General features: G+C 57.9%; 54 protein-coding genes (2 of these 54 only partly in view). 24 read left to right on the top strand and 30 right to left on the bottom strand.

All coding sequences use genetic code 11. From position 1 onward, the window contains the following. Nucleotides 1-3119 carry the 5' portion of an indolepyruvate ferredoxin oxidoreductase family protein gene (locus tag KZZ06_RS01250; RefSeq protein ID WP_219578209.1) on the bottom strand. It extends 298 nt beyond the left edge of the window, so the window shows 3119 of its 3417 coding nt (coding positions 1-3119); the start codon lies at nt 3117-3119; the stop codon falls past the left edge of the window. Between the two features lie 247 nt (nt 3120-3366). On the opposite strand from KZZ06_RS01250, the gene KZZ06_RS01245 reads away from it, so the two are divergent. Continuing rightward, complete coding sequence (locus KZZ06_RS01245) at nt 3367-4272, top strand: LysR family transcriptional regulator (RefSeq protein ID WP_219578208.1); 906 nt, start codon at nt 3367-3369, stop codon at nt 4270-4272. A gap of 251 nt (nt 4273-4523) precedes the next feature. Further along, nucleotides 4524-6683 carry a phosphoribosylformylglycinamidine synthase subunit PurL gene (purL, locus tag KZZ06_RS01240; protein ID WP_219578207.1) on the top strand — a complete coding sequence of 720 codons (2160 nt, stop codon included), beginning with the start codon at nt 4524-4526 and terminating at the stop codon, nt 6681-6683. A gap of 78 nt (nt 6684-6761) precedes the next feature. Here purL and KZZ06_RS01235 read toward each other — a convergent pair whose 3' ends face one another. After that, nucleotides 6762-8027 (bottom strand): VWA domain-containing protein, encoded by a 1266-nt coding sequence (locus KZZ06_RS01235; protein WP_219578206.1) that lies wholly within the window; start codon nt 8025-8027, stop codon nt 6762-6764. Nucleotides 8028-8100: 73 nt separating this feature from the next. Beyond that, on the bottom strand, nt 8101-9012 hold the full coding sequence (locus KZZ06_RS01230; RefSeq protein ID WP_219578205.1) for a MoxR family ATPase: 912 nt from the start codon (nt 9010-9012) through the stop codon (nt 8101-8103). 235 nt (nt 9013-9247) lie between these two features. Here KZZ06_RS01230 and KZZ06_RS01225 point away from each other — a divergent pair, with 235 nt between their 5' ends. The 4 genes from KZZ06_RS01225 to KZZ06_RS01210 all read left to right on the top strand — a co-directional run bounded on the left by KZZ06_RS01225 (nt 9248) and on the right by KZZ06_RS01210 (nt 13891). Beyond that, entirely contained in the window at nt 9248-10336 is a 1089-nt protein-coding gene (locus tag KZZ06_RS01225) for a phosphoadenosine phosphosulfate reductase (protein ID WP_257884143.1), read from the top strand. A gap of 90 nt (nt 10337-10426) precedes the next feature. Then, entirely contained in the window at nt 10427-11467 is a 1041-nt protein-coding gene (gene pyrC, locus KZZ06_RS01220) for a dihydroorotase (RefSeq protein WP_219578204.1), read from the top strand. A gap of 87 nt (nt 11468-11554) precedes the next feature. Then, nucleotides 11555-12235, top strand: coding sequence for an orotate phosphoribosyltransferase (locus KZZ06_RS01215; protein WP_219578203.1), 681 nt, complete (start codon nt 11555-11557; stop codon nt 12233-12235). Nucleotides 12236-12391: 156 nt separating this feature from the next. Beyond that, nucleotides 12392-13891, top strand: coding sequence for a replicative DNA helicase (locus KZZ06_RS01210; RefSeq protein WP_219578202.1), 1500 nt, complete (start codon nt 12392-12394; stop codon nt 13889-13891). Nucleotides 13892-13920: 29 nt separating this feature from the next. Here the strand turns inward: KZZ06_RS01210 and KZZ06_RS01205 are convergent, their stop codons facing one another. Both KZZ06_RS01205 and KZZ06_RS01200 read right to left on the bottom strand, forming a co-directional pair. Then, complete coding sequence (locus KZZ06_RS01205; protein WP_219578201.1) at nt 13921-14646, bottom strand: sterol desaturase family protein; 726 nt, start codon at nt 14644-14646, stop codon at nt 13921-13923. Between the two features lie 22 nt (nt 14647-14668). Beyond that, complete coding sequence (locus tag KZZ06_RS01200; RefSeq protein WP_219578200.1) at nt 14669-15997, bottom strand: dienelactone hydrolase; 1329 nt, start codon at nt 15995-15997, stop codon at nt 14669-14671. Between the two features lie 342 nt (nt 15998-16339). On the opposite strand from KZZ06_RS01200, the gene alr reads away from it, so the two are divergent. The 6 genes from alr (at nt 16340) to KZZ06_RS01170 (ending at nt 21380) form a co-directional block, all read left to right on the top strand. After that, entirely contained in the window at nt 16340-17374 is a 1035-nt protein-coding gene (gene alr / locus KZZ06_RS01195; RefSeq protein WP_219578199.1) for an alanine racemase, read from the top strand. Next, a complete protein-coding gene (locus KZZ06_RS01190) occupies nt 17371-18144 on the top strand; it encodes an ABC transporter permease (RefSeq protein WP_219578198.1) in 774 nt (257 codons plus the stop codon). Before alr ends, KZZ06_RS01190 begins: the two co-directional genes overlap by 4 nt. Beyond that, on the top strand, nt 18141-18845 hold the full coding sequence (locus KZZ06_RS01185) for an ABC transporter ATP-binding protein (protein WP_219578197.1): 705 nt from the start codon (nt 18141-18143) through the stop codon (nt 18843-18845). Before KZZ06_RS01190 ends, KZZ06_RS01185 begins: the two co-directional genes overlap by 4 nt. 86 nt (nt 18846-18931) lie before the next feature. Further along, nucleotides 18932-19381, top strand: coding sequence for a paraquat-inducible protein A (locus KZZ06_RS01180; RefSeq protein WP_219578196.1), 450 nt, complete (start codon nt 18932-18934; stop codon nt 19379-19381). Nucleotides 19382-19429: 48 nt separating this feature from the next. Next, a complete protein-coding gene (radA, locus tag KZZ06_RS01175; RefSeq protein ID WP_219578195.1) occupies nt 19430-20797 on the top strand; it encodes a DNA repair protein RadA in 1368 nt (455 codons plus the stop codon). 28 nt (nt 20798-20825) lie between these two features. Next, nucleotides 20826-21380, top strand: coding sequence for a CvpA family protein (locus tag KZZ06_RS01170; RefSeq protein ID WP_219578194.1), 555 nt, complete (start codon nt 20826-20828; stop codon nt 21378-21380). 241 nt (nt 21381-21621) lie between these two features. Here the strand turns inward: KZZ06_RS01170 and KZZ06_RS01165 are convergent, their stop codons facing one another. Then, complete coding sequence (locus tag KZZ06_RS01165) at nt 21622-22926, bottom strand: ferric reductase-like transmembrane domain-containing protein (protein ID WP_219578193.1); 1305 nt, start codon at nt 22924-22926, stop codon at nt 21622-21624. A gap of 337 nt (nt 22927-23263) precedes the next feature. Between KZZ06_RS01165 and purF the strand changes: the two genes are divergently transcribed. From purF to KZZ06_RS01130, 7 genes are all read left to right on the top strand, one after another. Next, nucleotides 23264-24748: an amidophosphoribosyltransferase gene (gene purF / locus KZZ06_RS01160; protein ID WP_219578628.1), complete on the top strand. Its 1485-nt coding sequence runs from the start codon at nt 23264-23266 to the stop codon at nt 24746-24748. A 203-nt stretch (nt 24749-24951) separates the two neighbouring features. Next, nucleotides 24952-25218: a pilus assembly protein PilZ gene (locus tag KZZ06_RS01155; protein ID WP_219578192.1), complete on the top strand. Its 267-nt coding sequence runs from the start codon at nt 24952-24954 to the stop codon at nt 25216-25218. A 77-nt stretch (nt 25219-25295) separates the two neighbouring features. Beyond that, nucleotides 25296-25688, top strand: a complete 393-nt coding sequence (locus KZZ06_RS01150) for a DUF1801 domain-containing protein (protein WP_219578191.1) — start codon at nt 25296-25298, stop codon at nt 25686-25688. A 74-nt stretch (nt 25689-25762) separates the two neighbouring features. Continuing rightward, nucleotides 25763-26416 carry an SDR family oxidoreductase gene (locus KZZ06_RS01145; RefSeq protein WP_219578190.1) on the top strand — a complete coding sequence of 218 codons (654 nt, stop codon included), beginning with the start codon at nt 25763-25765 and terminating at the stop codon, nt 26414-26416. Nucleotides 26417-26489: 73 nt separating this feature from the next. Continuing rightward, complete coding sequence (gene surE / locus KZZ06_RS01140; RefSeq protein WP_219578189.1) at nt 26490-27275, top strand: 5'/3'-nucleotidase SurE; 786 nt, start codon at nt 26490-26492, stop codon at nt 27273-27275. Continuing rightward, nucleotides 27272-27931 (top strand): protein-L-isoaspartate(D-aspartate) O-methyltransferase, encoded by a 660-nt coding sequence (locus tag KZZ06_RS01135; RefSeq protein ID WP_219578188.1) that lies wholly within the window; start codon nt 27272-27274, stop codon nt 27929-27931. The genes surE and KZZ06_RS01135 overlap by 4 nt, the downstream gene beginning before the upstream one ends. A 77-nt stretch (nt 27932-28008) precedes the next feature. Continuing rightward, complete coding sequence (locus tag KZZ06_RS01130; protein ID WP_219578187.1) at nt 28009-29256, top strand: LysM peptidoglycan-binding domain-containing M23 family metallopeptidase; 1248 nt, start codon at nt 28009-28011, stop codon at nt 29254-29256. 59 nt (nt 29257-29315) lie between these two features. Here KZZ06_RS01130 and KZZ06_RS01125 read toward each other — a convergent pair whose 3' ends face one another. From KZZ06_RS01125 to tatA, 4 genes are read right to left on the bottom strand one after another with little or no spacing between them, the layout of a single operon-like run. Further along, on the bottom strand, nt 29316-30155 hold the full coding sequence (locus KZZ06_RS01125; RefSeq protein ID WP_219578186.1) for an ATP-binding protein: 840 nt from the start codon (nt 30153-30155) through the stop codon (nt 29316-29318). Next, nucleotides 30152-31030, bottom strand: coding sequence for a twin-arginine translocase subunit TatC (tatC, locus tag KZZ06_RS01120; RefSeq protein WP_219578185.1), 879 nt, complete (start codon nt 31028-31030; stop codon nt 30152-30154). The genes KZZ06_RS01125 and tatC overlap by 4 nt, the downstream gene beginning before the upstream one ends. Further along, a complete protein-coding gene (gene tatB, locus KZZ06_RS01115) occupies nt 31027-31578 on the bottom strand; it encodes a Sec-independent protein translocase protein TatB (protein ID WP_219578184.1) in 552 nt (183 codons plus the stop codon). Before tatB ends, tatC begins: the two co-directional genes overlap by 4 nt. A 6-nt stretch (nt 31579-31584) precedes the next feature. Next, nucleotides 31585-31821, bottom strand: coding sequence for a twin-arginine translocase TatA/TatE family subunit (tatA, locus tag KZZ06_RS01110; RefSeq protein WP_219578183.1), 237 nt, complete (start codon nt 31819-31821; stop codon nt 31585-31587). 195 nt (nt 31822-32016) lie between these two features. On the opposite strand from tatA, the gene KZZ06_RS01105 reads away from it, so the two are divergent. Continuing rightward, entirely contained in the window at nt 32017-32670 is a 654-nt protein-coding gene (locus KZZ06_RS01105) for a YafY family protein (protein ID WP_257884142.1), read from the top strand. A 43-nt stretch (nt 32671-32713) separates the two neighbouring features. On the opposite strand, the gene KZZ06_RS01100 is transcribed toward KZZ06_RS01105, so the two are convergent. The 5 genes from KZZ06_RS01100 to KZZ06_RS01080 form a co-directional block, all read right to left on the bottom strand. Beyond that, on the bottom strand, nt 32714-33076 hold the full coding sequence (locus KZZ06_RS01100) for a Lin0512 family protein (protein ID WP_219578182.1): 363 nt from the start codon (nt 33074-33076) through the stop codon (nt 32714-32716). Further along, nucleotides 33069-33419: a Lin0512 family protein gene (locus KZZ06_RS01095; RefSeq protein ID WP_219578181.1), complete on the bottom strand. Its 351-nt coding sequence runs from the start codon at nt 33417-33419 to the stop codon at nt 33069-33071. Before KZZ06_RS01095 ends, KZZ06_RS01100 begins: the two co-directional genes overlap by 8 nt. A gap of 11 nt (nt 33420-33430) precedes the next feature. Then, nucleotides 33431-34516 (bottom strand): ABC transporter ATP-binding protein, encoded by a 1086-nt coding sequence (locus KZZ06_RS01090; RefSeq protein WP_219578180.1) that lies wholly within the window; start codon nt 34514-34516, stop codon nt 33431-33433. A 44-nt stretch (nt 34517-34560) separates the two neighbouring features. Continuing rightward, nucleotides 34561-35919 (bottom strand): sodium:proline symporter, encoded by a 1359-nt coding sequence (locus KZZ06_RS01085; protein WP_219578179.1) that lies wholly within the window; start codon nt 35917-35919, stop codon nt 34561-34563. A 156-nt stretch (nt 35920-36075) separates the two neighbouring features. Then, nucleotides 36076-36855: an SDR family oxidoreductase gene (locus KZZ06_RS01080; RefSeq protein ID WP_219578178.1), complete on the bottom strand. Its 780-nt coding sequence runs from the start codon at nt 36853-36855 to the stop codon at nt 36076-36078. Between the two features lie 150 nt (nt 36856-37005). On the opposite strand from KZZ06_RS01080, the gene KZZ06_RS01075 reads away from it, so the two are divergent. Next, nucleotides 37006-38019 (top strand): Hint domain-containing protein, encoded by a 1014-nt coding sequence (locus KZZ06_RS01075; RefSeq protein WP_219578177.1) that lies wholly within the window; start codon nt 37006-37008, stop codon nt 38017-38019. A 10-nt stretch (nt 38020-38029) separates the two neighbouring features. Here the strand turns inward: KZZ06_RS01075 and KZZ06_RS01070 are convergent, their stop codons facing one another. Continuing rightward, nucleotides 38030-38389 (bottom strand): nuclear transport factor 2 family protein, encoded by a 360-nt coding sequence (locus KZZ06_RS01070; RefSeq protein WP_219578176.1) that lies wholly within the window; start codon nt 38387-38389, stop codon nt 38030-38032. A 129-nt stretch (nt 38390-38518) separates the two neighbouring features. Here KZZ06_RS01070 and KZZ06_RS01065 point away from each other — a divergent pair, with 129 nt between their 5' ends. The 3 genes from KZZ06_RS01065 to KZZ06_RS01055 all read left to right on the top strand — a co-directional run bounded on the left by KZZ06_RS01065 (nt 38519) and on the right by KZZ06_RS01055 (nt 42820). Beyond that, complete coding sequence (locus tag KZZ06_RS01065) at nt 38519-40138, top strand: peptide chain release factor 3 (protein ID WP_219578175.1); 1620 nt, start codon at nt 38519-38521, stop codon at nt 40136-40138. 42 nt (nt 40139-40180) lie between these two features. Beyond that, the gene (locus KZZ06_RS01060) at nt 40181-41125 is read left to right on the top strand and encodes a glycosyltransferase family 2 protein (RefSeq protein WP_219578174.1); all 945 of its coding nucleotides are present in this window, start codon (nt 40181-40183) and stop codon (nt 41123-41125) included. Nucleotides 41126-41263: 138 nt separating this feature from the next. Next, entirely contained in the window at nt 41264-42820 is a 1557-nt protein-coding gene (locus KZZ06_RS01055) for a DEAD/DEAH box helicase (RefSeq protein ID WP_219578173.1), read from the top strand. 148 nt (nt 42821-42968) lie between these two features. On the opposite strand, the gene KZZ06_RS01050 is transcribed toward KZZ06_RS01055, so the two are convergent. From KZZ06_RS01050 to KZZ06_RS00985, 14 genes are all read right to left on the bottom strand, one after another. Continuing rightward, nucleotides 42969-44636, bottom strand: a complete 1668-nt coding sequence (locus KZZ06_RS01050) for a ribonuclease J (protein ID WP_219578172.1) — start codon at nt 44634-44636, stop codon at nt 42969-42971. Nucleotides 44637-44640: 4 nt separating this feature from the next. Beyond that, nucleotides 44641-45414: a type III pantothenate kinase gene (locus tag KZZ06_RS01045; RefSeq protein ID WP_219578171.1), complete on the bottom strand. Its 774-nt coding sequence runs from the start codon at nt 45412-45414 to the stop codon at nt 44641-44643. Nucleotides 45415-45435: 21 nt separating this feature from the next. Next, the gene (locus KZZ06_RS01040; protein ID WP_308339988.1) at nt 45436-46218 is read right to left on the bottom strand and encodes a biotin--[acetyl-CoA-carboxylase] ligase; all 783 of its coding nucleotides are present in this window, start codon (nt 46216-46218) and stop codon (nt 45436-45438) included. Nucleotides 46219-46234: 16 nt separating this feature from the next. Then, complete coding sequence (gene nuoN / locus KZZ06_RS01035) at nt 46235-47680, bottom strand: NADH-quinone oxidoreductase subunit NuoN (RefSeq protein ID WP_219578169.1); 1446 nt, start codon at nt 47678-47680, stop codon at nt 46235-46237. Nucleotides 47681-47691: 11 nt separating this feature from the next. Further along, nucleotides 47692-49248 (bottom strand): NADH-quinone oxidoreductase subunit M, encoded by a 1557-nt coding sequence (locus KZZ06_RS01030; protein ID WP_219578168.1) that lies wholly within the window; start codon nt 49246-49248, stop codon nt 47692-47694. Beyond that, a complete protein-coding gene (gene nuoL / locus KZZ06_RS01025; protein ID WP_219578167.1) occupies nt 49248-51380 on the bottom strand; it encodes an NADH-quinone oxidoreductase subunit L in 2133 nt (710 codons plus the stop codon). Before nuoL ends, KZZ06_RS01030 begins: the two co-directional genes overlap by 1 nt. Nucleotides 51381-51384: 4 nt before the next feature. After that, nucleotides 51385-51690, bottom strand: coding sequence for an NADH-quinone oxidoreductase subunit NuoK (gene nuoK / locus KZZ06_RS01020; protein ID WP_093916121.1), 306 nt, complete (start codon nt 51688-51690; stop codon nt 51385-51387). Nucleotides 51691-51868: 178 nt separating this feature from the next. Beyond that, a complete protein-coding gene (locus KZZ06_RS01015; RefSeq protein WP_219578166.1) occupies nt 51869-52471 on the bottom strand; it encodes an NADH-quinone oxidoreductase subunit J in 603 nt (200 codons plus the stop codon). Continuing rightward, entirely contained in the window at nt 52468-52869 is a 402-nt protein-coding gene (locus tag KZZ06_RS01010; protein WP_219578165.1) for a carboxymuconolactone decarboxylase family protein, read from the bottom strand. Before KZZ06_RS01010 ends, KZZ06_RS01015 begins: the two co-directional genes overlap by 4 nt. Next, nucleotides 52866-53354 carry an NADH-quinone oxidoreductase subunit NuoI gene (nuoI, locus tag KZZ06_RS01005; protein WP_093915968.1) on the bottom strand — a complete coding sequence of 163 codons (489 nt, stop codon included), beginning with the start codon at nt 53352-53354 and terminating at the stop codon, nt 52866-52868. The genes KZZ06_RS01010 and nuoI overlap by 4 nt, the downstream gene beginning before the upstream one ends. Nucleotides 53355-53358: 4 nt before the next feature. Beyond that, nucleotides 53359-54399, bottom strand: a complete 1041-nt coding sequence (nuoH, locus tag KZZ06_RS01000) for an NADH-quinone oxidoreductase subunit NuoH (protein ID WP_219578164.1) — start codon at nt 54397-54399, stop codon at nt 53359-53361. 6 nt (nt 54400-54405) lie between these two features. Then, nucleotides 54406-54774 (bottom strand): hypothetical protein, encoded by a 369-nt coding sequence (locus tag KZZ06_RS00995; RefSeq protein WP_219578163.1) that lies wholly within the window; start codon nt 54772-54774, stop codon nt 54406-54408. 14 nt (nt 54775-54788) lie between these two features. Further along, nucleotides 54789-56804 carry an NADH-quinone oxidoreductase subunit NuoG gene (nuoG, locus tag KZZ06_RS00990; RefSeq protein ID WP_219578162.1) on the bottom strand — a complete coding sequence of 672 codons (2016 nt, stop codon included), beginning with the start codon at nt 56802-56804 and terminating at the stop codon, nt 54789-54791. 4 nt (nt 56805-56808) lie between these two features. Next, nucleotides 56809-57177: the 3' portion of a DUF5333 domain-containing protein gene (locus KZZ06_RS00985; RefSeq protein ID WP_219578161.1), read on the bottom strand. 33 nt of this gene lie beyond the right edge of the window; 369 of the gene's 402 nt are visible here — the last part of the coding sequence; the start codon falls outside the window, past its right edge; its stop codon occupies nt 56809-56811.

Raw genomic sequence — 57177 nt, 5'->3', positions numbered from 1 at the left:
GCAAAAGGCGTTTCCAGCCATTCGCCAAATGCGCGTTTCAGCGGACGCCCATCCGCGCCGGTTTTCGACAACATCGGCGGCGCAAGGTTAAAGGTGATTTTCGGGGCACCGTCGAATTCGGCATCCACCTTGGCACGCGTCATTTTCAGCAAACGGGCAACCTCGTATTCATCCTTATACGACAGCAGCTTGTGATACCCCAAGGCCATGGCTTCCTTAAGCCCCTTGTCGGTGATTGGTTCCAGCATCCGGCCATAGCGTTTTGCCAGCCCCTTGCCCTGATAGGCCGTCAGATGGTCCATGCGGAACGTGATCTTTTCGTCCAGCGACTTGGGAAGCTGCACCACATTGGGCGTGGTAACCTGTGCCGCCTCTGCCGGATACAAGACTGCCCAACGGCCCAGATCGAACGCTTTGAGGTTGCGTTCAACGGCAGCGCCATTCAGGCGGATCGCTTCTTGCAGCGCGTCCAAAGACAAGGGCACCAGCCCCTTTTGCCACGCCGCGCCAAAAATCATCATGTTGGAATAGATCGAATCCCCCAGCGTTGCCTTGGCCAGATCGGACGCATCAAACAGGGCCACGTCATCCTTTAGCCGCGCCTCAAGCGCGAGGGTCAGGCGGTCGTAAGGCATCTGGAATTCGGTATCGCGGGTAAAGTCGCCCGTGATGATCTGATGCGAATTCACCACTGCACCTGTGCGCCCAGCGCGGGTCAGACCCAGCGTTTTAGTGCCTGCAGACACCACCAGATCGCCACCAATCAGCGCGTCAGCCTCGCCCGTCGCCACACGAATGGCGCTGATGTCTTCGGGGCGGTTGGCCAATCGGCAGTGAATATGCACGGCACCACCCTTTTGGGCCAGCCCCGCCATTTCCATCATCCCAGCGCCTTTGCCGTCGATCTGGGCGGCCTGCGCCAACACGGCACCGATGGTCACGACGCCGGTGCCGCCGACACCGGTAATCACCACGTTGAACGTGCCATCAATGGCGGGCAACGCAGGCAACGGCAGATCAGGTATCTTGACCTCAGTCGTGGGGTCCTTGCGGATTTTTGCGCCCTCAAGCGTCACGAAAGACGGACAGAACCCTTTGACGCAGGAAAAATCCTTGTTGCAGGACGATTGATCAATCGCCCGTTTGCGCCCCAGCTCCGTCTCGGCCGGAACGATAGACACACAGTTGGATTGCACGCCGCAATCGCCACAGCCCTCGCAGACATCCGTGTTGATAAACACGCGCTTGTCGGGGTCGGGAAACAGCCCGCGCTTGCGACGACGGCGTTTTTCAGCAGCACATGTCTGGATATAGACAATGGCGCTGACGCCTTTGTGCTTGGTGAAATTCTCTTGGACCGTTTGCAGATCGGCGCGCTCGTGCATTGGAACGCCCTTAAAGGCTGCCGGGTCCACGCCTTCTTTCTCGTCATACACGACGGCAATGTTCTGCACGCCCATTGCTTGCAATTCGGCGACAATGCGCGGCGCGTCCAGATCGCCTTCGTTGTGCTGGCCGCCGGTCATGGCAACCGCATCATTATACAGGATTTTATAGGTAATGTTGGTTTTCGCGGCGACAGCGGCGCGGATCGCCTGAATGCCCGAGTGGTTATAGGTCCCGTCGCCCAGGTTCTGGAACACATGTTCGCGGGTCGAGAAACGCGATTCACCGATCCAGTTCGCGCCTTCGCCCCCCATATGGGTGAAACCTGTGGTTTCGCGATCCATCCACTGCACCATATAATGACAGCCGATCCCCGCGTAGGCGCGGCTGCCATCCGGCACTTTGGTGGACGAGTTATGCGGACAGCCCGAACAGAAATACGGCACACGTGCGGCAATATCTTCGGCGTTATCAGCACGGCGCGCTGTGTCCAGCGCCTCCATCCCGGCTTTGATGCCATCGGTGTTGCGGCCTTCTTCGATAAAGATACCGCCCAGCTTTTCCGCGATCCAGATCGGGTCAAGCGCGCCGCGGGTCGGGAACAGCTCTTCGCCATGCTCCATCCCGGCACCGCCCCCCTTGTGCCACCCATAGACACGCCGATGGGTGTCGGAAAACAAAGCCTCTTTGATCTGTACCTCGATCAGCTTGCGCTTTTCCTCGACCACGATCACCAGATCAAGGCCCTCGGCCCAAGCGTGGAAACCCTTCATGTCCAACGGGAAAGTCTGGCCGATCTTGTAAAGGGTGATTCCCAGACGTTCGGCTTCGTTCTCGTCGATGTTAAGCAAGCTCATGGCGTGGATTACGTCCAGCCAGTTCTTACCCGCCGCCGCGATGCCGATCTTGGCACCCGCCTTGCCCCACATGCGTTTGTCCATTTTGTTGGCATGGCTGAACGCCTCGGCAGCATAGCGTTTGTGGTCGATCATCCGCGCTTCTTGCAGATGGGGCGTGTCAACCAAACGGATGTTCAGCCCGCCTTCTGGCATGTCGAACTGCGGCGTGACCAATTTCATCCGGTTCGGATCACCATTCACGACGGACGTCGCCTCGACCGTGTCTTTCATCGTCTTAAGACCGACCCAAAGGCCGCTGAAACGGCTTAGCGCCCAACCATAGATGCCGTAATCCAGTATCTCTTGCACGCCTGCCGGGCTGACCACGGGCATATAGGCATCGACCATCGCCCATTCGGACTGGTGCAGCACGGTCGAGGATTCACCGGTGTGATCATCCCCCATCGCCATCAACACACCACCGTGCTTGGACGATCCCGCCATATTGGCGTGGCGCATCACATCGCCCGAACGATCAACCCCCGGCCCCTTGCCGTACCACAGGCCAAAGACACCGTCGTATTTACCTTCGCCGCGCAATTCGGCCTGTTGGGATCCCCAAAGGGCGGTCGCGGCCAAGTCTTCGTTTAATCCGGCCTCGAACAATACGTCATATTCAGCCAAAGGCTTGGCCGCGCGTTCCATTTGCAAATCAACGGCACCCAGTGGCGATCCACGATAGCCGGTGACATAGCCAGCGGTGTTCAGCCCTGCGGCCCGGTCGCGCGCTTTTTGCATCATCATCATACGCACCAAAGCCTGCGTACCGTTCAGCAAAACGGGGGACTTTTCCAAGTCGAACCGATCATTCAAAGAAATCTTTTGCGTACCCATAGCGCGTCCTCCCGTACGAGCGATTGATCCATACGCATCAATCTAGGTCATAAAAGCTGACCTGTCTAGCGTTGTGTTTCCGAGACGCGATTAGACAAAACGATTAAATAATCGACATAAACAATGGGATATTTATCTTTACTGGGCTACTGTGCCTTGCAGCACTGGTAAGGGTTGTTTTCAACACCCAGTTGGCGCAAAGACGGTAGTCTTTAACTAAAGATTATCCTTAACAAAGGAAGTCCTCATGGATTGGGACAAGCTCAGGATTTTTCACGCTGTCGCAGACGCCGGCAGCCTGACCCACGCGGGTGACAAACTGAACCTGTCGCAATCGGCTGTCAGTCGGCAGATCCGCGGGCTTGAGGAACAGCTAAACACCAATCTTTTCCACCGCCATGCCCGCGGCCTGATACTGACCGAACAGGGCGAGCTGTTGTTCGATGCCACCGTCGCAATGAGCAAACGGCTCGATACCGCCGCTGCCCGCATTCGCGATAGCGAAGAAGAAGTATTTGGCGAATTGCGTGTGACCACCACCACCGGCTTTGGTACTTTGTGGCTCGCCCCGCGCCTGCCCAAGCTCTACGAGAAATACCCCGACCTTAAAGTGGACCTGATGTTGGAAGAGCGCGTGCTGGATTTGCCCATGCGCGAAGCTGATGTTGCGATCCGTATGAAAGAGCCGTCGCAGGCCGATCTGGTCCGCAAAAAGCTGATGATGATCAAGATGTGCCTATACGCATCCCCCACCTATTTGGCCGAACACGGCACGCCACAACGGCTCGAGGATATGTCAGAGCACCGGTTGATCTGCCAGAACACCGAAAGCGATCAGGTGAACGCCGGTTTGACCCTCGTTCAACAGCTTATGATGCATGACGTGCGGTCCATGTTGACCGTGAATAACTATTTCGGCGTTCTTCAGGGGGTCATCCACCATCTGGGCATCGGGGTCCTACCCGACTACCTGACCGAAGACTTCCCAGACCTTGTGCAGGTTCTTCCCGATACCGAGTCGGCGGATGTGCCCGTGTTTCTGGCCTACCCCGAAGAATTGCGCGCCTCGAAACGAGTTGCCGCATTCAAGGACTTTGTCCAAGACGAGATCATCACCCACCGCAAACACCTGCGGGACCGCCGCAGCGAATAGCTATGCATTTTTCGCATAGCGGGCATGCCGCGTTTTTTAAAGTTCAGCCTTGATCCATGCAAACGTGCCACCTAATTGGGCAGTATGAAGACCGACGCCTTTGGGCTGTCACTTCATACCTCCCTGTTGGACTTGGCCGAGCTTTATGCTCGGCCTTTTTTTTGGCAATCGCTCACCGGTCCTTTGGCCTTTTCCCCGCGGCAGGCTTACTCTAAGAGTACCGCCATATCTGCTAGGGGGATATCCGCACCATGACCGAACCAGCCATCACGCCAGAACTTATCGCAAGCCACGGCATCAACGACGACGAATACAAGCGCCTGCTTGATATCATCGGCCGCGAACCGACTTTTACAGAGCTTGGGATTTTCTCGGCCATGTGGAACGAACATTGTTCCTATAAGTCATCCAAGAAATGGCTGCGTACCCTGCCCACCGAAGGACCACAGGTCATTTGCGGCCCCGGCGAAAACGCGGGCATCGTAGACATTGGTGACGGTCAGGCGCTGGTTTTCAAGATGGAAAGCCACAACCACCCCTCCTACATCGAACCTTATCAGGGTGCGGCGACGGGCGTTGGCGGCATTCTGCGCGACGTCTTTACCATGGGCGCGCGCCCCATTGCGGCGATGAACTCGCTCAGCTTCGGCTCTCCTGAACACCACAAGACACGTCAACTGGTGCATGGTGTGGTCGCAGGCGTTGGTGGCTACGGCAACTGCTTTGGCGTGCCGACCGTTGGCGGCGAAGTCCGCTTTGACACAGCCTATGACGGCAACTGCCTTGTGAATGCTTTCGCTGCCGGTCTCGCCGATACAGACAAGATTTTCTATTCCGCAGCTTCCGGCGTCGGCATGCCTGTTGTGTACCTTGGTGCGAAAACCGGCCGCGACGGTGTTGGCGGTGCCACAATGGCATCGGCCGAATTTGACGACACGATCGAAGACAAACGCCCCACAGTTCAGGTCGGTGACCCCTTCACCGAAAAGCGCCTGATGGAAGCCACGCTCGAACTGATGGCGACCGGTGCTGTTATTTCCATTCAGGACATGGGCGCGGCTGGTCTGACCTGTTCCGCCGTGGAAATGGGCGACAAGGGCAACCTTGGTGTCCGTCTGGACCTTGAAAAGGTGCCGACCCGCGAACTCAACATGACCGCCTACGAAATGATGCTGTCGGAATCCCAAGAACGCATGCTGATGGTTCTGCGCCCCGAGCTCGAGGCAGAAGCCAAAGCCGTGTTCGACAAATGGGACCTTGATTTCGCCATCGTCGGTGAAACAATCGCCGAGGACCGCTTCCTGATCGTGCTCAACGGCGAAGTCAAAGCCGACCTGCCGCTGAAAGCACTGTCTGGCAACGCCCCTGAATATGACCGCCCATGGGTCGAAACACCCGCCGCCCAACCGCTGTCGGATGTGCCGGGCATTGATCCCATCGACGGATTGCGCGCGCTGGTGGCCAGCCCGAACTATGCCTCAAAAGCGTGGGTTTACGAACAATACGACACCATGGTCATGGGCGACAGCGCCCGCACCCCCGGTCTGGGATCGGGCATTGTGCGCGTACATGGCACCGACAAAGCCATCGCTTTCACCTCGGATGTCACGCCGCGCTATGTCAAAGCCAACCCGTTCGAGGGTGGCAAACAAGCCGTCGCCGAAGCCTACCGTAACCTGTGCGCTGTTGGGGCCCTGCCCTTGGCAACCACCGACAACATGAACTTTGGCAATCCCGAAAAGCCCGAAATCATGGGCCAGTTCGTTTGCGCGATCAAAGGCATCAGCGAAGCCGTATCGGCGCTGGACATGCCCATCGTGTCGGGCAACGTGTCGCTGTACAATGAAACCGACGGCAAAGGCATCCTGCCCACGCCCACAATCGGTGCTGTAGGCCTGTTGAACCATATCGATGACATCATCGGCAAAGACGTGCGCGACGGCCATGTGGCGCTGGTTCTGGGCGCGACAGAGGGTCACTTGGGCCAATCTGCATTGCTGCTCGAAGTGTTTAACCGCCGTGATGGCGACGCACCAAGCGTCGATCTAGCCGCAGAAAAGGCCCATGGCGAATTTATCCGCAACAACCGCGAGATGATCAAAGCCTGTACCGATCTCTCCGACGGGGGCCTTGCCTTGGCCGCGTTTGAGATGGCGGATGCAGCAGGTGTTGGCGTTTCGCTTGATTCAGCGGACACTCAGACGTTGTTTGGCGAAGATCAGGCGCGCTATCTGATCGCCTGCAACTTTGATCAGGCCGAGGCGCTGATGATTGCAGCGTCAGAGGCCGGTTTGCATCTGGAAAGCGTCGGTAAATTCGGCGGCGATCAGGTGAGCCTTGGTGGCGTCACTGCCCCGCTGGCAGACCTAAGCGCCACATACCGCGGCACCTTCGCCGAGACCTTTGCCTAAAGCTGATACTGACGTATCATAAAATGCCAAAGCCCCGCTAAACATCTGTTTGGCGGGGCTTTTTTCATGTTGATCACCTCAGGGCTTCGGGGGCTCAAGCATCCCCATAAGCCGTGCTTTCTCGCCCATGTCATCGGGGCGGGAAATCACGGCGGCCAGTTCCTCGAGCGACGCAATGGAATGGCCCGCGCGAAAACTGTCCACATGCGGCAACATCGCGCGGATGCCGGCGGCCTTGGGCGCGAAACCGTCCCACCGCAACAAGGGGTTAAGCCAGATCAGCCGCCGCGCTGTCAGGTGCAGACGTTGCATGTGCCGGGCCAGATCATCAGGGTTATCGCGGTCCAACCCGTCGGTGATCAACAATACCACAGCGCCCTGCCCCATGACCCGCCGCGACCAATCGCGGTTGAACGCCTCGATACAGGATCCGATGCGCGTGCCGCCTTCCCAATCCTGCGCCTGCGCGCCGGCGGCCTTGAGGGCCGCATCAACGTCGCGGGTGGCCAGATGGCGGGTGATATTCGTCAGCTGCGTGCCAAAGGTAAAGGCATGCACCTTGGCCCAGCCCGCCCCCTTGGCATTGCTGACCGCATGCAGGAAATGCAGCACCACGCGGGAATATTGGCTCATCGAGCCTGAGATGTCGCAAAGCACAACCAGATTGGGGTAACGCGGACGCGGTTTTTTAAACGCCAGCTTGTCCATCTCTCCCCCGCGCCGCAGGGCTGCGCGCATGGTTTTCTGTACATCAATACGCCCATTCGGCGATGTCATGCTGCGCCGCGATGGCATCGGTTTCACCGGCAAGGTCAACTGCGCCAGCATCCGCTTGGCTTCGGCCATTTCGGCAAGGCTCATCTGTTCGAAATCCAGCGTACGCAGGCGTTCTTGGGTGGACATGGTAAGGCTGGCGTCAACCTCGACCAACGTTTCCTCGGGTTCTTTTACCTCGCCCTCGTTCTGGGGGGCTTGCGCGCCGTCCAGCAATGCCTCGGCCGCGCGTTTTTCGGCGGCTTGGGCGGGGCGGTCTTCCTGCACGCCACGAATGGCTGGCAGCATCGCGGCCATCATATGTTCAAGGTATCGCGGGTCGCGCCAGTACAGCCGGAACAATTGCGCAAATACCCGGCGGTGTTCGGGGCGGTTCACAAAACACGCATGCAGCGCCCAGTAGAAATCCACCTTGTCGGTAAAGCCTGCCGCCTCGACCGCGCGAATGGCGTCAATGACACGGCCCGGCCCAATGGGAAGCCCTGCACGGCGCAAGGCGCGGGCGAAATGCGTGATGTTGCCCGCAAGTTTGGGGTTGTCGGGGAGTTCGAGTTCCGGAAGTTCGACCATAATTGTTATGTCATGGGGGCTGTCTGCCCCCAAACCCCCGAGGATTTATCCCCATTTGGAATAGGAAAGGCGATCATTTTGCGGGGTCGAGTGACGCTTGGGCTTGGTCGAGAATGCGCTTGGCCTCTGAGCCGTGAAGTTTGGCGATGTCGTCTTGGTATTTCAGGATCGCGCCGACGGTATCGGCGATGACTTCGGGGCTGAGATTGATCACATCAAGCGCCAGAAGGCATTTGGCCCAGTCGATGGTTTCGGCCACGCCGGGTTTCTTGAACAGGTCTTCGGTCCGCAGTTGCTGGACAAAAGCGACGACCTCGCGGCTGAGCGATGTAGACGCTTCGGGGGCGCGGGCCGCGAGGATTTCCATTTCCCGGTCAAAATCGGGGTAGTCGACCCAATGATACAAGCAGCGGCGTTTGAGCGCGTCGTGGACTTCACGGGTGCGGTTGGATGTCAGGATCACGATGGGCGGTTCAGGGGCTTTGATCGTGCCCAATTCGGGGATCGTCACCTGAAAGTCGCTGAGCGCCTCGAGAAGAAACGCCTCGAACGGGGCATCGGTGCGGTCCACTTCGTCGATCAGAAGGATCGGGGCACCGCGTTCGTCCGGGCGCATTGCCTCGAGCAGCGGGCGTTCAATCAGGAAGTCATCGCTAAAGAGTTCAGTCGTCAGCGCCTTGCGCGAGGCGTCGCCTGCGGCTTCGGCGGTGCGGATTGCCACCATCTGTGCGGGAAAATTCCATTCATATACGGCCGAGGACGCATCCAGCCCCTCATAGCATTGCAGCCGGATCAATTTGCGGTTCAACCCTGCGGCCAATGCCTTGGCAATCTCGGTTTTACCGACGCCTGCCTCTCCCTCGAGGAACAGCGGGCGGCCAAGGGTCAAGCTGAGAAAAACTACTGTGCCCAGAGCGCGGCCGCACACATAGCCTTGGCTCTCTAGCATCGTTTGCACGGCGTCGATTGACGATAAATCTGTCATGGCGTCCCCCTTGGAGCACCAAAGGTGCATTCTGATGCCTTGTGGTCAAGGGCCAAGGTCGTTTTGGCGGCGCAGCGGGCCCGCTATCCCTAAGTATCACCTCAAGGCAGCGACGCCAAAAATGGCCCACTTTTGCCCTAAACTCCCATGGATTTACCGTATTTGTGCCGTATTGCGCGGCTAAATTTAGTTAACAATGTTAAAAATACGCGTAAAATCGAATGAGGACGCAACAATGATCGACGCACCCTTCACGATCGACGCCCCACTGACGGGCCTGCCAAAGGATGACTGGTTGCAGGCCGTGTCCGAAGTGGCCGAGGAAGACGGTTTCTTTGAGAACCTGGGCGACAAGCATTACGCGATCTTTGTTGAGCGCAAACCCACATTGCTAGTGACATTCGAGACGGTCAACGGCATGCGCGCGTTATCGGAAATGTCGCACCCGTTGGGATGGGAAATGGTGCGCACCTATGGCTGGTCGCATTTGTGCATCGCCAGCGAAGGAGACACGTGGTTTCGCGATCCAGCCGTCTATGACTGCTTTGACACACTTATTGATGACGGGTTTTTTGATAAATTTGAGCGAGTGATTTTCTATGGCGCGGGCCCCGGTGGCTATGCGGCGGCGGCCTATTCGGTGGCGTCCCCCGGCGCGCAGGTCGTGATGATTCAACCCCAGGCCACGCTGGACCCACGGGTCACGGAATGGGACGACCGGTTTGTTGAAATGCGCCGCACCGATTTTACGTCGCGCTATGGGTATGCGCCCGATATGCTGGATGCTGCGGCGAGTGCCTTTGTTCTTTATGATCCGAAGGTGACACTGGATGCCATGCATTCCGCGCTGTTCACGCGACCGAATGTCACCAAACTGCGCATGCCGCATATGGGTCTCGCCTTGCAAAGCGAGCTGTTGCAGATCGACCAGCTGGAAACATTGCTAAAGCTTGCAGCAGATGGCCAGTTGAACGCGTTCAGCTTTGCCACGCTTTACCGGGCGCGGCGCGACCACCGCAACTATTTGAAGTCGCTGTTGGTGACGCTGGAAGCACAAGATCGTAAGAAATTGATCCTGCATCTGTGCCACTATGTGAACGCGCGGATGCAAGCGCCGCGTTTCGCCCGCAAGCAAAAGACGATCGAAGCCGAGTTGAAGCAGCAAGCGGAGGCCCAAAAGCCCACCGATGCAGCAGACGCGGTGGGTGAGCCGAAGCTGGATGCGGGAGAGGCACCAATTGAGCCGGTTGCGATGCCGGATGATGCGCCTGAGACTGTGGAAGACAGCACCAAGCCGGACACAAAATCATCGGGGGCGATGTAAGCCCCCCCCCCCGATCACGACCTCGAATCCCGCGCGGGAAATTTCGCGCGCCTCTGGTGCGGATCCTGCCCCTGTGCTAGCTGATCGGCTATGACACAAACACTGACGCTTCGACGCCCCGATGATTGGCACCTGCACCTGCGTGACGGCGAAATGCTGCGCGCTGTGCTGCCGCATACTGCCGCCCATTTCGCCCGTGCGATCATCATGCCGAACCTTGTGCCCCCAGTGGTGCGCGGCGCGGATGCAGCGGCCTACCGCGACCGGATTTTGGCCGCCCTGCCCCAAGGCGCGGATTTCACGCCGCTGATGACGCTGTACCTGACCGAGGATACCGATCCTGACGATGTCGCCGCAGCCCATGCCAGCGGTCTGATCACCGCAGTAAAGCTTTACCCCGCCGGGGCGACAACCAATTCTGCCAGCGGTGTTTCGAATTTCGACAAGGTCGCACCGGTGCTGGAACGCATGGCCGAAATCGGCCTGCCCCTGTGCACCCATGGCGAAGTGACCGACCCTGCCATTGATATCTTTGACCGCGAAGCCGTGTTTATCGAGCGCGTGATGGACCCGATCCGCAAACGTCATCAGGGTTTGAAGGTGGTGATGGAACATATCACCACATCAGATGCCGCCGACTATGTCATGTCGGCTGATGAAAACCTCGGGGCCACGATCACCACCCATCATCTTGTGATCAACCGGAATCATATCCTCGCCGGGGGGATCAAGCCGCATTACTATTGCCTGCCCGTCGCCAAACGCGAAATCCACCGGCTGGCGCTGCGCAAAGCGGCGACATCGGGCGATGCGCGGTTCTTCCTCGGGACGGATTCGGCCCCCCATACCGATGCCAACAAACTGTTGCCCTGTGGATGTGCGGGCTGTTTCACCGCGCCCAACACCATGTCGATCCTCGCCGAAGTGTTCGAACAGGACGGCGCGCTGGACAAGCTTGAGGGGTTCGCATCGCTGAATGGACCCGCATTTTACGGGCTGCCTGCAAATACGCAAACCATGACGCTTACCCGTTCGCCTGCCACATACCCCAGCCACATAGACACCCCCGAAGGGCCGGTGACTGTGTTTGACCCGATGATGCCGCTGAATTGGAGCGTCGCGTTAGATTGATCCGCCATGGGCATAGACTTTATGCCTTCGGCGAGGATATTTGAAAGCCAGAGAAGCCATAGGCCACCCCAGAAGAAAGAGACCCAGATGATCCCGACCAGCTATCCCGATTCGACCGAAATGGCCCGTTTGACGGCGCGGATGCTGCTTGAGATCAAGGCGGTGCATTTTAACGCAGCCGAGCCGTTTACGCTGGCGTCGGGTCTGCCAAGCCCCACCTATATCGATTGTCGTAAGCTGATCAGCTATCCGCGCATTCGTGCCACCTTGATGGATTTTCTGACTGTCACCGTGATGCGCGAAGCCGGGTTCGAGGCGTTTGACAACATCGCCGGTGGCGAAACGGCGGGTATCCCCTTTGCCGCGATGGTCGCTGAACGCATGGCGCTGCCGATGACCTATGTGCGCAAAAAGCCCAAAGGATACGGGCGCAACGCGCGGATCGAGGGCGAGATGACCGAAGGCCAGCGCGTGTTGCTGGTCGAGGATCTGACCACTGACGGCGGGTCAAAGATCAGCTTTGTCGACGCGATTCGCGAGACTGGGGCCACCTGTGCGCATACAGCCGTGATCTTTTATTACGGTATTTTTCCACAAACTGAAAAGACCTTGGGTGACCATGGGGTTAGCCTGCACAGCCTGTGCACCTGGTGGGACGTTCTAGCCGAAGCCAAAGCCCAAAAAGCGTTTGATGCAGACACCCTAAGCGAGGTCGAAGCGTTTCTGAATGCGCCGAAGGAATGGCAGGACGCGCGGAAAAAATCCTAAAACCGCTACCCTATCTGGTAGTTGATATATATTTTTCCGCAAAATCCTGTAGTATTCGGCCAGCACAGGGTTATCCACAGGTTATACAATTTGCAGCATCCCTGTCGGTTCGGCTAAGTCCGAGGCTCGGGTAGCAATCATTGGGGTACAAGGTAAGTGAACGAGATTTCCAGCATCAACACCAGTGATCTGACGGTTCAGGCACCCGAAACCATGCCCCATTCGATCGAGGCAGAACAGCAGCTGCTGGGCGCGATTTTGACCAATAACGACATCTACGACCGCGTGGCGTCGATCATTGGACCCAAGCATTTCTATGACCCCGTTCACGCCCGCATTTTCGAGATCGCCAGCGCGCGGATCGCAAAAAACAACCTTGCCTCCCCCGTCACACTCAAGGCGTTTATGGAGGATGACGAAGGCCTGAAAGAACTGGGTGGACCCGCCTATCTGGTGCGTCTTGCCGGTGCTGCGATCAGTGCGTTTGCCGTGCGTGACTATGCGCAGATGATTTATGATCTGGCCGTACGCCGCGATTTGATCCAGTTGGGCCGTGATATTTCCGCCAAGGCCGCGCAGGTCGATGTGATGTCGGAACCGCGCGAACAGATTGTCGAAGCGGAACAGCAGCTTTACAAACTGGCAGAGCAAGGCCAGACCGAAAGCGGATTTCAGAGCTTTCTCAAGGCGGTAACGGACGCGGTTAATGTGGCCAACGCCGCCTATCAACGTGACGGGGGCCTGTCGGGCGTATCTACCGGCCTGATTGATATGGATAAAAAGCTGGGCGGCTTGCACCCTTCTGACCTTTTGATCCTGGCCGGTCGTCCGTCGATGGGGAAAACCTCTCTTGCCACAAACATCGCGTTCAACGTCGCCAAGGCCTACCGTCGCGGTACCCTGCATGATGGCACCGAAGGTGCGGTCGAAGGCGGCGTTGTGGGCTTTTACAGCCTCGAGATGAGCGCCGAACAGCTGGCCGCACGGATCCTGTCGGAAGCGTCGGAAATCCCGTCGCAGCAGATCCGGTCGGGTGATATGACCGAGGCCGAATTCCGGCGCTTTGTGGATGCTGCCAAGGCGCTTGAGGCCTGCCCGCTTTATATTGACGATACGCCTGCCCTGCCGATCAGCCAACTGTCCGCACGCGCGCGACGTCTAAAGCGGACGCATGGGTTGGATGTGTTGATCATCGACTATCTTCAGCTGGTGCGCGGCACCGGCAAGAACGAAAACCGCGTGAACGAGATTTCGGAAATCACGATGGGCCTCAAGGCCATCGCCAAAGAACTGCATATTCCGGTTATCGCCCTGTCGCAGTTGTCGCGTCAGGTGGAAAACCGCGAAGATAAACGCCCGCAGCTGTCGGATTTGCGTGAATCCGGGTCGATTGAACAAGACGCCGACGTCGTGATGTTCGTGTTCCGCGAGGAATATTATAAAGAGCGTGAAAAACCGGGTGATCACGAGCTGGACAAGATGGCAATCTGGCAAGAAGAGATGGAGCGCCTGCACGGACGCGCCGAAGTTGTGATCGGCAAGCAGCGGCACGGGCCGATTGGCACGGTCGATCTCAGCTTTGAGGGACGCTTTACCCGCTTTGGCAACCTTGTGAAGCCATGGCAAAGCAATGATGGCGACGATCAGGAGTTCTGATCGTGACCCTCAGATCACAGCTTCACAGTTCAAACTGTCGCGGCGCGGGCGATCTCTGCCTCTGACAGATTGTATTCGTCGGCAAACCGGTTGCGCGCGGCGACAAGCCGCGGATCGTTGGGGCGCATACCCAAAGTCCTAATAAACTCAATACGTTGCTGGTGCTTCAAGGCGTCACGGTCAATCGCTGTGCCCATGGCGCGGTCGATCACTTCGCCGCCCGGACTAACGTGGAACCATTTGCTGAAATCACGGAAATGGTGCTGGTTATGCAGCGTCGTAACATAGCGTTCGACCCGCGTTTTGGGCAGGTTTAGATGTGCGGTCATGTGGAACCACTCGTAAACCAGAAACATCAGCACAGCGCCCACAGGCACGATTGCCACTGCGATCCAGAGGGCCTGTTCGACCCCGAAAAGCGCCAGTACACCCCATAGCGCCAACCCGTTCACCGCCAGCATCGGCAAAGCGATCCAGACCGGAACGAAGAACAGCTTGGTATTGGTAGGGAAATCATGATGCCCGTAATGGGCGCGGTACAGCAGATCGAACGCCCATTGCTGGCGCGGCGGCGGCAGGTGGAACACGTAACGGTGCAGGTTGTATTCGTTCAGCATCTGCGCGCCGACCCCCAAAGGAACCAGCGACCAGACCCAAACCGGGGCATAGATCGCAAGCGCGATAACGCCAACACCGCACGCCACCGCCATAATAGCGACAGCAGCGTGCGAAAACATGATGCGCAGTCGGATCATCGGCTCTTACTCATGGTCAGGTTTACTCCGGTGCTTTGACCTCAAAGCGTAAACCTTTGGCGGTGTCCTTGTCGAACCCTTTCCAATAGCTGTGGTCTTCCTTGGGGGTGCCGTCTTCGTTCATCGACCAAACCCCGTCGTTGGAATTTTCAACCAGATCAAGGTATTCGCCTGCACCCTCGTCGCCCTTGAGGTGGTTATCCATCCAAGCGGTCACGAAATGCTGGGCGATGTTGTTCATGCGCGCCTGATCCCAAACCGGATCGCTGTAATGCGCCGACACGTTAAAGCCTAACGTTTCGTCATGGCGGTAGGATTCTACGGGTGCAGGGATCGGTGCCGCCGCATTGTGGCCCGCGTTTTCAAAGGTCAGCAAGCTGCGGTTGGTGCCGCTGGCGTTTTCCCAGATCGCACGCACCCCTTTTTCATAAAGCGATGTCATGTCTTGCGATCCGGCCATGAACAGCATCGGAATTTTGATGCCCGACAGACCTTCGGCATTCCAAAAGCCAGTGTTCATGCCCCAAGGGCCAATCGCCACGGCCGTTTTGATCCGTGGATCGGGCAGCGCGTTATGCGTATCAGACCCTGCCTGGTGGATCGCCAATGTGCCATGCGGCCCACCCCAGCCATAGGCAACCGATGCTTCGGTCACGCCCCCGCCTGCGGTGATCACGGCGCCATATCCGCCCATCGAATAGCCCACGATGCCTGCGGTATCAGCATTGACCAAACCGTTCAGGAACGATCCCTCATCTGCGGACAGCCGTGCCATTTCATCTAGCACGAACAGCTGATCCAAGGACCGGTTGACCAATGTCGACCCGAACGCCGCCTTGGTGCGATACGTCGAATCTGTATGATCAATCGCCGCCACCACATAGCCTTTCGAGGCGATGTTTTCTGCCAGATGCGACATCAAAAAGCGGTTGCCCGGATAACCATGCGATACGATCACCAACGGATAGGCAGCACCCGCCGCAGGGTCTGCATCGCGCATCGCCTGACCGTTCAGTGTGACTTCGGTTGTGCCATCGCGCAGGTATGCTTGGAATGCTGTGTCGCCGGTGGCCCCATCCGCTGCGGGGTACCAAACTTCGACCGTCAGCGGGCGGTCATATGTTGGCAGTGTCTCGGGTTTGTCTGCTGCCGGATCAATGGCCAGAATGTTGATCTGATCCGCATGGACCAGCTCGATCTGACGCACCCCCACGACCATATCGCCATAGGCCGCCAATTCGGGCGCGTTGGGCAATTGCGTATCAACCCGGTTTTCTGCCCAAGCCATCGGCGCAGCAAAGCCCGCAACGACCGTTAAAGCTGGTATAAATTTGGATCCTTTGATCGACATCGGTGGTTTCTCCCTTTTTAAATCGAGCACTTTCCGCACCCTGACTTTTGTCAGGAGCACGCTACCGGGTTCGTTACATCTTGCAAGATAAACCCGAAAATGCCGCTACGGCACCTCAAGACTTCACACCGGGGGCATCTGGCAAAACCTGCACGGATTGACACCCGTGGTTTCAGCGGCAGCCCTATCACCCCAAGCATTGCAGTTTTATGTCTCGTCACGGCGAATACCGCCGCCCTTTGTTGATGAACGCACAGACGCCGCACCATAATCTCGGCTATTTCACGCGGCTCTTGCCCTCAGGTGCTTGACGCGGGCGCGCATCCGGTCGAAACAAAAACCATGACAACAGCTAAGCTTACCATTGATCTAAGGGCGCTAGCGGCCAATTGGCACGCGCTCAACCGCCTGAGCGGATGTGAAACCGGTGCCGTCGTAAAGGCCAACGCCTACGGGCTGGGTATCGACCGCGTGGCCCCGCTACTGGCTGCCGAAGGGGCGCGCGAATTCTTTGTCGCCGTCGCCGAGGAAGGCGTCGCCCTGCGCCGTGTGCTGGGCCCCGGCCCCCGCATCAATGTATTTTCGGGCCATATGCCCGGTGACGCCGATATGATTGGTCAGGCCAACCTGACCCCGATGATCAATTCCGTCGATCAGATGATTGGCCATGTCGAAACCCTGCCCGGCCACCCGTTTGGCATTCAACTGAATACCGGCATGAACCGTCTGGGCATGGACCCCGCTGAATGGAGCGCCTTGCGCGACATCGCCCTTTCGCAAAACCCGACCATGGTTATTTCCCATCTGGCTTGCGCAGATGAACCCGGCCACCCGATGAACGCCGCGCAGCTCGAAATCTTCCGCGAGATGACTGCCGGCGTCGAGGTGCCACTGTCCCTAAGCGCCACGGGCGGCATCCTGCTGGGCAAAGAATATCATTTCGACCTGACCCGCCCCGGCATCGGGATGTATGGCGGCTTGCCCTTCATTGATGCCCATCCTGTGGTTACCCTCGACCTGCCTGTTGTACAGGTTCGCGACGTGGATGACGGTGCCTCGGTCGGCTATGCCTGCGGTTGGATGGCGACGCGCCCGTCCCAGATTGCGACCGTTTCGGGCGGCTATGCCGACGGGCTGATCCGCGCCTTGGGCAACGGTGCTACCGTCACGCACGACGGGCGCAAACTGCCTGTGGTGGGCCGCGTTTCAATGGATCTGATCACCGTCGATGTCACGGGGCTTGAAGATACCCCGTCGCACCTGCAACTGATCGGGCAACATCAATCCGTTGATACCGTTGCCAAATTTGCAGGCACCATCGGCTACGAAATCCTGACCTCGCTCGGCGCGCGATATGACCGTGTGTATCTAACGTGATCTATCTTGCGGTACTGGGGCGCGTGGTGCTTGGCACCCTCGGCGCTTTGGGCCGGGTCACGATTTTCGCGTTTTCAGCCATAGTGCACATCTTTCGCCCGCCGCTTTATGTGGGGCAGTTTCTGACATCACTCGTGCAAATTGGCTGGCTGTCACTGCCAGTGGTGGGGCTGACGGCCCTGTTCACAGGCGGCGCATTGGTGATGCAAATCTATGCAGGTGGTGCCCGCTTTAACGCCCAGGCCGTGGTGCCGCAGATCGTCGCCATTGGCATGGTGCGCGAACTTGGCCCCGTGCTGGTGGGCCTGATGGTTGCCGCGCGCGTCACCGCCGCCATCGCCGCCGAAATCGCCACGATGAAGGTCACCGAACAGCTCGACGCCTTGATCACCCTTTCGACCGATCCCATGCGCTATCTGACGGTGCCGCGCGTGCTGGCCGCCCTGCTGGTGGTGCCGCTGCTGGTGGCCGTGGGCGATGTGATCGGCATCATGGGCGGATATATCGTTGCCACCGGGTCGCTTGGGTTTAACCCGACGGCCTATCTACGCAACACCGTCGATTTCCTCGAACCGCTCGATATCGCATCGTCGCTGATCAAAGGGGCCGCCTTTGGGATGATTGCCGCCATCATGGGCTGCTATTTCGGGATGAACGCGGATCGCGGCGCGCGCGGCGTGGGCCGCGCCACCAAATCCGCGGTTGAGGCCGCCGCCGTGCTCATTCTTGCGGCAAACTTTGTCCTCACAGCACTGATCTTTGCCCTATGATCACCCTGACCGATATCCACAAAACCTTTGATGGCAAACCCATCCTGCGCGGCGTGAACCTGACCCTGCCACAAGGGCAATCCACCGTTGTGATCGGCGCGTCCGGCAGCGGTAAATCCGTTCTGATGCGGTCAATTCTTGGCCTCGTCACCCCAGACAGCGGCACCATCACACACCAGGATGCCCCGCTAAACCCACAGGCGTTTCTGAACGACTTTGGCATGTTGTTCCAAGGGGCCGCGCTCTTTGACAGCTTGCCCATTTGGCAAAACGTGGCGTTCCGCCTGCTGCGTCAGATGCCCAAACCCCGCGCCCGCGCCATCGCCCTGCAAAAGCTTGCTCGCGTCGGGCTGGATGCTGATGTCGCCGACCGCCTGCCCGCAACACTTTCCGGCGGCATGCAAAAACGCGCAGGCCTCGCCCGCGCCATCGCCACGGATCCGTCGGTTATTTTCTTTGACGAACCCACAACCGGCCTCGACCCGATCATGGCGCGCACCATCAACACCCTCATCCGTGATATCGTGTCAGAAACCAACGCCACGACCCTCACCATCACCCATGACATGACCACAGTGCACAGCATCGCCGATCAGGTCGCCTTGCTGGACAAGGGCAAAATCCGCTGGCATGGCACCCCTGCCCAAATGGCTACAGCCACAGATGACAAACTTCAGGCCTTCCTCTTCTCTGGCTCTTAAATATCCTCGCCGAAGGCCCCGATCTGCGCCCAGCAGATCGCAAAAATCAAATGGCGCGCACGCGCCTCCTGTCTTAGAAGACCCCCATGCTGCGCGTCTTGAACCTGTCCTTGCTTATTCTATACCCCATCGCTTGGGCGGCACCGCTGATGCGTGCGGGGGTGCTTCCGCTGTTTGGGTTGACCGAAATATCGGTACTCAGCGGGGTTCGCGCGCTGTGGGCATCCGACATCTTTCTGGCGTTGGTCGTGACAGTCTTCGCGTTCATCGCCCCCTACCTCAAAACCTTGGGGTTGGCCTTGGTGCATTTCGGTGTTCTAGGCCCGCGCGCCCTACCTGCGCTCGCCTTCATCGGAAAACTCGCCATGGCAGATGTGTTTTTGATCGCGCTTTATATCACCCTGGCCAAGGGCATCGGCTTTGGCCGGATCGAGGTGGCTTGGGGGCTCTATCTGTTCACCGCCTGCATCCTCATGTCCCTCTGGATCAGCTGGAAAACCCAGCAAATCCGATCCGCGCAAGAAGCCGCCACCTAAACCGTTCTTTTGCTTTGACCTCGCCCGCGCTGTCGGCCAAAAAGGCGCATGGCTAAATCTCCCGTCACATTTTCATGCACGTCTTGCGGTGCCAGCTTCAACAAGTGGTCCGGCCGCTGCGATGGCTGCGGCGAATGGAACACGATCGAGCAAGACAAAGGCATTTCCGCCGGCCCGCCCAGCAAATCGCTGGGGGCCAAGCGCGGATCGGCCATGGTGCTCACCGACCTGACCACCAAAGAATCCCCGCCACCGCGCAGCCAGTCCGGCATTGCCGAACTTGACCGCGTTTTGGGCGGTGGGTTGGTGGCGGCATCGGCCATTCTGGTGGGCGGTGATCCGGGCATCGGTAAATCCACCTTGCTGTTGCAAGCCGCCGCACATTTTGCCCGCAGCGGGTTGAAAACAATCTATGTCAGCGGCGAAGAAGCCTCCGCGCAGGTGCGCATGCGCGCGCAGCGGCTGGGGTTGGCCGATGCGCCGGTGAAACTGGCTGCCGAAACCAACCTGCGCGATATCCTGACAACGCTCGAGGCGGAACGCCCCGATCTCGCAATCATCGATTCGATCCAGACCATGTGGGCCGACAACGTCGAAAGCGCGCCGGGTTCGGTGTCTCAGGTTCGCGCCTCGGCACACGAGTTGACCAATTTCGCCAAACGCACCGGCGTGTCGGTGATCCTTGTTGGCCACGTCACCAAGGACGGCCAGATCGCAGGCCCCCGCGTCGTCGAACACATGGTGGATACCGTGCTGTATTTCGAAGGCGAGCGTGGCCACCAGTTCCGTATTCTGCGTGCCGTCAAAAACCGCTTTGGCCCCGCGGATGAAATCGGCGTATTCGAGATGACCGGCCAAGGCTTGGCCGAAGTAACCAACCCCTCGGCGCATTTCCTGTCAGAGCGGGGCGAACCTGCTGCCGGATCCGTGGTGTTTGCGGGTATCGAAGGGACGCGGCCCGTTTTGTGCGAATTACAGGCCCTTGTTGCGCCCTCGCCCCATTCGCAGGCGCGGCGCACGGTTGTGGGCTGGGATGGCGGGCGTCTGGCGATGATTCTCGCGGTGCTCGAGGCACGCTGCGGCATCCCCTTTGCCGGGCTTGATGTTTACCTGAATGTGGCAGGCGGCATGAAGATTTCCGAACCCGCCGCCGATCTGGCCGTGGCCGCCGCCCTGCTTAGTGCGCGCGAAGACGTGGCGTTGCCTGCGGAAACTGTTGTTTTCGGTGAAATTAGCCTGTCAGGTGCCCTAAGACCCGCCACGCAGACGGAAAACAGGTTGAAAGAAGCGCAAAAACTTGGTTTTACCAGCGCCATTGCGCCCGCAGGTGGAAAGCCCGTGGGTAAAAACGGCATAACGCTTAATACCATGAGCGATCTAACCGGATTTGTAGGCGAAATTTTCGGGGCTGGCTAAGCGCCCCCACAAGGAAGGCAAAACGATCATGGAAGGTTTTACCATCATTGACGGGGTTGTGGCGCTTGTCATCGTCCTGTCTGCGCTGTTGGCGTACAGCCGCGGTCTGGTCCGCGAACTGATGGCCATCGTCGGCTGGATCGCCGCCGCTGTGCTGGCGTTCTTATTCGCACCTCAAGTCGAACCGCTTGTGTCTGAAATTCCGGTCGTGGGCGAATTTCTGGCCGACAGCTGTGAATTGTCGATCATTGGCGCATTTGCCATCGTCTTTGCCATCGCCTTGATCGTGGTGTCGCTGTTCACCCCGCTGTTTTCGTCGCTGGTGCAACGGTCAGTGCTGGGTGGCCTTGATCAGGGGTTTGGATTTTTGTTCGGCGTCCTGCGCGGCATTCTGCTCGTTGTGATTGCGTTCTTTGTCTATGACACCGTGATCACCGGCCAGACCTATACGGTTGTCGACGAAAGCCGCTCTGCCCAGGTATTTGGCAAATTCACCCGCCAGATCGAAGAGCAAAACCCCGAAGAAGCCCTTGGCTGGATCACCTCCCGCTACGAAGCCCTTGTTGGCAGCTGCGGCGAATAACGCCTAGAAAAATAAAGACGATCCAACAGGGCCGCCCCATGCCAAGGGCGGCCCTTGGTTATTGTGGTTCCCGTTTCAGTCCGCCAGCTTTCGCCATGGTATAACCAAGCCGTCATCTGGGGCCTGCGCCGCATGACTTCTTTACCTAAGAACAAACGCCAACAGTATCAGGCACAGGATCACACTCACGAGCCATATCGAGGTGGAAACCCGCTGACGTAAGCCCATACGCTTCAGCCGATCAATCATAGCTAAACCTCTCTGACAGGATACGATCAGACGGCGTGTCCCGCTTGAGCAGATGATCCTCGACGAGGTCCATCATAATCGGCGGTCCACATACGACAAAAACCCATTCTTCGAACTCGTGCGGCGAAAAAACGCGATCCAAGAGAGGTCCATCGACGAACCCGGTCTCGCCTTGCCAGTCTTCTGGTGGGTCCGACAACACCAAGGTCACGTTCTCCTGCCCCAGTTCCTCGCGGTATGCGATCTGATCGACCGAGCGGTTGCCGTACACCAGCTTCACTTTTCGAGGGTCGTTGGTCAGGCGCAATTGTCGCAGAATTCCCAGCACCGGTGCCAGCCCTACGCCGCCAGCGATCAAAGCAATGCCCGGTTCGCTGCGGCCTTCGACAGACAGGCTGCCATAGGGGCCATCAAGATACGCGACCGTATCGGGTTTTATCTGGCCAACTGTCCGGGTGAAATCGCCAAACTCCTTTATCATAAAAGAGACTTCAGGCCCAGCGGCCGGCGCTGACGCAATAGAAAAAGGATTCTCTTTCATTGAGAAGCTATTATGCCCGACGTTGAGCCAAACAAATTGCCCTGCCCTGTAATCAAGACCAGCATGGCCGTCGGGGGCTACGGTGAGTTCCCATTGTTTCGGGGTTACCTGATTGACAGAGGTAACGCGCCACGCGCGGGTTTTATCGCGAAGGGGTGCCAGCAGGTAAACATAGCACAGCGATCCAACCGATATCGCTGTCATTGCCAGCCACACCCCCGTCATCACAGGCTGCGATCCATAGCGCCCCGCATAGACAGTATGGTGCAGTAAAAGTGCCGCGATCAAAAGAGCACCAATACCATGCATCAAACGCCATGTTTCATATTTGTAGTCCAGCTTGGTCCGCCCAATTGCCAGCAAAACAAGGCTTGGAAGCAGCAAATAGGCTGCAATGCCGCTGGATAGGTCAGAAATATCGGTGGTGATCACCAAGTGGCGGGTGGGGTCCCAAGGGCGCGGGCCGCCGACAGGGGTGCTGCGGTATAGAAACGGATGAAGCAGCGCAAAAGCCAGAGCGACCCGCGCCATCATCTGATGAAACCGCATCGTCACATCCATGCCAATTCCATTCGAGACGTTCTTGAAGCGCCCAGACAGGACAAACTCCATGAGGATCATGGCAAACGCAAGAATACCAAGGCCCGAGGCCAGTTCTTGGTGGAAGGCGCGCGGTGGGCCACCGACCAGCCAAGACAGTATTAACGGCAGCGTGACCGCAGCAATGTAGCAGAGGATCAAATAGATTGGTTTCATATGTTCTTCTGGTCCGCTTTCCATAACGATGCAAATTCATGGCATCTTTAGTCGATCTTACTTGGTCCCTTCGAACCCGAACTTGAGATTCCGCAAGTGCGGTTCACGAACGCGTAACCCGAACGCCCCCCTGCCCAATCCCGCCCCCGTTCCGGCACGTTTCCATGCACATCGGCCATGGGGCTTACACGCAACGGTTGCTACTTGCGCTTTATCGCGACAGTTCCGACGTTTTAGGGCCGTCATAATGTGACAGCGGGGTGACAACCTGCGCACAAGCGCCTACATAGTGCGTGTCTTCTTCCCCGGAATCGGAGCTGCCCCGTTGTCCAAGATCATGCCTCCCGCACATCCTTTTGACACCTCGTATTTACGAGACGCCGATGACGGCGATAAACTGAAAGAAGAATGCGGGGTTTTCGGCGTTGTCGGTGTCGCCGACGCATCGAATTTTGTGGCCCTTGGCCTGCACGCGCTGCAACATCGCGGACAAGAAGCCGGCGGCATCGTCAGCTATGATCCGACAGACGGTTTCCAATCCGCCCGCCGCTTTGGCTATGTGCGTGACAACTTTACCTCGCAAAAAGTCATGGAAACCCTGCCCGGCGAATTGGCCATCGGGCATGTGCGCTATTCCACATCCGGCAACAAGGGCCCGACGGCGATCCGCGACGTACAGCCGTTTTTTGGCGAATTCGCCATGGGCGGTGCGGCGATTGCCCATAACGGCAACATCACCAATGCCAACGCCCTGCGCCGCGAGCTGATTGAACGCGGCTCGATTTTCCAGTCGTCCTCGGATAGTGAATGCATCATCCATCTGATGGCGCGGTCCTTGCAGCGCAATATCCCCGAACGCATGGAAGACGCCCTGCGCCGCGTCGAGGGTGCGTTTTCCGTCGTCGCCATGACCCGCACCAAACTGATCGGCGTGCGCGATCCGTTGGGCGTGCGCCCGCTGGTACTGGGCAAGGTCGGTGACGGTTGGGCGCTTAGCTCGGAAACCTGTGCGCTAGATATTATCGGTGCCGATTTCGTCCGCGAGATTGAACCGGGTGAAATGGTCGTGATCACCGACAAAGGCGTGGAAAGCCATTTCCCGTTCCGTCGCTTGGCACCACGGTTTTGTATCTTTGAACATGTGTATTTCAGCCGCCCCGACAGCATTCTTGGTGGCCGGTCTGTCTATGAAACCCGCGAGGCAATTGGCCGCGAACTGGCCAAGGAAAGCCCGGTCGAGGCCGATCTGGTCTGCCCCGTCCCCGACAGTGGCACCCCTGCGGCCATCGGGTTCAGCCTGCAATCGGGCATTCCCTATGCAATGGGGATCATCCGCAACCAATATATGGGCCGGACCTTTATTGAACCGACCGAGCAAATCCGCAACATGGGTGTGCGTCTTAAGCTGAACGTGAACCGTGCGTTGATCAAGGGCAAGCGCGTGATCTTGGTCGACGATTCGGTGGTGCGCGGCACGACCAGCCGCAAGATCAAGGAAATGATCCTTGATGCCGGCGCTAAGGAAGTCCACTTCCGCATCGCATCGCCCCCTACCGCGTGGCCGTGTTTTTATGGCGTCGATACGCCGCAACGCGAAAAGCTGTTGGCCGCCACCATGTCCGAAGAAGAAATGCGCGAACATTTACAGGTGGATAGCCTCAAGTTCATTTCAATCGACGGGCTGTACCGCGCCGTGGGCGAAGCCAAAGGCCGCAACGCCAAATGCCCCCAATATTGCGATGCCTGCTTTACCGGCGAATACCCCGTCAGACCCGCAGATCAGATCGATCAGGGCTTTAAGATGAAGCCCGCCGCCGAATAGGCATATCGACCCACCACCAGACACTTGCAGCGCAGAGGTTCAAGCCCCTGCGCTGTTTTGCATATACCCCTCGTGGCAAAGCTTTGCCGACGCCATAAGCCGGTCTTTGCTTGCGAGATACGGCATGGCTTCCGCCCCAGAACCCTCTTTGCTAACAGCCTTGGAATACCCGCCCCCGATCATGGCGAACAAGAAAGGCTGACATGTCCACTATTGATACCGGCACGCCAACTCCGGCCAAAGTAATGGCGCTTGCGACCCAAAAGGTCGCCCTGCCCGCCGTTTCCCTCATCGGTATTTTCGGCAGCCTGGCAGATCCCGGTGCCTTGGTCCGCGAACGCAATGGCCGGATCAGACGCGTCAAATTGGGCGACCCGATTGCGGGCGGCACGGTCGCCGCGATCAGTGACACCGCAATTGTGATCGGCATCGGCCAAAAAGCCAAGGTTTTGCAGCTCCCCGAGTCTTAATTGAGAAATCATTCCTTAGGTGACCAGACACCGCAGGCACGCTTGATAATCCGAACCGCCGCGTGCAAGCTGCCTACATGACCAACCCGTTCGACAGCACAATTGCCCCATGGCCCGCCACGGTGCGTGATCAGTTTAACGACATGCGCGCCCTTATTCTTAAGGCCGCAAAAGATGCAGACGTTGGCCCCCTCGACGAAAGCCTGAAATGGGGCCAACCCGCATGGCGGCCACAGCGCCCCCGACAAGGCAGCACGCTGCGGCTGAACTGGCAAGACAGCGCACCGCAAACCCTTGCGCTGTATGTCGATTGTAAAACAACCATCAGCGCCATAATGCGCGACATCTATCCAACCGAATTCGCGTATGAAACCAACCGTGCATTGCGCGTGGCCATCGGTGCGCCCCTGCCCACCCAAGCCATTGATCACCTTGCGCGCCTGACCTTTACCTACCACCGCAAAGGTTAACAGGGCACGCCCGTCTACCATCCGGCCAAGCGCCCCCCTTGACGCGGCGCATTCACCCGCGCATATCCCCCCCCATGACACAAAAAACTGCATTGATCACAGGCGCCTCGCGCGGCCTTGGGGCCGCTCTGGCCGAAGCGCTTTGCGACACCCACCACATCATCGCCGTCGCCAAAACCACCGGCGCGCTCGAGGAACTGGATGACCGCATTCAGGCCCGTGGCGGCAGTGCCACATTGGCCCCGATGGACATCACCAACGCAGATGCCATGGCGACCCTGTGCCGCGGAATTTACGACCGTTGGGGCAGCCTTGATCTGTGGATGCACACCGCGATTCACGCAGCGCCCCTTGCCCCCACCGATCACATCGACGGCAAAGACATGGCCAAATCCGTGGCGTGCAACATCACCGCCACGTCGACCTTGATCACCTATGTGTCGCCTTTGCTGGCGCAGGCCGGTCAGGCAGTGTTTTTCGACGATCCAGTTGTCGGATCCAAGTTTTACGGCGCTTACGGTGCCACCAAAGCCGCCCAGATCGCCCTTGCCAGATCATGGCAGGCCGAAGCCGCCAAAATCGGCCCCAAGGTTCACATCATGACACCGGCCCCCATGCCAACGGCAACCCGCGCACGGTTCCACCCCGGTGAATCCCGCGATGATCTGGCCAGCACCCACAGCCAGGCGGCTGACATTTTAGCCGCTCTGTCCGCTTCTCTGGCTTAAAAATATCCTCGCCGAAGGCTCCCTGCCTTGCCGCGCCCACATCCCTCGCTTATCAAGGCGCAAAGAGGATATTATGCGCATTTTAATTACCAACGATGACGGCATCCACGCACCGGGGCTAAAGACGCTTCACGCAATTGCCACGACCATTGCAGGCCCGCAGGGCGAGGTGTGGACAGTCGCCCCCGCCTATGAACAATCCGGCGTTGCCCATTGCATCAGCTACACCCGTCCGATGATGGTTGAACGGATCGGCAAACACGCGTTTTCCATCGAAGGCAGCCCCGCCGATTGCGTTCTGGCTGCCCTGCACGATTCAATGAAAGACAGCCCGCCCGATCTGGTCCTGTCGGGGGTAAACCGTGGCAATAACGCTGCCGAAAACGCAATGTATTCCGGCACGATTGGTGGCGCGATGGAAGCCGCCCTTCAAGGTATCCCCGCCATTGCCATGTCGCAGTATTTTGGCCCTTCCAACCGTGTTCTTGACGACGCCTTCGAGGCCGCCGCAGAGCATGGCGCTGACGTTGTGCGCCGCATCATAGACGCCACGCCTGCGCATACTGACGGCTACCGTCTGTTTTATAACGTCAACTTTCCACCCACCGCAGCGGCCGACGTGCAAGGTATCCGCCTCGCCCCCCAAGGTATCCGCAGCGACACGAGCTTTTCCACCACGCCGCATGTGTCGCCCCAAGGGCGCCGGTATTTGTGGATCCAAGGGGCCGACCAGCAAATACCCACGGCGGCCCACACGGATGCGGCGCTGAACCTGAACGGGTATATTACCGTGACCCCCATGCGCGCTGACTTTACCGCCCACGACAGTTTCGCCGCCCTAGAAGCCATCAATACATGAACGACGAAGAGGACATCTCGACCGCGGAACGCAAAATGCAATTTCTATATGCTTTGCGCTCGAAAGGCGTGACCGATGCCCGTGTTCTTAACGCGATGGAGCAGATCGACCGTGGCCCCTTTATCCGTGGGCTTTTCGCGTCGCGCGCCTACGAAGACATGCCGCTGCCCATTGCCTGCGGCCAGACCATCAGCCAGCCGTCCGTTGTGGCCCTGATGACCCAAGCGCTCGAGGTATCGCCCCGCGACAAGGTTCTCGAGGTTGGTACCGGTTCTGGCTATCAGGCCGCGATCCTCAGCAAACTTGCGCGGCGGGTTTATACCATCGACCGCCATCGCCGGCTGGTGCATGAGGCCCGCGAAATCTTTGATGCGCTTGATCTGACCAACATCACGGCCATCGTCGGCGACGGTAGTTTCGGTCTGCCCGAACAAGCCCCGTTTGACCGGATCATTGTGACCGCCGCCGCCGAAGACCCCCCCGGCCCCTTGGTCGCACAGCTAAAAGTCGGCGGCATTATGGTGGTACCCGTTGGCCAGTCCGACGCCGTGCAGCACCTGATACGGGTTCGTAAAACTGAAACCGGCCTTGAATATGACGAATTGCGCAAGGTGCGCTTTGTCCCCTTGCTTGAAGGAATGGGCAAAGACAGCTAAATGCTGTATAGACAGGGTAACTCCAGATCACATGGAGACCGAAGACGACACGCCGTGAAAGACATGAGGACGAGCAGATGATCCATCCGATGGCGACCCGAACCCTTAGATTGACGGTTCTGGCAGGCAGTAGTGCGCTTTTGTTAGCCGCATGTGATCGGCCCCTTGATTACGACCTGCGTGGCGGTTTCGGCGATGGTTTCACCACTGCTGACGCGGCTACCGGCGTACTTGCGGTCAGACCCGAACCCGACAATCGCGGTGTTATATCGTATCCCAATTATCAAGTCGTGGTCGCCCGTTCCGGTGACACGCTGGCCGACGTCGCCAGCCGCGTTGGTACGGATACCCAAGCGTTGTCACGCTATAACGGCATTGATCCGAACGTACCCCTGCGCAAAGGCGAGATCATCGCCCTGCAAACCCGTGTCGAAGAACCATCACCCGCGACAGGTGCGTCGGGCACCGGCCCGATCACCACACAAGCCGTTGATATTCAAACACTTGCGGGTGGTGCGATCAACCGCGCACCTGCATCCCCCGGCGTTCAAACCGCCGCCTTGCCCGCAGCACAGACCAGCGAAAACCCTCTCAAGCAGACTGGCCGCGAGCCTGTGCGCCACCGGGTTGAACGCGGTGAAACCGCCTATACCATCGCGCGCCTTTACGCCGTGCCCGTCGCCACCCTGGCCGAATGGAACGGCTTGGGCGCAGATTTCTCTATTCGTGAGGGACAATTCCTGCTGATCCCCGTGCCCCAACAGTCCGCGCCAAAACGCGACACCGCTGCCGGCCAAACGGCAACCGCCACTGTGGCGACCACAACGCCCCCCGGTGTCGGATCACCGACCCCCACACCGCCCAGTGCCGCGAAACCGCTTCCTCCGGTCGAACCCGCAGCCAAGCCTGCTGCAGCACAGCCCGCACCTGCCGCCCCTGTGGCTGATGTCGGCAAGACCACAAAACCGGCATCCGCTGGTCGCATGGCACCGCCCGTTCAGGGCAGTATCATCCGCGCCTATTCCAAGGGTAAAAACGAGGGGATTAACATCAAAGCGGCCCCCGGCACAGCGGTTAAGGCCGCCGATAGCGGTACAGTCGCTGCGATCACGAAAAGCGCCGAAGGTATACCGATCGTCGTGGTCCGCCACCCCGATAACCTGCTGACCGTTTATGCGAATGTCACCGATGTCAGTGTCGCCAAGGGCGATGCCGTGAAAAAGGGCTCGCCCATCGCCAAGCTGCGCAGCGGCGAGGATGCATTCGTGCATTTCGAAGTCCGCAACGGCTTTGACAGTGTGGACCCGTCGCCATACCTGAACTGATCTAGGGTACTGAGGCGTAAACGACCGCCTCAGTGCGAGCCCAATACGCTAAGGCGTGACTACAGCGTCACACCGCGGCGGCCTGCCAGATCAACGAAATACTGCCACGCCACCCTACCCGACCGCGATCCGCGCGTCGCCTGCCACTCAATCGCTTCAGCGTGCAATGTGGCCGGGTCAATCTCCACCCCATGCGCGTCGCAATAGCCTTGGATCATCGCCAGGTATTGCTGCTGATCACAGGGATGGAACCCCAACCACAGCCCGAACCGGTCTGACAGGGAAACCTTTTCCTCGACCGCTTCGGCCGGGTTGATCGCCGAACCGCGTTCGTTTTCAATCATATCCCGTGGCATCAGATGGCGGCGGTTCGACGTGGCATACAGCACCACGTTATCGGGCCGCCCCTCGATCCCGCCGTCCAACACGGCCTTCAGCGACTTGTACTGCGCATCATCATGGCCAAAGCTCAGATCGTCACAGAACAGAATGAACTGATAGGGCGCACCGCGCAGATGGCCCAGCAAACGACCGACCGACGGCAGGTCTTCGCGCTGTAATTCGACAATGCGCAGCGCGTTATGTGTAGCCTGAACATGGGCATGTACCGCTTTGACAAGGCTGGATTTCCCCATCCCCCGCGCACCCCATAACAAGGCGTTGTTTGCAGGCAAACCAGCGGCGAACTGGGTGGTGTTCGCCAGCAGCGTATCGCGCGCACGGTCCACACCTACCAGCAGCCCCAGATCAACTTTGCTGACCTTGGGCACGGGGACCAAATGATCCGGCCCCGTCTGCCAGACAAAGGCCCCTGCCGCGTCAAAGTCGGGGGTTTTCAGCGGCGCAGGAGATATCCTCTCAAGCGCCGCTGCAATGCGGTCCAACGGGTCATCAATCACTTGTCGTCATCCTCGTCGAATTCCGCCAACATGGGGTCTTCGTCTTCGTCGTCGTAATAGCCTTCGGCGCGCAGTTTTTCTTCGCGCTTACGTTCGACACGGCGGACCAGCAAGATCGAAATTTCATAAAGCCCGTACACAACGACGAACAAAATGACCTGCGTAATCACATCCGGTGGCGTCACCAAAGCCGCCAGTACCAAGATGCCAACAACGGCGTATTTACGCACATTGCCAAGACCTTCGGCGCTGACCAACCCGGCCTTACCCATCAGCGTCAACAGCACAGGAAGCTGGAAACACAAGCCGAAAGCCACGATGAACTTGATCGTCAGACTTAGATATTCCTGGGCAGACCCCTGAAAGGCAATCGCCGCAATACCCTGACCATCAGGACCCGCGTCCCCCACCAAAGTACCCGCTTGCTGGAAGCCCAGAAAGAAATCGAACGCCAGTGGGGTGACCACGTAAAAGGCAAAAGCCGCGCCCAAAAAGAACATCAACGGGCTGGAAATCAGGAACGGCAGAAACGCGCCCTTTTCATTTTTATACAGACCCGGTGCCACAAACCGCCACAACTGATAGCTGATATATGGGAAACCCAACACCAAACCACCCAAAAGCGAGATCGAAATCGCGACAAAGAAACCTTCTTGCAGCTTGATCAGGATCAGCCCGCAATCCTCTTGCCCGCGCTCGGCCATGGCCGAACACAAGGGATGGGTCAGAAAGTTAAATATCGGATTCCAAACGGTAAAACAGATCACCATGCCGATGATAAACGCGATCACGGAATGGATCAGCCGCGTGCGCAGCTCTGCCAGATGCTCGATCAGCGGGGCGGCGCTGTCGTCAATATCGTCCGAAGCACTCATGTGTCACTCTTTTTTGCCGCTGGCTTTTTGGCCGCAGGTTTCTTGGCTGCTGCTGGCTTGGTCGCCGCAGTTTTCGGGGCAGCAGCCTTCTTGGCAGCAGGTGCAGCAGGCTTGGCTAACTTGGACACTTCCGCATCCGCGGCCGCCAAGGCCTCTTTGGCTTCGCGTTGCTTGCGCTCTGCGATGGTGCGTTCGCGCACCGCCTGCATCTTTTTGGCGTCTTCTGCACGCTTGGCCGCCAGTTTGCCGGTCTCGCTGTCGGGGTTGATGTCAGCCAGCGATTTGGTCGCTGATTTAACGCCGTCCATTGCGGTGCCCAACGGATTGGTTGCCGCCTTAAGCGACTTGTTCAACCCCGATGAAATCTCGCGCATGCCGGTATCATCCGCCGCGTCATTCATCGCAGTGCTAAACTCGCGCGCCATGCCTTTGGCTTTGCCCACGAACTGCCCCACCTTGCGAAACAAGACAGGCAGGTCTTTGGGCCCCACCACGATCAAGGCCACGACGCCCACGACCAATAACTCAGACCACCCCATATCAAACATGGCAGGTTATACCTTGTCCTTGTCGGTCTTGATCTCGGTCACAGCAGCGGAATCATCAGACAGCTCTGCAGTGTCGTCGCTGGCGTTCTTGATGTCTTCTTCGCCTTCGTTGATGCCCTTTTTAAAGCTGGTGATGCCTTTGCCGACTTCACCCATCAGGCTGGAAATCTTGCCGCGTCCAAACAGGACCAACACAACAACAGCGATCAACAGAAGGCCGGGAAGGCCGATATTATTAAACATAGTTTTCTCCACATCCAAAACAGGCGAACGCATGGTCTGCGTCCAAATCCCGTTCTGTTTAGGCGCGACCGCGACCAGCTTGAAGTGGGAAACACCGCTCAGCTCTGCCAATTGCACCCGTTTCAGGCCATTCAATCGAACGCGCCGCAACAACTGACAGTTTTTTGGCAGTTGCCTTGGCCACACCGCGATTTTATGCCACAAAGCCTTATGAACCGATCTGACCGCCTGTTTGCCCTGCTCACCACGCTGGGCGATTTCACCCTGCACCGCGCCGAGGATCTGGCAGCGTCGCAAGGCGTATCGCTGCGCACGCTCTACCGCGACATTGGGCGGCTGCAATCCTCGGGCGTGCCAGTGACCGGAACGCGCGGCGCGGGCTACAGGCTTGACCGCGCAACCACCCTACCGCCGCTAACCCTGAGCGACCCCGAAATCGAGGCGCTGCAGCTTGCCCTCGCCATTGTGCTGGAAACCACCGACCCTGCCCTGAAATCCGCCGCTACGTCGCTGACGGCCAAGATCGACGCAAGCCTGCCATTGGAAACCACACAACCCGCCAGCGATTGGCTGCAGATCGAACACCCCTTTGCCAATGCCGCGCGTGGCATGGGCCACCTGCCGATCCTGCGCGCCGCCATCCGTGCGCGCCAAAAGCTAAAAATCGTCTACAACAACCCCGACGCGACCCTGCGCAGCCTGACCTTGCAGCCCGTGTCGCTGCAACACCACGCCCGCAGCTGGGTCTTGAAAGGTTGGGATGAAAGCCAAAACACCGATATCGCCCTACGCCTGGACCTCATCGAAAATGCAGACCCGCTGCCAGAGCTATTTACCCCACGGGTCTAATTCCAAATGGACTAAAATCCTCGCCGAAGGCATAAAACCTATTCTACGGCGCGTCCCGCAAACGCCAACCGTCCTGCTTGGGCAAAAACGCCTCAACGCTGGCCTGCGCCACGACAATAACCTCGTCCCCGCTGGGCACGTTCAGCCCGCCGAAAACCGCCCGCACCTGCGCACGACCGCGCGGCAGCTTGGCCACCAGCGCGTCAATATCCACCTGATCGGGGTCCTGCACCGCCACCGTGACCTGCACGCGCATCGCATCATGAGGCACGTCCAACACGCCAAACAGTGGCAATGACGAATGACGCAAAGCGTCTTCAATCGCGCGGGCGCAGGCTTTGGTGTAATCCATGCCGTGCAGGTCATTCCCCATGCCCATCTCGATGATAATGCGTTGCTCAGTCATCGGCACGCTCCATATCAAAGGACACAGACAGCGCCACATTCGCCATAATCGTCGGATTGCCGTCCCCGTCAGGGCGCGGCACATCCAGCCCCCCGCATTGCACATTCACCGTCACATAGCCGTAAGGAAACACCGCACGCAGCACATTCGCGTCAACCTGATCTGGCTGCTGCACACCGACATCCAGCCTGATTTTCATCGCGGATTTATCAAAGCCGAACAGCTCGGCCAGATTGATCGAATTGTGCCACAACGCGTCGCGTACCGCACGTTCGGCGGCCTGCGTGTAATCGCCACGGCGCAAGGACGACCCCATGCCGAATTCCACCATCAAACTTTGCATCATACGCCCCTTCAGCTTACCGGAAAGACGAAACAACGATCGCGTCGGACCGTCAACCACATCACCGCACCGGCGGGGGGCAAAAACACGTTGGGCACTGTGGCGCGCAGGGTGCTGCCGTCGTGATCCATCACAAATTCCACAAGGCTTTCATTGCCCATAAACCGCGCCCGCGCGACCACTGCCCGTGCAGCCGTACCATCCGTCGCCGTGGGCAGCGGGCCCTTGCCTGCCCGGTCGAAATCGATCCGCACATGCTGCGGGCGAAACACGATGTCCACTTGGGTGCCATCGGGGATACCCGGTGCCAGAAACCGCCCGAAAGGCGTGTGCGCCAGCGCGCCAGAAACCTCGGCCCGCAACACATTCGCATCCGAGAAAAACGCCACCGCGGCCCGATCAATTGGCCGAGTATATACGTTGTAGGGTGCGCCTTGCTGCACGATCTTGCCGTCGCGCATCAGGGCGATTTCGTCCGCCATGCGCATTGCTTCTTCGGGCTCGTGGGTGACCAGCAAAACAGCGGTACCCTCTTCCTTGAGGATACCAAGCGTTTCATCGCGGATATCATCACGCAAGCGGTTATCAAGCCCCGAAAACGGCTCGTCCATCAGCATGATCTTGGGGCGCGGTGCCAAGGCGCGGGCAAGCGCCACGCGCTGCTGTTCGCCACCCGACAGCTGATGCGGATAGCCGTCGATGAACCGCAACAGATCAACCCGCTCCAACAGTTCTTCGATCCGCGCGCGGCGCTCTGCCTTGGTGCCCGTTTTCAGGCCAAAGCCGACATTGTCAGCCACGCTAAGATGCGGAAACAAGGCAAAGTCCTGAAACATCAGGCCAATTTCGCGCCGCTCTGGCGGAATGCGGAACTCGGTGTCACAAATCAGCTTGCCATCCACATGGATCGTACCGCTGTCTTGCATTTCAACGCCCGCGATCATCCGCAGGGTTGTCGACTTGCCGCAGCCCGACGGCCCCAACAGGCAAGTCACCTGCCCGGGCATGATTTTCAGGCTGACGTCGTCAACAACGGGACGCCCGCCATAGCTACGCTTGATGTTTTTGATTTCAAGCCGAGGCTGAATTTCCGTCATGGGCTGCTGTCTTATCCGATCAATCCGCTCGGGAGAAACCGCTATCAGCCCCGCCGCGCGCCCGCAAGCACCGCCGCAAAGCCTGCGACTAAAACGACCACACAGATCACGAGTAGCTGTTCGTATTTATGCCCCTCTGGCAAAATCGCCGCGAATAAGGCCCAGCCCCGCCCGAAATACGCAACGGCCCCCAACATCGCAGCGGCAAAGGCCGCAAAATATGACCATTGTGCCATTTGGCGGCCCATCACCAGCCCCACGATCAACACAGGTGTCAGGAACATCGACGCGGTGCCAGACACGGCCACAGCGTCAAACAACGTCGCATTCCCCCACAAGGTCAGCGCCGCGCCTGCGATCATGAAACCGACCATCACAACCCGCCCGCCGTTCAGGCTGCGCGGGGCCAGTTTCAATTCCTCGACCACCAGCCGTGCTGCGGATGCCAACGCGGAATCCAGCGTGCTCAGCGCCGAGACCAGCAATGAAATCATCAGCGCGCCGAAGACCCATGCCGGAAACATCTTTGCCCATGTACCGATCAACTCGCCTTCGTATTCGGCCCCCGTCAGGCTGGCTTGAATGCCGAAAAAGCCGAAACCGATGATGCACAGCGTCGAAATCCAGAAAGCATGGATGAAAGAGCGGCGCGTCGTGTCTTTGTCTGCGATGAACCCACGGTCCATCATCACCGGATCATGGGCGGGGTAGGAAAACACCTGCAACAACGCGACGACCAGCAAAACCCAACCGTTATAGCTGCCCGCAGTGCCCGGTGCCGTGACAAGCGCGCCCAGATCGAAACCGGGGCTGGCGACCAGAAACACAAAGGCCACGCCGAACACGACCAGAAACACCAGCATCTGCAACACGTCCGTGCGCAGCGCCGCCGACAAGCCACCCCAAGCGGAATAGACAAGGCCCATAAGTGCGACAATCAAAATCGCGGTCGTGCCACTGCCCGCCAATACGGCGTTAAAAATAAGACCGACAACCAGCAAGTTGGCGAATACTTCGGACAAGAGGCGCAGCGCGATCACCAGATTGTAGCAGCCATTTCCCGCGACCCCGAAACGCGCGCCAAGCCAGTCCTGAACCGACATCGACCCGTTTTCACGCAGGCGACCCACGATAAAGCCACCTGTCAGAAACGACCCGTAATAAGCGGCATAGGCCAAGGTGCCCGCGATGCCGTAGTAGTATCCCAAAATCGCCGCGTTCATCAGCGAACGGGCGAAAATCCATGTGGTGACCTGGCTTAGCACCAAAGTCCAAAGCCCGGGCGCACGGCCCGCCGACGTCACCCCGCCAAAGAACCCTTCGATTGAAACGCGGCGCGGTGCGACCAGCAGGCTGGCCGCGACGATGGCACCGAAAACGGCGATGAGAATGACGGGGACCATTGGGGGGATACCTTTAAATATATGCTCTGCAAAAACTAGCCGAGGCAGCGCCCCCGCGTCATCTGTTCACATCTTGCCTGTCGCGATTGTGATCGCTTGTAGCATTTGCCGCGTGAACGGCAGCGGCAGCCAGATGGCCCCGCTGCCGCCAGATGATTACATCGTCAGATTGGTCGCGCCGCCATCCAGCAGCAGGTTCTGACCCACGATGAAACCCGCATGTTGCGAACACAAAAAGGCGCAGGCTGCGCCAAATTCGCCGCGTGTACCATAACGGCCCGCAGGAATACCTTGCGCCCGCTCAATGCGTGCTTCGTCCAGCGTGATGCCCTTTTGTTTGACAACAGCACCGTCCAGCGCATCAGCGCGGTCTGTGGCATGAATGCCGGGCAGCAGGTTGTTGATGGTCACGCCTTTGCCCGCCACCTGACGCGAGGTGCCTGCAACATAGCCGGTCAGGCCGGTGCGTGCGGAATTGCTTAGGCCCAGAACGCCGATTGGCGCGCGCACGGATTGCGAGGTGATGTTGACCACGCGGCCCCAGCCCCGGTCCATCATGGCAGGCACCAGCGCTTTGATCATTGCGATCGGGGCCAGCATGTTGGCATCCAGCGCTTTGATGAAATCATCGCGATCCCAGTCTTGCCACATACCGGGAGGCGGGCCACCTGCGTTGTTAACCAGAATGTCGATCTGGCCTGCGGCGTCCAGCACCATCTTTTGCCCGTCCTCCGTGGCGATGTCGGCGACAACGGTGGTTACTTCTACCCCGTAATCCTGCCGGATCCGCTCGGCTGCGGCTTCTAGCGCGTCGCCGCCCCGTGCGTTCATCACCAGATCAACACCCGCTTCGGCCAATGCCTCTGCGCAGCCCAGTCCCAAACCTTTGGACGATGCACATACCAATGCGCGTTTGCCTTTGATTCCCAGATCCATTTTCAACTCCTCCTGATTTCAAATCGCTCGTACCATTGTTAACTGGACCATTGCCAGCAAAAGACCACGGGCTTGACCCGTTGCTGCCACAATCCTATTGCAAGGTGAAATCTAGGCACATTACCGCCGTAGAAAAGGCATAATTCAACGATGACACCCACGCGCCCAGCCCCGCCACAAAGCGTCCCGGTTTACCGTGCAACGCAGCTTGTTGCGACGGATGGTGCCAATATGGGCGACGCAATTTCCTTTGCCTCCGAGCTGTTGTTGGATGACGTCTATGAACTGACATACGCGTCTAAACCACAAAGGCTGTCGATGCTGACGACGGCCGCGCAAACCTTTGAAATTGCACCCGATACCGAAGTGGGCGTTGCCGGCGCGCGGCTGCATCTGGATTGCGCGCTGACATTCATGACGTCCGACGGGCAAACCACCGATGCGATTGTTCTGGTCGAGGTTGACGAAAACAACCATGCCGCAGAAATCTATATCCTGCCGTTCAGCGCCCTGTCATCCCAGCTTGGATACCGCCTTGTGGGGATCGATACGGTCAACGCACACAGGAAATTCGCGCAGACCGCCTGCGTTTCGTTCACCCGTGGCACCCACATCACGATGGCGTCCGGCGAACAGCGCCCGATCGAACAGCTAAAGGTCGGCGACCGTGTATTAACCCGCGACGACGGCATCAAAGAGGTACGCTGGATCAGCCAAAGCACCGTGCGTGCGGTGGGGGAATTCGCGCCGATCTTTATCGCGGCCGGAACCTTGAACAACACCAATGATCTGATCGTCAGCCCCGATCACCGGTTGTTCATCTATCAACGCGAAGACAGTATCGGCGCGGGCCGGTCCGAGCTGCTGGTCAAGGCGCGCCATCTGGTGAACGGCTATACCGTGCGCGTGCAGGATGGCGGCTTTGTGGACTATTTCCAGCTGCTGTTTGACGGGCATCAGATCATCTATGCCGAAGGGATCGCGGCGGAATCGATGCTGGTCGACAGCCGGACCAAGCCAGTCCTGCCGCAAGAATTATCCGACGCCATGGGCGACATGATCCCCGGCCATTCCGACCGCCGCCATGACGGGTTGGATGTCAGCGAACCCCTGCTGAACCGCCCCGACGCGGCAGAGCTGTTGCGCAAGGCCAGCATGCGCTGAGCACTGTCGCTTAGCCAAAGAATTCCTCGCGGATGATCTTGCCGCCTGACACGTGGTAAATTGCGACTTCCTTCATCGCCATTTCTTGCCCGCTTTCCTTTTCGCGCGCCGCCACATCAAAGATCACAGCAAAACGGTCGTCGCCATGCAGCATCGGGTCGCTGACGTCTTGGCGGGTGACTTCCATCGCGCTGTCCCACCAGGCGTGTTTGCCCTTGATCCCGTCCAACCCTTTGGTCTCGCGACCATTTCCATGATCCGCCCCTTCTACTGAAATGGCATCGGGTGCATATAGTTTATCCAGATTTTCAACTTCGCGCCTGGTGCGGCAGCCCGCAACCAGCGCCTCGGCAATCTCCTTTAGGTCCATTTCGATCTCTCCCTATATATCATACCCCATTCAGCTTACCCCCGTTTCGGCAAACCACATAGACAATAGCTGCCCGCGCTGCTGCGCTCACACTTGCGCGCATCTCTGGGCATGGATATATGCCAATCCATGTTAGATACCCCCTCAAACCGCCCCGCATTGCCCGCCGAAATTGCCCGGCGCCGCACATTCGCGATCATCTCGCACCCCGATGCGGGCAAAACCACGTTGACGGAAAAATTTCTGTTGTTCGGGGGGGCGATCCAGATGGCGGGTCAAGTCCGTGCCAAGGGCGAAGCACGCCGCACGCGGTCGGATTTCATGGCGATGGAGAAAGACCGGGGCATCTCGGTTTCGGCCTCGGCCATGTCGTTCGATTTCATGACCAAAGACACGAATTTCCGGTTTAACCTCGTCGATACGCCCGGCCACTCGGACTTTTCGGAAGATACCTATCGCACGCTCACGGCGGTGGATGCGGCGGTGATGGTGATCGACGGCGCGAAAGGCGTGGAAAGCCAAACGCAAAAGCTGTTCGAGGTCTGCCGTATGCGCGACCTGCCGATCCTGACGTTCTGTAACAAGATGGACCGTGAAAGCCGCGATGTCTTTGAAATCATCGACGAAATTCAGCAAAACCTTGCCATCGACGTGACCCCGGCCAGCTGGCCCATCGGCGTCGGGCGCGATTTCATCGGCTGCTATGACATCCTGCGCGACCGGCTGGAACTGATGGACCGCGCCGACCGTAACAAGGTGTCGGAAAGCATCGCCATCGAAGGGTTGGATGACCCGAAACTGGCCGAACATGTCCCCGCAGATCTGCTGGAAAAACTGCGCGAAGACCTTGAGATGGTCCGCGAATTGATGCCGCCACTGGATGCAGCCCTGATGGCCGAAGGGTCACTGACCCCGATCTGGTTTGGATCGGCAATCAATTCGTTCGGCGTCAAGGAATTGATGAACGGCATCGCCACCTACGGCCCCGAACCACAGATTCAAAAGGCCGAACCACGCGATATTCTGCCCGAAGAAAAGAACGTGTCCGGCTTTGTTTTCAAAGTACAAGCCAACATGGACCCCAAGCACCGCGACCGCGTTGCCTTTGTCCGCTTGGCATCGGGGCACTTTACCCGTGGTATGAAGCTGACCCATGTGCGGACGAAAAAGGTGATGTCGGTCACCAACCCCGTGATGTTCCTTGCTGCCGACCGCGAACTGGCCGAGGAAGCCTGGGCAGGCGACATCATCGGCATCCCCAACCACGGCCAGCTGCGCATCGGCGATACCCTGACCGAGGGCGAGGCGCTTCGCGTGACAGGCATCCCGTCCTTTGCACCCGAATTGTTGCAAGGCGTGCGTGCGGGCGACCCGATGAAATCCAAACATCTGGAAAAGGCGCTGATGCAATTCGCCGAAGAAGGTGCCGCCAAGGTGTTCAAACCCGCCATCGGGTCGGGTTTCGTGGTGGGCGTTGTCGGGCAATTGCAATTCGAGGTTCTGGCCAGCCGGATCGAGCTGGAATACGGCCTGCCCGTGCGGTTTGAACAATCACAGTTCACCTCGGCACGTTGGGTGAACGGCGACCGCCAAGCCGTTGATAAGTTTGCCGAAGCCAACAAGCAGCACATCGCGCACGACCATGACGGCGACATCGTTTATCTGACGCGTTTGCAGTGGGATATCGACCGCGTTGAACGTGATTATCCCGATGTGCGCCTGACCGCGACAAAGGAAATGATGGTCTAGCTTTGGCTTGCCAGCGGCCTTTAGACACCGCAAACTCGCCCCATGACTGACGTGACATGGGGTATCGCCTCGACCATTCTTGCGCCCACGCGCGACATTTTACAGTTCGCCGCCTACCATCTGGCGGCGGGGGCGCACCGCATTTATATCTATCTTGATGCCCCGAACCCGCAGGCATTTGAATTTCTGGATGCGCACCCCAAGATCCGTGTAATCACCTGCGACGATAAATACTGGAAGCAACGCAAACGCGACCGCCCCGACATGCACCAAGTGCGCCAAACTGCCAACGCCACCCACGCCTATAATCGGCGGGCCGAGGTGGACTGGTTGATCCACATGGACGCGGATGAATTTCTGGTCGCAGACCGCCCTGTCGCGGAAATTCTAGCTGAACGCCCCGCCGATCCCCACGCCACACGCATCCGCCCGATGGAACAACTGTCGGGCAACCCGTCCGCATTCAAAGGGTTCATTCCGTCCGGCCCCGACCGCGCCCGCATCACAGCCGATCTTTACCCGACATATGGCGCGCACGTAAAAGGCGGGTTTCTAAGCCATCTGGCGGGTAAGGTTTTCGTGCGCACGGGGCTACCGAAAATCAACATACGTATACATAACGTGTTTCAGGACGGCGAAATGTTAGACTGCCATGATCCGCAAGACGGGATTGATCTGGCCCATGTCCATGCAAAAACCTGGGAGGACTGGATCGCGGCCTACCGCTACCGCGTGACCAAAGGCAGCTACCGCTCCGAGCTGGGACCCAACAAACCCTATGAAAAAGGTGGGCTATCCATGCACGACCTGTTCACCCAGATCGAGCAAGACGCAGGAGAAGCCGGTTTGTGCGCCTTTTTTGACGAAGTTTGCGCAGACAGCCCTGCCCTGCGAAAGCGTCTGGCAGACCACGGGCTTCTACACGAGGCAAAGCTTGACCTCGTGTCACATCTTGGCCAGCATTTCCCAGATTACACAGGCGTTTAGCACACCCATTTGACCTGCCGCAGAGTCTTTGTTAATGGGTGCATAACATGTCGCGGAGTCCCTCCGCCCCTTGGGCCATGCGGGCCGACATGAATGCTGCCGCGGGCCGAGATTTATGTCCGCTACCATCGGACACACATGACAAAATTTACTGATCTGAATCTAAACCCAAAAGTGCTGAAAGCCATCGAAGAAGCCGGGTACGAAACCCCGACGCCGATCCAGGCAGGCGCAATTCCCCCCGCCCTAGAAGGCAAAGATGTACTGGGAATTGCCCAAACAGGCACCGGCAAAACAGCCAGCTTTACCCTGCCCATGATCACAATGCTTGCCCGTGGCCGCGCCCGTGCGCGCATGCCGCGCAGCTTGGTCTTGTGCCCCACGCGGGAACTGGCAGCACAGGTTGCCGAAAACTTTGACACCTACACAAAGCACCTGAAACTGACCAAAGCGCTGCTGATTGGCGGCGTGTCATTTGGTGAGCAGGACAAGCTGATCGACAAAGGCGTCGATGTTCTGATCGCGACCCCGGGCCGCCTGATCGACCATTTCGAACGCGGCAAGCTGATCTTGTCCGACGTGAAAATCATGGTCGTCGACGAAGCTGACCGGATGCTGGACATGGGGTTCATCCCCGACATCGAACGCATCTTCCAGATGACACCGTTTACACGGCAAACGCTGTTCTTCTCGGCCACAATGGCCCCCGAGATCGAGCGTATTACGAACACTTTCCTGTCGAACCCAACCCGGATCGAAGTGGCACGCCAAGCCACCACAGGCGAAAATATCGAACAGGGTGTTCTGATGCTGACCGCATCGCGCAAAGACCGCGAAGCGACCGAAAAGCGCAATGTTTTGCGCGCATTGATTGACGCCGAAGGCGACAAATGCACCAACGCCATCATTTTCTGCAACCGCAAGATGGACGTGGATACCGTTGCCAAGTCGTTGAAAAAGCACGGCTATGATGCGGCACCAATCCACGGCGATCTGGACCAAAGCCAGCGCACCAAGACCCTCGAAGGGTTCCGCAACGGCGATCTGCGGTTCCTTGTGGCGTCGGACGTTGCTGCGCGCGGCCTTGATGTGCCGTCGGTCAGCCACGTCTATAACTTTGACGTGCCATCCCACGCCGAAGACTATGTACACCGCATCGGCCGCACAGGTCGTGCCGGCCGTGATGGCAAAGCGATCATGATCTGCGTACCCCGCGACGAAAAGAACCTTGCCGATGTTGAACGGCTGGTCCAACGCGAAATCCCGCGCCTTGAAAACCCGCTTGGTAACAAAGCCCCTGTAAAGCCGGCCAATGCCGCCCCGCAGGACGCAGCCAAGGCTGACAAGCCCGAGACACAAGATGCGGCGCAAGACGATGCACCCAAGACAGAAAAGCCCAAGCGCACCCGGAGCCGCAGCCGTAAGAAGCCCGAAGCTGCGAAGGTTGAAACAGAAACCACCGTCGCTGATGCACCAGCATCAGAGGTAAAGGCGGAAACGCAGCCTGAGCCTAACGCCGCAACGCCGGATGAAAAGCCGCAAGACGACAAGCAACAGCAAAACCGTCGCGGTGGGCGCGGAAACAACCGCAACGACAACCGCAACCAGAACAACCGCAACGATAACAAAGTTGTCGGTCTGGGCGAACACACACCCGAATTTATCGGGCTCAGCTTTGCGGAACGCCGCGACTAAACGCAGGCACAATTTCAGGAAAACGGGCGCGAGGGAAACCTTGCGCCCTTTTTCGTTTTACCCCTTTTTCGTTCAGCTTACCCCCACAAACAAAACCGCCGCGCAGACCTTTCGATCTACGCGGCGCGAATGCAGTGTTTTCAGGCGATCAGCTTAGACGGCTGACCACGATCGTTACTTCTGGCTTTTTGCCGATCTCGTCATTGGCCGACTGACGCACAACGCGCTTTAGCCCGTCATGCAGCTTGTCATCGTCGCGCAACGTCTTTTCGTTGGCACGGCCAAGGAACTGACCAAGGTCATGCTCAAGGACTTCGACGAGCGACGATTTTGAACGGCCCTGTTCGGGCAGGCCCATGGCATCGACCCACGGGTCGCCTAGGGTTTCGTCGTTCTCGTCCAGAATTACAGTCACGGTGACATGCCCGTTCAGCGCCATACGGATACGGTCACGAACGACCCCGTCCATCGCACCAATCTGGGTCGATCCATCAAGGTAAGTGCGCCCGCTGTCGACATATTCCGCGACTTTGGGTTCATTGCCAGACAGGTCGATCATCATGCCATTGACAGCCAAAACGCCCTTCATGCCCTTGCCATTGGCGATCTTCACATGCTCGCGCAGGTGACGGTGTTCGCCGTGCATCGGGATCAGGATCTGCGGTTTAACCACATCGTGCAAAATCTCGAGGTCGGGACGGTTGGCGTGACCCGACACGTGGTAGAGGCCCGAACTGTCGTCGACAATATCAACGCCCATCTCGGAGAACGCGTTGATCACCTTGATCACGCCGCGCTCGTTGCCAGGGATGGTCTTGGACGAGAACAGGAACATGTCCCCTTCCTTCATCTCAAGACCCATGTATTTGCCACGTGCCAACTGCGCCGACGCCGCACGGCGTTCGCCCTGCGATCCGGTCACCAGCAGCATCAGATTTTCACGCGGCACGCCGCGCGCATCTTCGGGGCTGATCACAGCCGGAAAATCTTTCATCACGCCGGTTTCAAGCGACGCTTCAACCATCCGCTTCATCGCGCGGCCCAGCAGGACGATAGACCGCCCTGCCCGTTCGCCCGCATCCGCAAGGGTTTTCACACGCGCCACGTTCGACGCAAATGTCGTCGCGACAACCATGCCTTGGGCAGTGCCAAGCAGCTTTTCAATCTCTGGCCCGACGGTCGCTTCTGACCGGCCCGGGTTCTTTGAGAATACGTTGGTACTGTCACAGATCAACGCCTTGACGCCATTCTTGGACACATCGGCCCACAGCTCGGGATCATAGGCTTCGCCCACGCCCGGTGTCATGTCGATCTTGAAATCGCCCGAGTGGATCAAACGGTCGCCTGCCACGTCAATCACCAGCGATGACGATTCAGGGATCGAGTGTGACATCGGCAGAAACCCGACCGTGAACGGGCCAACGGTGGTTGTTGCAGGCCACGGTGCCACGGTCGTAACCGCGTCATCGGGGTGGTTGTATTCGCTCATCTTGCGCTTGGCGATGTTCGCCGTAAACTTGCGCGTATAGATCGGCGCGCGCAAACGGTCATAGGTATGCGCAACCGCGCCCACGTGGTCTTCGTGCGCGTGGGTGATGAAAATCGCCTCAATCTGGTTGCGGCGTTCTTCCAGCCAGGCGATATCGGGGATGATCAAATCCACGCCGGGGCTGGTGTCCATGTCCGGAAATGCCACGCCAAGGTCGACAACAATCAGTCGTTCCTTACCAGGTTTCCCATAGCCATAAACATAGGCATTCATGCCAATTTCACCTGCCCCACCGAGGGGCAGATAGATCAATCTTTCGCTGCTCATATTATTAAGCGGTGTCCTTGTTATAATTATAAATCACGGTCAAACCGTGCATTGTCAGATCATCTTGGTAGGCATCGAACAGGTCCACAGCCTGTTGAAACAACGGGGCCAGCCCGCCGGTGGCGATCACACGCATGTCGCGCTCACGCTCCGCCTTTATGCGGGCACATATCTCACGAACGAGGCCGACATAACCCCAAAAAACACCCGATTGCATACAGGCCACAGTGTTTGTGCCAATCACCGCCTGTGGTTTGGATATATCTACATGAGGTAAGGCCGCCGCGGCATTATGCAATGCCTCAAGGCTGAGATTCACGCCAGGCGCAATGACCCCGCCAATATAGGCCCCGTCACTGTCAACAACATCAAAGGTGGTGGCCGTCCCGAAATCAACCACGATCAGATCGCCGCCAAACAGGTCATACCCGGCCACCGTGTTTACCAGCCGGTCTGGCCCAATCGCGGTGCCCGCATCCACGCGCACATCCACGGGCAGCCGGCATTCGGGCTTGCCCACCACGATGGGCCGTGTGTGAAAATACCGATCCGCCAATACCCGCAGGTTAAACACCACACGCGGCACGGTCGAACTGATAATCATATCGGTGATATCTGCCTCGACCTTTTGGAACTTCATCAAGGTGCTCAGCCAGACATAATACTGGTCCGCAGTACGTTGCCATTCTGTCGAGGTGCGCCAGGTTCCAATGAACTGCGTCCCGTCCCAGATCGAAAAAACCGTATTCGTGTTACCACAATCAACCGCCAAAAGCATCAAACGACCCTCCCTTGCGTTCTAGAAAAATACATCCGCCGCCGTAATCGGCACCCGCCCTTTTGGGGTGCGTAGGATCAGACTGCCGTGTTCATCCACATCCTCGAACACGCCGCGCGTCTCTTCGCGCATGGTCCGTGCTAGAATTTCTTCGCCCAAGCGTGCAGCATGGGCCAGCCATGCCGTGCGGATCGGGGCAAAGCCGAATGTCTGAAACTGGGTCTCAAGTGCTGCATACTCGACGGCAAGCGCATCCAGAAATGCAGAGGGCGATACCGTCAGCCCGGTCTCGCCAACCACCGACACAGGGCGTACCGCGCCGGGTTCGACCTGATCAACGCCGGGCGCATGAACAAGATTGACGCCTATGCCAATGGCCAGATGATCACCGATGTTCTCAAGCAGTATGCCGGCCACCTTGCCACCATTCAGCAGCACATCATTCGGCCATTTCAGCGTAAATGCCCCGTCATCACCCGTGACCCGCACAAAGGCGCGCCGCAGGGCCAGTGACGCCACAAAGCTGCGCAGTGCGGCGATGCCGGGGGCTTCCATCCGGCGCATCATCAAAGTGCCGGCAAAATTGCCCTTTGGGGTGGCCCAAGACCGCCCGCGCCGCCCGCGCGCAGCGGTCTGCTCTTCTGCTAAAATCCAAAGCGGGCCGGTCAGATCAGGCGCACGCCGCGCCGCCTCGCTCAACGTGGAATCGATGCTTTCAAATACAAGACGGCCGTAGCCTTCCGGCCACGACACGCCCTGCTTCTCTGGCTTGTAAGTATCCCCGCCGGAGGCTCCCTCGCTCACGGGCCCCACCATCGGATCAGTTAACCAGCGTCGCCGCAGCCCGGATAGCGGCTTCCTCGACGCCGAACATATTGGCGATACCGACCACCATGATCACAGCGGATGCAATCAAGAACCCGGTCAGCAGGCCATTTTTACCACCATCAAGACGGTCGTCGCCTTCCTCGCCGAAATACATCAGGAACACGATGCGCAGATAGTAATATGCACCAATCGCCGAGGCGACAGCGCTTGCTGCGACCAGCCAGATCAAACCGGCATCAACACCCGCCTGCCACACGCCGAATTTGGCGAAAAAGCCCAGCATCGGCGGCACACCAGCCAGCGAGAACAGCAATACCAGCATCGCCAGCGCCTTGCCGGGTGCCCGTTTGGAATACATGTTCAGCGCCGAAATATCGGTGACCGGTTGGCCATCTTTTTCCATACTTAGAATAAACGCAAAGGTGCCGATGTTCATCGTCACATAGATCGCCATATAGACCAGCATCGCCTTGACGCCCAATTGCGTACCCGCGGCCAGACCGATCAGGGCATAACCCATGTGTGCAATCGACGAATAGGCCATCAGACGTTTGATGTTGGTTTGACCAATCGCCGCGATCGCGCCCAGAAACATCGACAACACGGACAGGACCGCAACAATCTGGCTCCAGTCTGCGACGGCATTGCCAAAGGCATCATGCAGCACACGGGCGAACAGCGCCATTGCCGCCACTTTCGGGGCGGTCGCAAAAAACGCCGTTACGGGTGTCGGCGCGCCCTCGTATACGTCCGGTGTCCACATGTGAAACGGTACGGCAGATACTTTGAACGCAAGGCCAGCCATCAGGAACACGATCCCGAACAGCAGGCCAAGCGACGTGTGACCCGACTGTGCGACACTCATAACACCTGCAAACTGCGTGGTGCCCGCATATCCATAGACCAGCGATGTACCGTACAGCAGCATCCCCGAAGACAAGGCACCCAAAACGAAATACTTCAGGCCGGCTTCGGTGGACTTGATGCTGTCACGGCGCAGGGACGCGACCACGTACAATGCCAGCGATTGCAGCTCGAGGCCCATATAAAGCGACATCAGATCGCCCGCGCTGACCATCATCATCATGCCGACCACGCTAAGGGCGATCAACACAGGGTATTCAAACCGCAGCAAGCCGCGCGCGCGCATGTAATCATTTGACATGATCAGCACCGCAGCGGCGCTTAGCAGGATCGTCACCTTGGCAAAGCGGGCAAACCCGTCTTCGATAAACAGCCCGTTGAAGGCAATGCGGGTTTCGCCTGTGCCGGTCATCCCGATCCAGATTGCCAGCAGGATCATCACCGCAGCCGTCGCCCAGACCAGCACCGTGCCGGTTTTATCTTTTGACGTATAGACCGCCCCTAGCAGTGCCAAAATCGCGAACAGCGACAGCACAATTTCGGGCAGGATGACATTCAGATCAGCGGAAATCATCGCGCGGTCCTTTATTCTGAGGCCATCTGGACAGCGGCACTTGCCGCCTCCAGGGCCGTATCATAGCTAGCAACAAGGGCGGAAACCGATGGTCCGATAATATCGAGAACCAGTGCCGGATAGACGCCCAAAAGAAGGGTCATGACGATCAGCGGCGCGAAAATCCAACGCTCGCGGGTCGTCATATCGGTGATTGTGCGCAGGCTTTCCTTGATCAGGTCACCCATCACAACGCGGCGGTACAGCCACAGCGCATAGGCCGCCGAGAAGATAACCCCGGTCGTCGCAACTGCAGCCACCCAGGTATTCACTTGGAAGATCCCCATCAATGTCAGGAATTCGCCCACAAACCCAGAGGTGCCCGGCAGGCCAACGTTGGCCATGGTGAAGAACATGAACACCAGCGCATAGGCGGGCATCCGGTTCACCAGACCACCATAGGCGTCAATCTCGCGGGTGTGCATGCGGTCGTAAATCACGCCCACACACAGGAACAACGCAGCCGAGATAAAGCCGTGGCTGACCATCTGGAAAATCGCACCATCAAGGCCCTGCTGGTTAAAGGCAAAGATACCCATTGTCACGAAACCCATGTGGGCGACGGATGAATAGGCGATCAGCTTTTTCATGTCTTCCTGAACCAGCGCCACCAGCGATGTATAGACAATCGCAATCGCCGACATCCACAGCACCAGCGGTGCAAGCACATCGGACCCGACAGGGAACATCGGCAGCGAGAACCGCAAGAAGCCGTAGCCGCCCATTTTCAACAGGATCGCCGCCAGCACGACGGAACCGGCTGTCGGTGCCTGAACGTGCGCGTCTGGCAACCATGTGTGCACAGGCCACATCGGCATTTTCACGGCAAAGCTGGCAAAGAACGCCAGGAACAGCATGGTTTGCATGCCGCCAACCACTGTTATTCCAGCAATCGAGAATGTCTCGGAGGCGAAGGTGTGGGTCAGCAGGCTGACCTCGCAACCGCCAATACAGGTGGTGCCCGCATCCGCATACATTGCGACCATGGCCACCAGCATCAACACCGACCCAAGGAAGGTATAGAGAAAGAACTTAAAGCTCGCGTAAATCCGGTTCGCGCCGCCCCAGATACCGATGATCAGGAACATCGGGATCAGGCCTGCCTCGAAGAACAGATAGAACAGCACCATATCCAACGCCATGAAGACGCCCAACATCAGCGTTTCCAGCAGGAGGAATGCGATCATGTATTCCTTGACCCGCGTCGTGACGTTCCAGCTGGCGGCGATCACCAGTGGCATCATGAAAGTGGTCAGCATAACAAACAGGATCGAAATGCCATCGACACCCATGCGGTATTTCAGGCCCATGATCCACGTCGCTTCATCTACGAACTGGAACCCGGTGTTGGATGGGTCAAAGTCGAACAGGATGAACAGCGAGATCAGGAAAGTAACGGTCGTCGTGATCAACGCCAGCCATTTGGCATTGCGTGCCGCCGCTTCGTCGTCGCCGCGCAGGAATACGGCCAAGATCAGCGCCGCAAAGCTTGGCATAAAGGTAATGATGGAAAGCAAGTGATGATCCATTAGTTTGCCCCCCCGCTCATCGTCATCCAAGTCACAAGGACCGCGATCCCGATCACCATGGCGAAGGCGTAGGTAAAGATGTAGCCGGATTGGAAACGACCCGCGAGCCGCGTGAAGAACGGAATAATGCCCATGGCGATGCCATTAAGCGTCCCGTCGATAACGTCCCCGTCGCCGCGCTTCCAAAAGAAACGACCGATGGCCGAGGCGGGTTTGACGAAGATCACGTTATAAATCTCGTCAAAGTACCACTTGTTCAGCAAGAACAGATACAAGGGGCGTTGGTTCGCGGCCAAACGGCCCGGCAAGGTCGGGTTCCAGATGTAGAACCATACCGCCATAAGAAGACCCAACGACATCGCAATGAACGGGCTGACTTTTACCCATGCTGGGGCTGCATGCGCATCCTCAAGCACCGTGTTATCGGGGCCAAAGAACAACGCGCCCTCACCCGGTGCACCAGCAAAGCTGGGGCCGTGGTGTGCATCGTCACCGTGGTCTGCGTCGGCGTGGGTATCCGCACCATGTGCTTCGTCTGTCGCGGCGGCACCATGGCTGTCCTCGGCACCTTCAACCTTGGCGTCGCCACCAGCGGCCATTTCGGCCATCGGGATACCGTAGAATTCGCCGATATCTTCTGCATGACCAAAGAAGCTGTTATAAAACACCATCCCCGAGAAGATCGCACCAAGGCTAAGAACACCCAGCGGGATCAACATAACCATCGGGCTTTCATGCGCGTGGTCATGAGTGTGCTTGTCACCGCGTGGCTTACCAAAGAAGGTCATGAACATCAGGCGCCAGCTGTAGAAACTGGTCATCGCCGCGGCAATCACCAACATCCAGAAGGCATAGGATGTGCCACCGGCCCAAGCGCTTTCGATGATTGCATCCTTAGACAGGAAGCCGGCGAACCCGAAATGCGTCAGCGGAATGCCAACACCGGTGATGGCCAGCGTGCCGATCATCATGGCCCAGAACGTATAGGGGATCTTTTTGCGCAGACCGCCATAGTTGTTCATGTCCTGCTCGTGGTGCATCGCGTGAATGACGGACCCTGCCCCAAGGAACAGCATCGCCTTAAAGAACGCGTGGGTCAGCAGGTGGAACATCGCGGCGGAGTACATGCCAACGCCTGCGGCCACGAACATATAGCCCAACTGCGAACAGGTCGAATACGCGATAACGCGTTTGATGTCAGTCTGAACCAGACCCACAGTTGCGGCAAAGAATGCGGTGGTCGCACCGATAAAGGTCACGAACATCATCGCTTCGGGCGCGAATTCCATCAGCGGCGACATGCGGCACACAAGGAAAACACCCGCAGTAACCATTGTCGCGGCGTGGATCAGAGCGGACACAGGGGTCGGCCCTTCCATCGCGTCTGGCAACCAAGTGTGCAAGAACAGCTGCGCCGATTTACCCATGGCACCGACAAACAAAAGGAAGGCCAGCAAGTTCGCCGCGTTCCAATCTGCCCACAAGAAATGCAGGGTGGTTTCAGCCAGCTCAGGTGCAGCGGCGAAAACATCGTCGAACTTGATGCTGTCGGTCAGGTGAAACAGACCAAAGATGCCAAGCGCGAAACCAAAGTCACCCACACGGTTGACAACGAAGGCCTTGATCGCGGCGGCGTTTGCCGATGGTTTTTTGTAGTAAAAGCCGATCAACAGATACGAGGCAACGCCCACACCTTCCCAGCCAAAGAACATCTGAACAAGGTTATCAGCCGTCACCAGCATCAACATCGTAAAGGTAAAGAAGGACAGATACGCAAAGAAGCGCGCGCGATAGGGTTCGGCATCGCTGAAATTTTCGTCGTGGGCCATGTACCCCAACGAATACAAATGCACGAGGCTGGACACGGTGGTGATCACGATCATCATGATCGCTGTCAGCCGGTCCATGCGGATCGCCCAATCTGTCGACAGGCTACCACTTTCGATCCAACGCAGCAGCTGGATGTGCTGGGTCTCGCCGTCAAAGGTCAGAAAGACGACCCAGCTCAGCAAAGCAGCCAAAAACAGCATGGCCGTTGCAAACCACTGCGCCGGTTTTTCACCGATCAGTTTCCAACCGAAACCTGTGATCAAGGCACCAACAAGCGGCGCGAAAAGAATGATGCTTTCCATGATCTTAGCCCTTCATCACGTTGACGTCTTCAACCGCGATAGACCCACGGTTGCGGTTGAAGCAGACCAGAATGGCCAGACCAATCGCAGCTTCGGCAGCGGCGACCGTTAGAACGAAAAGGGTAAAGACCTGCCCCACCAAATCGCCCAAGAAATGCGAGAATGCGACGAAGTTAATGTTCACCGCGAGGAGCATAAGCTCGATCGACATCAACATGATGATGATGTTCTTGCGGTTCAGGAATAGCCCGAAAATGCCAATGACAAAAAGCGTCGCCGCCACTGTCAGGTAATGTTCAATTCCGATCATGTCGTCCCTCGGTTCTTTGCCCGTTTCGGGCGTTCTTTCGTTCTTGGCGTTCAGGGGTTTAACCCTGTTCGTTCCGTTATCCGATGATGTTGTAGCCGCCGAAAACAACGATCAAAACGACAACCAACACAACTACTGTAGTTCGTGACATCGGATCACATCCTTGTTCGGGCAGGCTTTATAGACCTTGCCCCGGTTTCACATCATTCAATTTCATGGCCTTGGCCGGATCGCGCATCATTTGCGCAACCACGTCCTGGCGTTTCACATCACCACGATGGCGCAGCGTCAGAACAATCGCCCCGATCATCGCGACCAGCAGGATCAAGCCAGACAGCTGGAACAGCAGGAAATATTCATCATAAAGGATCAAACCCAACGCCGCAGTGTTCTGCACCTGATCGCTGACCACTTGAGTGCGCAGCCCTTCGGCAGCGGCATTTGCATCCCATGCGCCAAAGGCCATCACGAACTGCATCAAAACGATCAAACCGATCAGCAGCCCCAGCGGCATATAGCGCGCCATTTCCGCCTTGAGTTCCGCGAAATCAACGTCGAGCATCATGACGACGAACAGGAACAGGACCGCAACCGCGCCCACATAAACGATGATCAGCAGCATCGCCACGAATTCCGCGTTCAACATCACGAACAGGCCTGCCGCGCTGAGAAAAGCCAAAATCAGCCAAAGCACCGAATGCACCGGGTTGCGGCTGATCACGGTAAAAAGCCCGCCAGCAATCACGCTGATCGCAAAAAGATAAAATGCAAAAACGCTCATGCGTCACCTTCCTTGTCATCCAACACTTCCTGCGCAATTTGCATCGCACGGGTCATGGCGGGGATACCGGCAAAAACCGCCATCTGTCCAATCGTCTCAATCACTTGCTGCTTATGTGCGCCCGCCTCAATCGCGTGCACAACGGCCTGTCTTAGCGCCATTTCGTTCTGGGCACCCTGCATGGTCAGGCCCGAAATCGTCAGCAGCATCCGCGTTTTGGCATCCAACCCGTCAGGGTTCATCGTGTTGCCAAACAGCGTTTCCATCATGTCCTTGGGCATCTTACCCATCATCGCCTCGAACCCTTTGGTCGAAAAGGCATCCATCGCCGGAAAGGCTTTGGCCATTTCCTGCATCTGACGCATCATTTCTTCAAAAGGGTTGGGCGTTTGGGTCATCTGTAAGGTGCGTCCATCTCAAGGTTGCGCGCAATTTCGGCTTCCCAGCGGTCGCCGTTTTCTAGCAACTTGGCCTTGTCATAATACAGCTCTTCGCGGGTCTCGGTCGAGAATTCAAAATTCGGACCCTCAACAATCGCATCGACCGGGCAGGCTTCTTGGCAGAAACCGCAGTAGATGCATTTGGTCATGTCGATGTCATAGCGCGTGGTGCGGCGGCTGCCGTCTTCACGCGGTTCGGCGTCGATTGTGATAGCCTGCGCAGGGCATACCGCCTCGCAGAGTTTACACGCGATGCAGCGTTCTTCGCCATTGGCATAGCGACGCAAGGCATGTTCACCCCGGAAACGCGGCGACAAAGGCCCCTTTTCATGAGGGTAGTTGATCGTCGCCTTGGGCTTGAACATATATTTAATGCCCAGCTTCAGACCGTGATAGAAATCCTGCAACAGGAAATATTTGGCGTGACGGGTGTAGTCTGTCATCGGATCAGCCCCCTACTGTCCAGCGTGCGTAAACACCCCAGAACCATTCGAATTTTGCCGCAAAGGCCACGAAAACCACCCAGAAAAGTGAGAACGGCAGGAAGACCTTCCAGCCCAAACGCATCAGCTGGTCATAGCGGTAGCGTGGTGTGATCGCCTTGACCAAGGAGAAAAAGAAGAACACCAGACCCATTTTGGCGACCATCCAGAAGATGCCATCAGGCAAGCCCGGGATCGGGGACAACCAACCGCCAAAGAACATCAGCGAGATCAGCGCGCACATCAGAACGACGGCAACCAGTTCGCCGATCATGAACAGCAGGAATGGCGTTGACGAGTATTCAACCTGATAGCCGGCAACCAGTTCGGATTCCGCTTCGGGCAAATCGAACGGCGGGCGGTTGGTTTCAGCCAAGGCACTGATAAAAAACAAGATCAGCATCGGGAAATGTGGCAACCAATACCAGCTGAGCAATCCGTAATTGCTGTCTTGTGCTGCAACAATCCCGCTAAAGTTCATCGACCCGGTCGAGATAATCACACCGATGATGATCAAACCGATCGACACCTCGTAAGAGATCATCTGCGCGGCAGAGCGCAAGCTGCCAAGGAACGGGTATTTCGAGTTCGAGGCCCAGCCGCCCATGATCACGCCGTATACCTCGAGCGAGGAAACCGCGAAGACAAAGAGGATGGCCACGTTGATGTCAGACAAAACCCAACCGTCATTGAACGGGATCACCGCCCAGGCGACCAGCGCCATGACCAGACTGACCATCGGGGCCATGAAGAACACGGGCCGGTCTGCGCCCGCGGGCACGACGATCTCTTTGACGATGTATTTGCCGAAATCCGCAAAGGATTGCAGCAAGCCATAGATGCCCACCACGTTCGGACCCCGACGTAGCTGAACGCTCGCCCAGATCTTGCGGTCTGCATACATAAGAAAGGCCAGCGCCAGCAGCAAAGGAACCACGATCAACAGAATCTGACCAATGATCAGCAGGATCATGCCAAGGGTGGTGTTAAAAAAGAAGTCAGCCATAGGTCCTCACACCGTCGGTATGCCGCGTTCCATGCAATTTTGCACGGTTACTTCGGCATCAATTGTCTTCAAGCCCCGTGGCAGGCTTGGCGAGATGGTGTAAACAGCATCTGCGTGCCAGACGCCACCCACGATCTCAACATTTGTACGTACATGGCGGGCAAATCCAAAGCCCCGGATCAAGGTATACCGCGCCGCAGCGCATTCCGCATAGTCCGCCACATTTTCAGCCGACCGCGCCTTGGTCATGGCCACGTTAAACTGAACCAAATCACCATCAAGCAACTTGGTTTCCACGCCCTGATAATCGGGAATGAAATCCTCTGCCATGGGGACCTGCGCGTCGCAGGCAGCCATAACAGCAGGGATCATCATCACCCCCAAAACCCTCACTCCGCCGCCATGGGCGCTTCGCGGCGGGCTTTGGCATTCGCCGAAAGTTCCGCCATCAGCTCGCTGGCCCGCGCGATGGGATTGGACAGATAGAAATCAGCGATAGCCGGCTGGAACGCCGCGCTGCCCACTTCGGACTGCGGCAAAGCGGCCCAGTCATTTGCAGCGACCTGATCAATATCACCCAGATGCGGAACCTCGGCGACCAACGCCTTGCGCAAAGCTGCCAAAGAATCAAATGGCAAGGTCGCGCCCATCTCGGCGCTAAGCGCGCGCAGGATGGCCCAGTTTTCCTTGGCCTGACCGGGGGCAAAGCTGGCACGGGCCGCCAACTGAGGACGCCCTTCGGTGTTAACGAACAACCCGGCTTCTTCGGTATAGGCGGCACCGGGCAGGATGATGTCGGCGCGATGTGCACCGCGATCGCCATGGCTGCCCTGATAGATCACGAACGGACCGGCAGGAACATCGCCCTCGTCCGCGCCCAGATTATAGACAACATCAGCCGACACGACATCAGTAACACCGCCGTCGGTCACAGCGCCGATGTCCATCGCGCCCACGCGGGACGCGGCGGTGTGCAGCACCATAAAGCCGGATTTCGTTGCCTCGGCCAATGCCATTGCAGCGGCCAGAACAGCAGCGCCATCTTCGCGGGCCAATGCGCCCATGCCGACAATCACAAGCGACGGTTTATCAGCCACGTCGGAATGATCGCGTTTCAGCAAATCGGTCAGGACCGCAGGGCCATTGCCCAAATGCGAATGATCATAGGTCAGATCAGCCGCAGGACCGACGTGACCGATGTCTGCGCCGCGCGCCCAAGCCTTGCGAATACGGGCGTTCAAAACCGGCGCTTCTACAGCAGGGTTCGTGCCGATCAGCATGATCGCTTGCGCCGTATCAATATCTTCGATGGTGGCGGTGCCAACGTAACCGGAACGGTTGCCAGCAGGCAGCTTTGCGCCATCGGTGCGGCATTCAACAACACCGCCCTGCCCTTCGATCAACTGCTTCAGCGCGAATGCAGCCTCGACAGGAACCAGATCACCGATCAGGCCGGCAACTTTTTTGCCCTTCATCGCAGCAGCGGCGGCGGCCAATGCTTCGGGCCATTCTGCTTTGCGCAGCTTGCCATTCTCGCGGATATAGGCTGTGTCCAAACGCTGGCGACGCAGGCCATCCCAGACGAAACGTGTTTTGTCGGAAATCCATTCCTCGTTCACGCCATCATGGTTGCGCGGCAGCATGCGCATCACTTCGCGGCCTTTGGTATCGACGCGGATGTTCGACCCAAGCGCATCCATCACATCGATGGATTCGGTCTTGGACAATTCCCAAGGCCGCGCCGTAAAGGCATAGGGTTTCGACACCAACGCACCAACCGGGCACAGATCGATGATGTTGCCCTGCAAGTTCGAATCAAGGGTCTGACCCAGATAGGCTGTAATCTCGGCATCTTCACCACGGCCCGTCTGGCCCATCTGGTGAATACCGGCAACTTCGGTGGTGAAACGCACGCAGCGGGTGCAGGAAATACAGCGCGTCATGTGGGTTTCAACCAGCGGACCCAAATCAAGGTCTTCTGTCGCGCGTTTCGGTTCGCGGTAGCGGCTGAAATCAACGCCATACGCCATCGCCTGATCTTGCAAGTCACATTCGCCGCCCTGATCGCAAATCGGGCAATCCAGCGGGTGGTTGATCAGCAGGAATTCCATCACGCCTTCGCGGGCCTTTTTAACCATGGGCGAATTGGTTTTAACCACAGGCGGCTGGCCTTCGGGACCGGGACGCAAATCGCGAACTTGCATCGCGCAAGACGCGGCAGGCTTGGGCGGGCCGCCCACGACTTCAACAAGACACATACGGCAGTTACCCGCGATCGACAGACGCTCGTGATAGCAGAAACGCGGAATTTCCACGCCCACTTCCTCGCAGGCCTGAATAAGCGTCATCGCCCCTTCGACTTCGACTTCTTTACCGTCAATGATGATCTTGCGGATATCGCTCATATGCTTATTTCGCTCTCAGTAACGAACCGATCCGGCTCGATTTTTGGATTTCTGCACGCCCAAGCGTACAATAGCTTTGTGGGTCCGAAGTATCGACCCCATTTGCCCTTAAATATGCAGCGCCACGGGCTTTCATGCGCGCTTTTTCCTCTGGGCTTTTCCGGTATGCATCAATTTCGGCTTCTGTATAGCCCAAGGATCGTGCAGTTTGGTGAATATTATTCAAATAGCTGATCGCACGCAGAAAGCGGGCAGAAATATCGGGACACTCTTTGCGAATCTGATCCGCCAACCCCAGATCCAAAAGCGCGTCATCCACGGCAGACACATCACGCAAAGCGGGTTTGGCGGCAGCTGGGCTGGCCAGCAGCGC

This window comes from Sulfitobacter sp. CW3, from assembly GCF_019392245.1.
Classification (GTDB): domain Bacteria; phylum Pseudomonadota; class Alphaproteobacteria; order Rhodobacterales; family Rhodobacteraceae; genus Sulfitobacter.
The sequence above is the reverse complement of the archived record's forward strand: the minus strand, read 5'-3'. Positions and strand labels throughout refer to the sequence as shown.

Excerpts from the sequence above, each read along its gene's own strand:
- KZZ06_RS01030 (WP_219578168.1), bottom strand. The coding sequence starts at position 49,248 with ATGGATCATCACTTGCTTTCCATCATTACCTTTATGCCAAGCTTTGCG.
- KZZ06_RS00995 (WP_219578163.1), bottom strand. The coding sequence starts at position 54,774 with ATGATGATCCCTGCTGTTATGGCTGCCTGCGACGCGCAGGTCCCCATG.
- purF (WP_219578628.1), top strand. The coding sequence starts at position 23,264 with ATGCCTCCCGCACATCCTTTTGACACCTCGTATTTACGAGACGCCGAT.
- KZZ06_RS01145 (WP_219578190.1), top strand. The coding sequence starts at position 25,763 with ATGACACAAAAAACTGCATTGATCACAGGCGCCTCGCGCGGCCTTGGG.
- KZZ06_RS01215 (WP_219578203.1), top strand. The coding sequence starts at position 11,555 with ATGATCCCGACCAGCTATCCCGATTCGACCGAAATGGCCCGTTTGACG.
- KZZ06_RS01150 (WP_219578191.1), top strand. The coding sequence starts at position 25,296 with ATGACCAACCCGTTCGACAGCACAATTGCCCCATGGCCCGCCACGGTG.
- nuoL (WP_219578167.1), bottom strand. The coding sequence starts at position 51,380 with ATGGAAAGCATCATTCTTTTCGCGCCGCTTGTTGGTGCCTTGATCACA.
- surE (WP_219578189.1), top strand. The coding sequence starts at position 26,490 with ATGCGCATTTTAATTACCAACGATGACGGCATCCACGCACCGGGGCTA.
- KZZ06_RS01205 (WP_219578201.1), bottom strand. The coding sequence starts at position 14,646 with ATGATCCGACTGCGCATCATGTTTTCGCACGCTGCTGTCGCTATTATG.
- purL (WP_219578207.1), top strand. The coding sequence starts at position 4,524 with ATGACCGAACCAGCCATCACGCCAGAACTTATCGCAAGCCACGGCATC.
- KZZ06_RS01065 (WP_219578175.1), top strand. The coding sequence starts at position 38,519 with ATGTTAGATACCCCCTCAAACCGCCCCGCATTGCCCGCCGAAATTGCC.
- KZZ06_RS01155 (WP_219578192.1), top strand. The coding sequence starts at position 24,952 with ATGTCCACTATTGATACCGGCACGCCAACTCCGGCCAAAGTAATGGCG.
- KZZ06_RS01095 (WP_219578181.1), bottom strand. The coding sequence starts at position 33,419 with ATGCAAAGTTTGATGGTGGAATTCGGCATGGGGTCGTCCTTGCGCCGT.
- KZZ06_RS01055 (WP_219578173.1), top strand. The coding sequence starts at position 41,264 with ATGACAAAATTTACTGATCTGAATCTAAACCCAAAAGTGCTGAAAGCC.
- KZZ06_RS01075 (WP_219578177.1), top strand. The coding sequence starts at position 37,006 with ATGACACCCACGCGCCCAGCCCCGCCACAAAGCGTCCCGGTTTACCGT.
- KZZ06_RS01105 (WP_257884142.1), top strand. The coding sequence starts at position 32,017 with ATGCCACAAAGCCTTATGAACCGATCTGACCGCCTGTTTGCCCTGCTC.
- KZZ06_RS01165 (WP_219578193.1), bottom strand. The coding sequence starts at position 22,926 with ATGAAACCAATCTATTTGATCCTCTGCTACATTGCTGCGGTCACGCTG.
- nuoH (WP_219578164.1), bottom strand. The coding sequence starts at position 54,399 with ATGGCTGACTTCTTTTTTAACACCACCCTTGGCATGATCCTGCTGATC.
- KZZ06_RS01010 (WP_219578165.1), bottom strand. The coding sequence starts at position 52,869 with ATGACCCAAACGCCCAACCCTTTTGAAGAAATGATGCGTCAGATGCAG.
- alr (WP_219578199.1), top strand. The coding sequence starts at position 16,340 with ATGACAACAGCTAAGCTTACCATTGATCTAAGGGCGCTAGCGGCCAAT.
- KZZ06_RS01200 (WP_219578200.1), bottom strand. The coding sequence starts at position 15,997 with ATGTCGATCAAAGGATCCAAATTTATACCAGCTTTAACGGTCGTTGCG.
- nuoI (WP_093915968.1), bottom strand. The coding sequence starts at position 53,354 with ATGACAGACTACACCCGTCACGCCAAATATTTCCTGTTGCAGGATTTC.
- KZZ06_RS01245 (WP_219578208.1), top strand. The coding sequence starts at position 3,367 with ATGGATTGGGACAAGCTCAGGATTTTTCACGCTGTCGCAGACGCCGGC.
- KZZ06_RS01230 (WP_219578205.1), bottom strand. The coding sequence starts at position 9,012 with ATGACAGATTTATCGTCAATCGACGCCGTGCAAACGATGCTAGAGAGC.
- KZZ06_RS01070 (WP_219578176.1), bottom strand. The coding sequence starts at position 38,389 with ATGGACCTAAAGGAGATTGCCGAGGCGCTGGTTGCGGGCTGCCGCACC.
- KZZ06_RS01130 (WP_219578187.1), top strand. The coding sequence starts at position 28,009 with ATGATCCATCCGATGGCGACCCGAACCCTTAGATTGACGGTTCTGGCA.
- nuoN (WP_219578169.1), bottom strand. The coding sequence starts at position 47,680 with ATGATTTCCGCTGATCTGAATGTCATCCTGCCCGAAATTGTGCTGTCG.
- KZZ06_RS01085 (WP_219578179.1), bottom strand. The coding sequence starts at position 35,919 with ATGGTCCCCGTCATTCTCATCGCCGTTTTCGGTGCCATCGTCGCGGCC.
- tatB (WP_219578184.1), bottom strand. The coding sequence starts at position 31,578 with ATGTTTGATATGGGGTGGTCTGAGTTATTGGTCGTGGGCGTCGTGGCC.
- KZZ06_RS01170 (WP_219578194.1), top strand. The coding sequence starts at position 20,826 with ATGGAAGGTTTTACCATCATTGACGGGGTTGTGGCGCTTGTCATCGTC.
- KZZ06_RS01235 (WP_219578206.1), bottom strand. The coding sequence starts at position 8,027 with ATGGTCGAACTTCCGGAACTCGAACTCCCCGACAACCCCAAACTTGCG.
- KZZ06_RS01015 (WP_219578166.1), bottom strand. The coding sequence starts at position 52,471 with ATGAGCGTTTTTGCATTTTATCTTTTTGCGATCAGCGTGATTGCTGGC.
- tatC (WP_219578185.1), bottom strand. The coding sequence starts at position 31,030 with ATGAGTGCTTCGGACGATATTGACGACAGCGCCGCCCCGCTGATCGAG.
- KZZ06_RS01135 (WP_219578188.1), top strand. The coding sequence starts at position 27,272 with ATGAACGACGAAGAGGACATCTCGACCGCGGAACGCAAAATGCAATTT.
- KZZ06_RS01090 (WP_219578180.1), bottom strand. The coding sequence starts at position 34,516 with ATGACGGAAATTCAGCCTCGGCTTGAAATCAAAAACATCAAGCGTAGC.
- KZZ06_RS01080 (WP_219578178.1), bottom strand. The coding sequence starts at position 36,855 with ATGGATCTGGGAATCAAAGGCAAACGCGCATTGGTATGTGCATCGTCC.
- KZZ06_RS01185 (WP_219578197.1), top strand. The coding sequence starts at position 18,141 with ATGATCACCCTGACCGATATCCACAAAACCTTTGATGGCAAACCCATC.
- KZZ06_RS01045 (WP_219578171.1), bottom strand. The coding sequence starts at position 45,414 with ATGCTTTTGGCGGTTGATTGTGGTAACACGAATACGGTTTTTTCGATC.
- KZZ06_RS01180 (WP_219578196.1), top strand. The coding sequence starts at position 18,932 with ATGCTGCGCGTCTTGAACCTGTCCTTGCTTATTCTATACCCCATCGCT.
- KZZ06_RS01050 (WP_219578172.1), bottom strand. The coding sequence starts at position 44,636 with ATGAGCAGCGAAAGATTGATCTATCTGCCCCTCGGTGGGGCAGGTGAA.
- nuoK (WP_093916121.1), bottom strand. The coding sequence starts at position 51,690 with ATGATCGGAATTGAACATTACCTGACAGTGGCGGCGACGCTTTTTGTC.
- KZZ06_RS01100 (WP_219578182.1), bottom strand. The coding sequence starts at position 33,076 with ATGACTGAGCAACGCATTATCATCGAGATGGGCATGGGGAATGACCTG.
- KZZ06_RS01225 (WP_257884143.1), top strand. The coding sequence starts at position 9,248 with ATGATCGACGCACCCTTCACGATCGACGCCCCACTGACGGGCCTGCCA.
- radA (WP_219578195.1), top strand. The coding sequence starts at position 19,430 with ATGGCTAAATCTCCCGTCACATTTTCATGCACGTCTTGCGGTGCCAGC.
- pyrC (WP_219578204.1), top strand. The coding sequence starts at position 10,427 with ATGACACAAACACTGACGCTTCGACGCCCCGATGATTGGCACCTGCAC.
- nuoG (WP_219578162.1), bottom strand. The coding sequence starts at position 56,804 with ATGAGCGATATCCGCAAGATCATCATTGACGGTAAAGAAGTCGAAGTC.
- KZZ06_RS01060 (WP_219578174.1), top strand. The coding sequence starts at position 40,181 with ATGACTGACGTGACATGGGGTATCGCCTCGACCATTCTTGCGCCCACG.
- tatA (WP_219578183.1), bottom strand. The coding sequence starts at position 31,821 with ATGTTTAATAATATCGGCCTTCCCGGCCTTCTGTTGATCGCTGTTGTT.